The 40,391-nt window shown below is 71.4% G+C and carries 40 protein-coding genes; 19 read left to right on the plus strand and 21 right to left on the minus strand.

Translation table 11 applies throughout. The features are described from left to right. Window positions 1-223 (minus strand): alcohol dehydrogenase catalytic domain-containing protein (locus VGJ24_RS04785; RefSeq protein ID WP_331499357.1); only part of this gene is annotated, 223 nt, incomplete at its 3' end. A gap of 98 nt (window positions 224-321) precedes the next feature. Between VGJ24_RS04785 and aqpZ the strand changes: the two genes are divergently transcribed. Continuing rightward, window positions 322-1,047 carry an aquaporin Z gene (aqpZ, locus tag VGJ24_RS04790; RefSeq protein ID WP_331499358.1) on the plus strand — a complete coding sequence of 242 codons (726 nt, stop codon included), beginning with the start codon at window positions 322-324 and terminating at the stop codon, window positions 1,045-1,047. Between the two features lie 54 nt (window positions 1,048-1,101). Here aqpZ and VGJ24_RS04795 read toward each other — a convergent pair whose 3' ends face one another. Further along, entirely contained in the window at window positions 1,102-2,328 is a 1,227-nt protein-coding gene (locus VGJ24_RS04795; RefSeq protein ID WP_331499359.1) for a 2-oxo acid dehydrogenase subunit E2, read from the minus strand. A 232-nt stretch (window positions 2,329-2,560) separates the two neighbouring features. Between VGJ24_RS04795 and VGJ24_RS04800 the strand changes: the two genes are divergently transcribed. From VGJ24_RS04800 to VGJ24_RS04815, 4 genes are read left to right on the plus strand one after another with little or no spacing between them, the layout of a single operon-like run. Further along, window positions 2,561-3,013, plus strand: coding sequence for a hypothetical protein (locus VGJ24_RS04800; RefSeq protein WP_331499360.1), 453 nt, complete (start codon window positions 2,561-2,563; stop codon window positions 3,011-3,013). Continuing rightward, window positions 3,010-3,855 carry an aminoglycoside phosphotransferase family protein gene (locus VGJ24_RS04805; protein WP_331499361.1) on the plus strand — a complete coding sequence of 282 codons (846 nt, stop codon included), beginning with the start codon at window positions 3,010-3,012 and terminating at the stop codon, window positions 3,853-3,855. The genes VGJ24_RS04800 and VGJ24_RS04805 overlap by 4 nt, the downstream gene beginning before the upstream one ends. A 19-nt stretch (window positions 3,856-3,874) precedes the next feature. Beyond that, the gene (locus tag VGJ24_RS04810) at window positions 3,875-5,266 is read left to right on the plus strand and encodes an amidase family protein (RefSeq protein ID WP_331499362.1); all 1,392 of its coding nucleotides are present in this window, start codon (window positions 3,875-3,877) and stop codon (window positions 5,264-5,266) included. A 21-nt stretch (window positions 5,267-5,287) separates the two neighbouring features. After that, window positions 5,288-6,070: a maleylpyruvate isomerase family mycothiol-dependent enzyme gene (locus VGJ24_RS04815; protein WP_331499363.1), complete on the plus strand. Its 783-nt coding sequence runs from the start codon at window positions 5,288-5,290 to the stop codon at window positions 6,068-6,070. A 28-nt stretch (window positions 6,071-6,098) separates the two neighbouring features. Here VGJ24_RS04815 and VGJ24_RS04820 read toward each other — a convergent pair whose 3' ends face one another. The 3 genes from VGJ24_RS04820 to VGJ24_RS04830 all read right to left on the minus strand — a co-directional run bounded on the left by VGJ24_RS04820 (window position 6,099) and on the right by VGJ24_RS04830 (window position 9,092). After that, window positions 6,099-6,650 (minus strand): hypothetical protein, encoded by a 552-nt coding sequence (locus VGJ24_RS04820; RefSeq protein ID WP_331499364.1) that lies wholly within the window; start codon window positions 6,648-6,650, stop codon window positions 6,099-6,101. 66 nt (window positions 6,651-6,716) lie between these two features. Continuing rightward, the gene (locus VGJ24_RS04825) at window positions 6,717-7,961 is read right to left on the minus strand and encodes an acyl-CoA desaturase (RefSeq protein ID WP_331499365.1); all 1,245 of its coding nucleotides are present in this window, start codon (window positions 7,959-7,961) and stop codon (window positions 6,717-6,719) included. Between the two features lie 9 nt (window positions 7,962-7,970). Continuing rightward, entirely contained in the window at window positions 7,971-9,092 is a 1,122-nt protein-coding gene (locus tag VGJ24_RS04830; protein WP_331499366.1) for a ferredoxin reductase, read from the minus strand. Window positions 9,093-9,185: 93 nt separating this feature from the next. Here VGJ24_RS04830 and VGJ24_RS04835 point away from each other — a divergent pair, with 93 nt between their 5' ends. Beyond that, window positions 9,186-10,361, plus strand: coding sequence for a PucR family transcriptional regulator (locus VGJ24_RS04835; RefSeq protein ID WP_331499367.1), 1,176 nt, complete (start codon window positions 9,186-9,188; stop codon window positions 10,359-10,361). 1 nt (window position 10,362) lies between these two features. Here the strand turns inward: VGJ24_RS04835 and VGJ24_RS04840 are convergent, their stop codons facing one another. The 3 genes from VGJ24_RS04840 to paaN all read right to left on the minus strand — a co-directional run bounded on the left by VGJ24_RS04840 (window position 10,363) and on the right by paaN (window position 15,032). Next, window positions 10,363-11,838 (minus strand): amidohydrolase, encoded by a 1,476-nt coding sequence (locus tag VGJ24_RS04840; protein WP_331499368.1) that lies wholly within the window; start codon window positions 11,836-11,838, stop codon window positions 10,363-10,365. A gap of 49 nt (window positions 11,839-11,887) precedes the next feature. Beyond that, complete coding sequence (locus tag VGJ24_RS04845) at window positions 11,888-13,252, minus strand: FAD-binding oxidoreductase (RefSeq protein ID WP_331499369.1); 1,365 nt, start codon at window positions 13,250-13,252, stop codon at window positions 11,888-11,890. 118 nt (window positions 13,253-13,370) lie between these two features. Beyond that, complete coding sequence (paaN, locus tag VGJ24_RS04850; RefSeq protein ID WP_331499370.1) at window positions 13,371-15,032, minus strand: phenylacetic acid degradation protein PaaN; 1,662 nt, start codon at window positions 15,030-15,032, stop codon at window positions 13,371-13,373. Window positions 15,033-15,104: 72 nt separating this feature from the next. Between paaN and VGJ24_RS04855 the strand changes: the two genes are divergently transcribed. After that, on the plus strand, window positions 15,105-15,890 hold the full coding sequence (locus VGJ24_RS04855; protein ID WP_331499371.1) for a hypothetical protein: 786 nt from the start codon (window positions 15,105-15,107) through the stop codon (window positions 15,888-15,890). Here the strand turns inward: VGJ24_RS04855 and VGJ24_RS04860 are convergent. Next, window positions 15,887-17,350, minus strand: coding sequence for a serine/threonine-protein kinase (locus tag VGJ24_RS04860; protein WP_331499395.1), 1,464 nt, complete (start codon window positions 17,348-17,350; stop codon window positions 15,887-15,889). The genes VGJ24_RS04855 and VGJ24_RS04860 overlap by 4 nt on opposite strands. A 71-nt stretch (window positions 17,351-17,421) precedes the next feature. Here VGJ24_RS04860 and VGJ24_RS04865 point away from each other — a divergent pair, with 71 nt between their 5' ends. After that, a complete protein-coding gene (locus VGJ24_RS04865) occupies window positions 17,422-17,979 on the plus strand; it encodes an RNA polymerase sigma factor (RefSeq protein WP_331499372.1) in 558 nt (185 codons plus the stop codon). Beyond that, window positions 17,979-19,466 carry a M1 family metallopeptidase gene (locus tag VGJ24_RS04870; RefSeq protein ID WP_331499373.1) on the plus strand — a complete coding sequence of 496 codons (1,488 nt, stop codon included), beginning with the start codon at window positions 17,979-17,981 and terminating at the stop codon, window positions 19,464-19,466. The genes VGJ24_RS04865 and VGJ24_RS04870 overlap by 1 nt, the downstream gene beginning before the upstream one ends. A gap of 48 nt (window positions 19,467-19,514) precedes the next feature. On the opposite strand, the gene VGJ24_RS04875 is transcribed toward VGJ24_RS04870, so the two are convergent. The 4 genes from VGJ24_RS04875 to VGJ24_RS04890 form a co-directional block, all read right to left on the minus strand. Then, entirely contained in the window at window positions 19,515-21,002 is a 1,488-nt protein-coding gene (locus VGJ24_RS04875; RefSeq protein ID WP_331499374.1) for a dihydrolipoamide acetyltransferase family protein, read from the minus strand. A gap of 13 nt (window positions 21,003-21,015) precedes the next feature. Further along, on the minus strand, window positions 21,016-22,017 hold the full coding sequence (locus tag VGJ24_RS04880; protein WP_331499375.1) for an alpha-ketoacid dehydrogenase subunit beta: 1,002 nt from the start codon (window positions 22,015-22,017) through the stop codon (window positions 21,016-21,018). Then, window positions 22,017-23,186, minus strand: coding sequence for a pyruvate dehydrogenase (acetyl-transferring) E1 component subunit alpha (pdhA, locus tag VGJ24_RS04885; protein ID WP_331499376.1), 1,170 nt, complete (start codon window positions 23,184-23,186; stop codon window positions 22,017-22,019). Before pdhA ends, VGJ24_RS04880 begins: the two co-directional genes overlap by 1 nt. Window positions 23,187-23,369: 183 nt before the next feature. After that, the gene (locus VGJ24_RS04890) at window positions 23,370-24,263 is read right to left on the minus strand and encodes a MarR family winged helix-turn-helix transcriptional regulator (RefSeq protein ID WP_331499377.1); all 894 of its coding nucleotides are present in this window, start codon (window positions 24,261-24,263) and stop codon (window positions 23,370-23,372) included. A gap of 113 nt (window positions 24,264-24,376) precedes the next feature. On the opposite strand from VGJ24_RS04890, the gene VGJ24_RS04895 reads away from it, so the two are divergent. Next, window positions 24,377-26,014, plus strand: a complete 1,638-nt coding sequence (locus VGJ24_RS04895; protein WP_331499378.1) for an MFS transporter — start codon at window positions 24,377-24,379, stop codon at window positions 26,012-26,014. 10 nt (window positions 26,015-26,024) lie between these two features. On the opposite strand, the gene VGJ24_RS04900 is transcribed toward VGJ24_RS04895, so the two are convergent. Then, window positions 26,025-26,843: a DUF72 domain-containing protein gene (locus VGJ24_RS04900; protein ID WP_331499379.1), complete on the minus strand. Its 819-nt coding sequence runs from the start codon at window positions 26,841-26,843 to the stop codon at window positions 26,025-26,027. 92 nt (window positions 26,844-26,935) lie between these two features. On the opposite strand from VGJ24_RS04900, the gene VGJ24_RS04905 reads away from it, so the two are divergent. Together VGJ24_RS04905 and VGJ24_RS04910 are read left to right on the plus strand one after the other, a co-directional pair. After that, window positions 26,936-27,523 carry a helix-turn-helix domain-containing protein gene (locus tag VGJ24_RS04905; RefSeq protein ID WP_331499380.1) on the plus strand — a complete coding sequence of 196 codons (588 nt, stop codon included), beginning with the start codon at window positions 26,936-26,938 and terminating at the stop codon, window positions 27,521-27,523. Next, complete coding sequence (locus VGJ24_RS04910; RefSeq protein ID WP_331499381.1) at window positions 27,520-28,833, plus strand: MFS transporter; 1,314 nt, start codon at window positions 27,520-27,522, stop codon at window positions 28,831-28,833. Before VGJ24_RS04905 ends, VGJ24_RS04910 begins: the two co-directional genes overlap by 4 nt. On the opposite strand, the gene hisC is transcribed toward VGJ24_RS04910, so the two are convergent. The 3 genes from hisC to VGJ24_RS04925 are packed head-to-tail and all read right to left on the minus strand — an operon-like array spanning window position 28,818 to window position 31,430. Beyond that, entirely contained in the window at window positions 28,818-29,894 is a 1,077-nt protein-coding gene (hisC, locus tag VGJ24_RS04915; RefSeq protein WP_331499382.1) for a histidinol-phosphate transaminase, read from the minus strand. The two genes, VGJ24_RS04910 and hisC, sit on opposite strands and share 16 nt — an antisense overlap. Before the next feature lie 10 nt (window positions 29,895-29,904). After that, on the minus strand, window positions 29,905-30,471 hold the full coding sequence (locus VGJ24_RS04920; protein WP_331499383.1) for a VanZ family protein: 567 nt from the start codon (window positions 30,469-30,471) through the stop codon (window positions 29,905-29,907). A 47-nt stretch (window positions 30,472-30,518) separates the two neighbouring features. After that, a complete protein-coding gene (locus VGJ24_RS04925; protein ID WP_331499384.1) occupies window positions 30,519-31,430 on the minus strand; it encodes a dimethylarginine dimethylaminohydrolase family protein in 912 nt (303 codons plus the stop codon). Between the two features lie 129 nt (window positions 31,431-31,559). Between VGJ24_RS04925 and VGJ24_RS04930 the strand changes: the two genes are divergently transcribed. The 7 genes from VGJ24_RS04930 (at window position 31,560) to VGJ24_RS04960 (ending at window position 36,798) form a co-directional block, all read left to right on the plus strand. Then, complete coding sequence (locus tag VGJ24_RS04930) at window positions 31,560-32,249, plus strand: GntR family transcriptional regulator (RefSeq protein WP_331499385.1); 690 nt, start codon at window positions 31,560-31,562, stop codon at window positions 32,247-32,249. Window positions 32,250-32,289: 40 nt separating this feature from the next. Then, on the plus strand, window positions 32,290-32,679 hold the full coding sequence (locus VGJ24_RS04935) for a phage holin family protein (protein WP_331499386.1): 390 nt from the start codon (window positions 32,290-32,292) through the stop codon (window positions 32,677-32,679). 44 nt (window positions 32,680-32,723) lie between these two features. Then, window positions 32,724-33,170, plus strand: coding sequence for a low molecular weight protein-tyrosine-phosphatase (locus tag VGJ24_RS04940; RefSeq protein ID WP_331499396.1), 447 nt, complete (start codon window positions 32,724-32,726; stop codon window positions 33,168-33,170). Window positions 33,171-33,191: 21 nt separating this feature from the next. Next, window positions 33,192-33,599: a pyridoxamine 5'-phosphate oxidase family protein gene (locus tag VGJ24_RS04945; protein WP_331499387.1), complete on the plus strand. Its 408-nt coding sequence runs from the start codon at window positions 33,192-33,194 to the stop codon at window positions 33,597-33,599. A gap of 131 nt (window positions 33,600-33,730) precedes the next feature. Continuing rightward, the gene (locus VGJ24_RS04950; protein ID WP_331499388.1) at window positions 33,731-34,588 is read left to right on the plus strand and encodes a fructosamine kinase family protein; all 858 of its coding nucleotides are present in this window, start codon (window positions 33,731-33,733) and stop codon (window positions 34,586-34,588) included. A 63-nt stretch (window positions 34,589-34,651) separates the two neighbouring features. Then, on the plus strand, window positions 34,652-35,383 hold the full coding sequence (locus tag VGJ24_RS04955; RefSeq protein ID WP_331499389.1) for a response regulator transcription factor: 732 nt from the start codon (window positions 34,652-34,654) through the stop codon (window positions 35,381-35,383). After that, on the plus strand, window positions 35,383-36,798 hold the full coding sequence (locus tag VGJ24_RS04960) for a HAMP domain-containing sensor histidine kinase (protein ID WP_331499390.1): 1,416 nt from the start codon (window positions 35,383-35,385) through the stop codon (window positions 36,796-36,798). The genes VGJ24_RS04955 and VGJ24_RS04960 overlap by 1 nt, the downstream gene beginning before the upstream one ends. A gap of 15 nt (window positions 36,799-36,813) precedes the next feature. On the opposite strand, the gene VGJ24_RS04965 is transcribed toward VGJ24_RS04960, so the two are convergent. The 4 genes from VGJ24_RS04965 to VGJ24_RS04980 all read right to left on the minus strand — a co-directional run. After that, window positions 36,814-37,557 carry a hypothetical protein gene (locus VGJ24_RS04965; RefSeq protein ID WP_331499391.1) on the minus strand — a complete coding sequence of 248 codons (744 nt, stop codon included), beginning with the start codon at window positions 37,555-37,557 and terminating at the stop codon, window positions 36,814-36,816. Next, a complete protein-coding gene (locus tag VGJ24_RS04970) occupies window positions 37,550-38,302 on the minus strand; it encodes a class I SAM-dependent methyltransferase (protein ID WP_331499392.1) in 753 nt (250 codons plus the stop codon). Before VGJ24_RS04970 ends, VGJ24_RS04965 begins: the two co-directional genes overlap by 8 nt. Window positions 38,303-38,382: 80 nt before the next feature. Continuing rightward, the gene (locus VGJ24_RS04975; RefSeq protein ID WP_331499393.1) at window positions 38,383-39,048 is read right to left on the minus strand and encodes a response regulator transcription factor; all 666 of its coding nucleotides are present in this window, start codon (window positions 39,046-39,048) and stop codon (window positions 38,383-38,385) included. Further along, on the minus strand, window positions 39,045-40,391 hold a 1,347-nt coding region (locus VGJ24_RS04980), incomplete at its 5' end, for a sensor histidine kinase (protein WP_331499394.1). The genes VGJ24_RS04975 and VGJ24_RS04980, both read right to left, overlap by 4 nt.

The raw sequence follows: 40,391 nt of genomic DNA on the forward strand, positions 1-40,391 counted from the left end.
CGACGTTGGTGTCCGGTCCCGCCTCGGTGACGACCCCGGAAGCCTCGTGACCGAGCACCAGCGGGTACGACGGCCGCAGCGTGCCGTTGACCATGGACAGGTCGGAGTGGCAGACGCCGACCCCGGCGATGCGGACCCGGACGTCGTCGTTGCCGAGCGCGCGTAGCGAGACGTCCTGCACCTCGAGGTCGCCCGGTCCGGTCACCACGAGTGCCTGGGGCATGGCTCGACCCTAGATGAGTGGGCCCTCGCACCTCCCCATCCGATCGACGTTCTCTGCAACGATCACCTCAGGCAACAGCTGCGAGAAAGGTGAAACCCATGCACCCTCTCCCCCAACGTGTCGCGGCCGAGTTCTTCGGCACGTTCCTGCTCGTGTTCGGCGGCTGTGGCGCAGCCGTCTTCGCCGGCGTCCACATCGGCTTCTACGGCATCGCCCTCGCGTTCGGCCTCACCGTCCTCACCATGTCCTACGCCGTGGGTCACATCTCGGGCGGGCACTTCAACCCCGCGATCACCGTCGGACTCGCGATGGGCCGGCGCTTCGACTGGAGGGACGTGCCGACGTACGTCGTCACCCAGGTGGTCGCCGCCGTGGTCGCGGCGTTCAGCCTGTGGGTGATGGCGCACGGCAAGTCCGGCTTCGACTCCACGGCCAGTGGCTTTGCCACGAACGGGTACGGCGACCGGTCACCCGACGGCTACGCCTGGTGGTCGGTGCTGCTGGCCGAGGTCCTGCTGACCGCGTTCTTCGTCTACGTGATCCTCGGCGTCACCGACACCCGCGCCCCGAAGGGCTTCGCCCCGCTGGCGATCGGCCTGACGTTGACGCTGATCCACCTGATCATCATCCCGGTCGACAACACGTCGGTGAACCCGGCGCGCTCGATCGGGCCCGCCCTGTTCGCCGGCGGAGACGCCATCGTCCAGCTCTGGCTGTTCATCCTGGCTCCACTCGCCGGCGGCCTGATCGCCGGCGCCACGTATCTCACCCTGTTCGGAGGCGACGACGAGCCGGTCCCGCTGGAGGTCGCCGAGCAGGGGTGACGGGCAAGCGATCGTGCGGTGGACCCTCTCGGTCTCCGGGAGGGTCGACGGCCCTCAGGCGAGGAAGCGCAGCGGCTCCTCGAGCAGACCCGCCAGGTGGGCCAGCCACCGCGCCGCGGCGCCCGGATCGATGCGTTCGGTGTCGCAGGAGAACGAGATCGCCAGCACCCGGCCGGGGACCAGGACGCCGCCCTCGACCACCGGTTGCACACGCACCGCGCCGATCGTGAGCACGGCCGGGTGAGCAGCGGTCGCATCCACGGTGCCCTCGGCGATCCCCTCCGTGCCGAGGTCCACCACGGTCACAGAGGCCGGCTCGAGCTCGCCGGAAGCCAGCCGACCCTCGCGAGCACGCGTGTCGAGGTCGGCCAGGGTCGTCGTCAGCGAGCTCACCGTCATCAGGTTGGCCACGTGCACGACCGGCGCGACCGTGCCGGACGGCGTCCACCGCTGCACCGCCACGTCGGCGATCGCCGACGAGCCCGGGCGGAGCGGCATCTGACGGCCGGCCACGGCGACCGCCTTGACCACCAGCGCGATCAGGGAGACCGAGTCGACTCCCGAGACGATCGCCAGCAGGCCGTCGGCGCGTACGACGTCGCGCAGCTGCAGCTGGCTCGTGGCCGAGGTCGCCGCCTTCTCGGCCGCCCGCGGGTCGCCGACGAGCACCGTGTCCACGACCGCCTCCGCGACGGTGTCCGCCCAGCCGACCACCTTGCGTACGACGATCGGCTCGTCCAGGGCGTCCGCCGAGGCCGGTTCCACCAGGCTCATCACGAACTCGGGTTCCGACGGCTCGACCGGCTCGACCGGCTCGATCTGCTCGATCTGCTCGACCGGCTCGATCCGCTCGACCGGCTCGATCTGCTCGACGGACTCACGGGACTCGACCGGCTCACGTGACTCGGCCGGTTCCGGCGGCGGCCACGTGGTCGCCCGTAGCGGGTCGTCGGCGGGTACGGCGCGGAGGTGCGCGCCCGCGTCCTGCGCCTGCTGCGACTCCGGGGAGACGGCGATGCCCAGCTGGACGATCAGCTGCTCGACGTCCTCGATCACCTCGCCCGGAGCACCGAGCACGGCCAGCGGGGTGCCCGGCGCGACGTGCTGCCCGGGCTCGACCAGCGACCTGATCAGGAATCCCGGCTCCGCGACCTCGATGCTGAGCAGGCTCGTGTCGGTCTCGACGGTGGCGATGCTCTGCGCGCCGACGAAGTCCCCCGACTCGCCGACCAACCACGCCGTGAGCATGGCGGAGGCAGCGTCGTCCTCCACCTCAGGCATGCGCAACACCCGCGCCACGGCGTCCCCCCAAGGACTCTGTCGGGGCACCGGTCCGGGTGCCCCTCAACGAGGTCCCGGACCCTCGCCGACGAGGGAACCGTAACGCACCGGGGTACCCCTCACCAGGCACCAAACGGGCTAGAGGCATGACGTGTCGCGGCCAGGGAAAACCAGGGGGCGGCCCGGTCCCCGGCCGAGGCAGAATGCCGACTCACCATCCGAGGAGGGACCGATGGCCGAGAGCGCGGCCGCCCGCCAGGTCTGCGTACTCCTGCGGGAGGGGCAGGTGCTGACCGATGACACGCGCCGGCTGCCGTCCTACGAGGCGGAGGAGAGCTGGGACGACCTGCACCGTCGTAGTCGGGCGTGCGGCGACGAGAAGGCCGTGCTCGTGGCGCCACAGCTACGCGTGCGGGCGGATCCGACCGTGCTGCTCAGCGTCTTCGGCGCCCGGTCCTGGGCCCCGGTCGAGGGCACCTGGACGGCCATCGCCGAGGTGGCCGAGGACGACGACGCCGTCGTGGCCGCCCTGCTCGAGGTCGCGGCGGTCGTGGCCGGGCACGCCGAGGCCCCGCCAGGCGGCCCCGATGGTTCAGCGCGTCCTGGTACGACGAGGTCGACGCCTGGATCGACCAGCACCTGGCCGCCCGCGGCAGAGCCCGAACCGGTGACACGGTGCCGGTGAAGGTCTGGAGTCTCTCCGCCGTGCTCCAGGTCCCCTGCGCGCCGGCAGCGGTGTGGTTCAAGGCGTCCTGCCGCCACTTCCACGCCGAGCCGGCACTCACCCGCCTGGTCGTCGAGGTGCTGCCGGAACACGCGCCCCCCATCCTGGCCGCCGACGAGCAGCGGGCGTGGCTCCTGATGGACGAGATGCCGGGCGCGGACGAGGACCACGAGGACGCGCCACCCGCCGGCCTGGGACCTGCGGCTGCGCGGATCGCGGCCACCACCCAGCTCCGTTCCCTGGATCACCTCGAGGAGATCGAGAGGGCCGGCGTGCCCGAGCGCGGTCTCGCCCGGACGCTGCACGTCTTCGACGAGATCCTGGTCGGCAGCACGGAGCTCGACGAGCTCACCCCGGACGAGGTGGCCGCCGCGCGCGGCGTACGCGAGGCCGTGCATGCCGTCGTCGAGGAACTCGCCTCGCTCGGCCTTCCCGAGACGCTCGTCCACGGCGATCTCCACCCGGGCAACGTCGCTCACGACGGCGACACGGTCGCGCTCTACGACTGGAGCGATGCCGCGGTCTCGCACCCGTTCCTGGACATCGTGCTGCTCACGAAGCGACTGCCCGAGGACGAGGGGCGCGCGGCCCGGGCGGTCTACGCGGAGGCGTGGCGCGCGGCCTACCCGGACGTCGACGTGGACCGCGCCCTCGAGCTCGCCGTGGACGCGAACACGATCTACCAGATGGTGACCTTCGAGCAGATCTACCGCGCGCAGGAGGATGCGTCGTACTGGGAGATGCGCGGCGTCGTCGCCGGCATGCTGCGCAACCTCCCGCAACGCTTCCCCAGCCGGAGCTGACCCTGCCAGGATCGCGAGCGTGACGTCAGGACCCGCTCAGGACGAGGTACGACGACTGCTCGGGCTGATCGAGGAGCTCGACCCGAGGATCAACGCCGTCAACGCCGTCAACGCGCACGCGCTGGCCGAGGCGGAGACGCTCGACCGCGAGACCGCCGCAGGCCGCAGCCGCTCGGCGTTGCACGGCCGGGCGGTGCTGATCAAGGACAACGTCGACACCGCCGGTCTGGCCTCGACGGCGGGCTCCTTGGCGCTCGCCGACTCGCCGCCCGAGCAGGACGCACCACTGGTACGCCGGCTCCGTGACTCCGGTCTGGTCGTGCTCGGCAAGACCAACCTCAGCGAGTGGGCCAACATCCGCGACCACCACTCCACCTCCGGCTGGAGCGCGCACGGCGGGCTGACCCGCAACCCGTACGCCCTCAACCGCACGGCCTCCGGGTCGAGCTCCGGGAGCGGGGCCGCGGTCGCCGCCCGACTGGCCGCGCTCGCCGTCGGCACCGAGACCAACGGCTCGATCACGTCCCCGGCCGCCTGCTGCGGGGTCGTCGGGCTGAAGCCCACGGTCGGGCTGGTGCCGACGGAGGGGGTGGTGCCGATCTCGTGGAGCCAGGACGCACCCGGGCCGATGACGCTGACCGTCGCCGACGCCGCCGCGCTGCTCGACGCGATGGCCGGGACGAGTTACGCCGTCGATCTCGAGCGCGGGGTGCGCGGCCGCCGGATCGGCGTACCCCGTGACCTGTGGGGGTACAGCGAGGCCGCCGACGCCGCATCCGAACGTGCGCTGTCGCTGCTGTCGGGGGCCAGCGCGGTGATCGTCGACGACCTCGCGCTGCCGGCCCTGAAGGACCTCGACGACGAGGTCGGGCTCACCCTGATGCTGGTCGAGCTCAAGGTGGCCCTGGCCCGGTACCTCGCGACCCGCGACGTACCGGTGCGCACGCTGGCCGACGTCATCGCGTTCAACCAGGAGCATGCCGAGCAGGAGATGCCGTGGTTCGGGCAGAGCCTGTTCGAGAAGGCGGAGGAGACCGAGGGAGTCTCGTCCCCGGCCTACCTGGAGTCCCTCGACGCGTGTACCGCCGTGGGACTCGCCGAGCTCGACCGGACGCTCGGCGAGCACGACCTGGACGCCTTGGTCGCCCCGGCCACCGGACCCGCCACGCCGATCGACCTGGTCAACGGCGACCCCGGAGGGGGCGGTGGAGCCAGCGACTCCAGCGCGCTCGCCGGGTCGCCGATCCTGACCGTCCCGCTCGAGCTCACGCACGGCCTCCCGGTCGCGCTCTCCTTGTGGGGCGCCCGCGGCAATGAGACCCGGCTGCTCCAGCTCGGCCGCGCCCTGGAGGCCGGCCGCGATGCGCACACCGGGCCGCTGCCCGCGCCGACGTTCCCGGAATGGGTGTGACCCCGGGCGGGTTACGCCGGCATGGGTGAATCTTCAACCGACGATGTCCTCACGACCCTCCGAGCCACCTACCAGCGCCTCGCCGCGGCTTTCGACGAGCTCGGGGAGGCGCGCGCGACCCTGCAGTCGTACGACGACGACTGGTCGGTGGCGCAGGTGGCCTCGCACCTCGGGTCGGGCACCGAGATCTTCCACCACTACCTGGATGCGGGCACCAAGGGCGAGCCGGCGCCGGGAGGCGAGATCAACCCGCCCATCTGGGACGCCTGGAACGCGAAGTCGCCGACCACGCAGATCCAGGACGCGCTGGAGGTCACCGCGTCGTTCCTCGACGCGGTCGACGCCCTGAGCGACGAGGAGAGAGAGCGTTGGCGGCTGGAGCTGTTCGGGATGGACCAGGACCTCGCCACGTTCCTGCGGATGCGGCTCAGCGAGTACGCCCTCCACACCTGGGACGTGACCGTCGCTCTCGACCCGGCCTCGACGATCCCGGACGACGCGGTCGCCTGGGTCGCGGACGGCATCGGCATGGTTGTCGCCTGGGCCGGCAAGCCGTCGGAGAAGCAGGTGTCGGTGGAGGTTCGGACGACCTCCCCGGAGCGCGCCTACCACCTCGATCTCGGACCGTCCGGGGTTTCGCTGTCGCCGTCGCTCGACGACACCGACGCGGCCGAGCTCAGCCTGCCGACCGAGGCCTTCGTGCGTCTGGTCTACGGCCGGCTCGACCCCGACCACACGCCGGCCTCGGTGTCCGCCACGGGTGTGGACCTCGACCTGCTGCGGACGGTCTTCCCCGGCCTCTGACCGGTCCGGGTGGCGTCTCAGCCACACCTCAGGCGGACGACGGGGACAGTCGCTCGCGGAGTCCGGCCGCGAGGCCTGCGATGGTCGAGGCGTCGAAGAGCTCACCCACGCTTCCGGCCAGACGCTTCCGTTTCACCGGCGACAGCCGCAGTCGGAGGTGGACGTGGGTCGCCGAGGTCCCCGCGTCGTCGTACGGCGTGAGCACGATCGCCCAGGAGCCGAAGGTGCGACCGCGCTGGGTCGTGTGCACGAGCGCGTGGGGCGGCTCCAGGATCGCCACCTGGAAGGTCTCGTGCCTGCCCCCCCAGTCGGGGATCACCGACCCGACGCGCAGCACCTGTAGCGACGGGTCGATCGTCCGGAGGGCCCGCCGCGATCGCGGGACGAACCGCTCGACGGACGCGGGCAGGTACCACCCCGCGCGCTTCTTCCCGAGCTGGACGAACCACGGCCACACGACCTCCGGCGCGGCCGGGAGGTCGAAGGCGCGGTCCATGACCACGTCCGCGCGAGGGACGAGGTCGTCACCGGGGAGAGCCAGCGCGACGTCCTCGGGTGAGGGGTCGACCGACCCGAACATGCAGCCGCTCCTGTCTCCGAGACTCCGCCGACCCGACCTCCCCGGCCTTTCCTGATGCAAGCACCCTCACGCAGCAGGGGTGAGGGAGCGGCGCTGCTCCTGCGCCATCCGGGCCTGGAGGGCGCGGCGGACCTTCGGGCCGCCGGTCGACATCTGGTAGAGGCGCTTGAGCTGGCCCGGCAGGTTGCGTGCGTTGGTCTGGTCGAGCCACCCGTTGGGCAGGGACAGGCGGACCACCTTGTGCCACGCGGAGTAGACCTGCTGCGGGAACGGCCGGGCGCAGTAGTCGAGGCCGTAGCGGTCGAAGAGGTCCCGCACCTTCGGCGCGATCTCGCCGTACCGGTTGGACGGCAGGTCGGGGAACAGGTGGTGCTCGATCTGGTGCGACAGGTTGCCGGTCATGATGTGCATCAGCTTCGAGCCGGAGATGTTGGCCGAGCCGAGCATCTGGCGTACGTACCACTCGGGCTTGGTCTCGCCGTCGATCGAGCGCTTCTCGAAGGTCTGGACGCCCTCGGGGAAGTGGCCGCACATGATCACCGAGTGCGACCAGAGGTTGCGCACGGTGTTGGCGGTGAAGTTGGCCAGCATGGTCGGGATGAACGAGCCGGTCACCAGCGACAGGGTCGGGTGCACGACGTAGTCCTTGGTGACCTGACGCCGGATCTTGGCACGGACGGCCTTGAACTCCGCCTTGAACTTCGGGTCCTTGGTCTTGCCGCGCGCGACCGCGCCCCGGAACTCCAGGTCGTACGCCGCGATGCCGTACTCGAAGAAGAGCGCGTTGACGAAGTTCCACAGCGGCTGACCGAGATGCATGGGGTGCCAGGGCTGGTCCTCGTCCACGCGCATGATGCCGTAGCCGAGGTCGTTGTCCTTGCCGATCACGTTGGTGAAGTTGTGGTGCAGCTCGTTGTGGGCGTGCTTCCACTGGTCGGCCGGGGTCGCGGAGTCCCACTCCCAGGTGGTCGAGTGGATCTTCGGGTCGCGCATCCAGTCCCACTGGCCGTGCAGGATGTTGTGACCGATCTCCATGTTCTCGAGGATCTTCGAGGCCGAGAGGCCGGCGGTGCCGATCAGCCAGGCCGGCGGGAACAGCGACGCGAGGAGTACGACGCGGCTGCCGAGCTCGAGCGAGCGCTGGGTCTTGATCACCCGGCGGATGTAGCGCGCATCGCGCTCACCGCGGGTGTCGACCACCGACTGGCGGATGTCGTCGAGCTCCTTGGCCATCAGCTCGAGGTCCTCACCGGTGAGGTGAGCGATCGGGTTGACCTGGCCGATACGAGGCTTCTTCTGGATCGTGGTCATCTCGTCTCCTTAGTGGTCGAGGTGGCACGGCCCGGCGGCCGCGTTGATGCAGGTCTGGATTCGGATCCCACCGGAGCCGGTCTCGCCCGGGACGGCGGTGGTGAGCTCGCCCGTGCGCAGGTCGCGGACCACGCCCTCGCGCATCGGCAGCACGCACTGGTAGCAGATGCCCATCCGGCAGCCGCTCGGCATCAGGACCCCGGCCTCCTCGGCCTGCTCCAGGATCGGGCGGCCGCCGTCGCACTCGACGTCGACGCCGGCCCGGTCGAAGGTGACGGTGCCGCCCTCGCCGGCGACGAGGGTCGTCACGCGGAACTGCTCGGTGAACAGGGGCAGCCCGCGGTCCTCGTGATGGCCCGTGATCGCGTCGAGCAGCCCACCCGGGCCGCACGCGAACGTCGTGCGCTCGGCGAGGTCGGGCACGAGCGCGTCGATGTCGGCGAGGTCGAGGATGCCGTGCTGGTCGTCGTACCGCGCGACGAGGCGGATCGCACCAGCGGCCTCGAGCTTGCGCAGGTCGTCGAGGAAGATCGAGTCGGGCTCGCTCGGCGCGACGTGCACCACGACGACGTCGTACGGCGTGGAGCGGGCCAGGCGGAGCACGCCGCTGTCGGTCGAGGGGTACAGGTTGCGAAGCATCCCGATCACCGGGGTGATGCCGGAGCCGGCTGTGATGAACAGCAGCTTGCGCGGGCCCGAGACCGGGAGCACGAACTCGCCCGCCGCCTGCTCGAGGTGGAGCAGCGTGCCGGGTCGGGTGTGCCGCACGAGGTAGGGGCTGACGTGGCCGTCCGGCACGGCCTTGACCGTGATCGAGATCCGGCCGTCGGCGCGGGGGCCGTGGGTCAGCGAGTAGGCGCGCCAGCAGCGGACGCCGTCGACGTCGACACCGATCCGGACGTACTGGCCGGGCACGTGCCCGGACCAGTCGGCGCCGGGACGGATCACCAGGGTCGCGGCGTCGGCGGTCTCGGGGTGGACCGACTCCACCCGGCCACGCAGCTCGGCGCCGGTGCGGAGCGGGGCGAAGAGGTCGAGGAAGTCGGCAGGGACCAGCGGCGTCGTCGCCGCCTCCGCGATCTTCAGAGCACGGGTGCGCCATCGGTTGCTGGGCGCGAGAGTAGTGCTCATACATCCCAGCATGTCGTCATAAGGTGATGCGTTCCTGACCGCCACACGTGAATCCAGGGGCAACTTTTTGTTCATGTGGAACAATTCGTTGCCGTGAGCCTCCCGGAAGCCCGCACGACCCGCATCACGCTCGACCCGCGGCTGCTCGACCTGCTCCGCCGCCGCCTTCCCGACGTCGCCACGCACACCATCGCAGCGGTGACCGACGAGGTCCCGTCGTACGCCGGCGCGTTCGGCGGACCGATGGGCGACAACGTCGAGAACGCCGTTCAGATGGCCCTCGCGGGCTTCCTCCGGCTGGCCGCGCGGGGCCGGGTCGTCGACCAGGCTCAGCCGCTGTCGCCGGCCCTCGAGGGTGCCTACGCGCTCGGTCGCGGTGAGGCCCGCAGCGGCCGCAGCGCCGACGCGCTGCTCTCGGCGTACCGCGTGGGTGCCCGGGTCGCCTGGCGGGAGCTGGCCGAGACGGCGGTGACCGCCGGGGTCCCCGCCGACATGCTGGCCGACTTCGCCGAGCTGGTCTTCGCCTACATCGACGAGCTGTCGGCGGCCTCGGTCGCCGGCCATGCCGACGAGCTGGAGACCAGCGGGCGGGTGCGCCAGGGGTACCTGGATCGCCTCGCCTTCGGCATCCTGCGCGGCGACCCGGCCGACGCCCTCGTGGCCGCGGCCGAGCGTGCGGACTGGACGCCGCCGAAGACGCTGACGGCCGTGATCCTGTCGAGCGCCCAGCTGCGGCCGGTGCAGGGGCTCCTCGACCCGCGCACGCTGACGTCGGTGGGCGAGCCGGTCACCCTGCCCGACGGCCTCGGCGTGCTGCTGGTGCCCGACATCGGCGGCCGAGCGCGCACCCGCTTGATGCGGACCCTGACCGGGCGCGCGGCGGTCGCGGGGCCGCCGCGCCCCTGGCTGGTGGCCAGTACGTCGTACGCCCGGGCGCTCCGGGCACTCGACCTGCGGGACGAGGACGCGACCTACGACACCGAGGAGCACCTCGCCGAGCTCGTGCTCACCGCCGACCGCGAGGCCGTGGCCGACCTGCGCACCCGCGTGCTCGCGCCGCTGGCCGACCTGAGGCCGGCGACCCGGCAGAAGCTCGCCGAGACCCTGCGGGCCTGGCTGCTCCACCAAGGACGACGCGACGACGTCGCCGCCGCGTTGTTCGTCCACCCGCAGACCGTGCGCTACCGCATGGGTCAGCTGCGCGAGCTGTACGGCGACCGGCTCGACGACCCGGAGACGATCCGCGACCTCACGCTCGCGCTCTCGTGACTCACCAGGCGGAATGAGCGGTCTCCCCGCCGACCAGGGTGAGGGCGACCGGAATCGTCCGCAGCGCAACTCCGGCCGACGCCGTGTGGGGGTGCTCGGCCAACGGGTCGGCGTCGAGCAGCACCAGGTCGGCCGGCATCCCGGCGTGGACGCTGCCCCGGCCGTCCACGCTCGCGGCCAGCGCCTCGCGGGCGGTGAGTGCCTGCTCGGGGTGCCAGGGCGGCCGCTCGTCGGCGCTGCGGTGGACGGCGGCGGCGATCGCCAGCCACGGGTCGAGCGGGGAGACCGGCGCGTCGGAGCCGAACGCGACCTGCACGCCGTCGTCGAGCATCCACCGGAACGCGAAGCAGCGCTCCGCGCGGTCCGGCCAGATCAGCTCGGTCACGTCGCGGTCGTCCAGCAGGTGAGCCGGCTGCACGCTTGCGCGGAGCCCGAGCCGGGCCATCACGGACACGGACTCACGACTGACCAGCTGGGCGTGCTCGATCGACCCGAGCGCGCCGGTGACGTCGTACGCCGAGAGGGCCTCGTGCAGGGCGAGGTCACCGATCGCGTGGGTGGCCACCTCGAGCCCGCGACTGTGGGCCACATCGAGGAGACCGGCCAGCTCGGCGCTGGACTGGTTGGGCGCGCCGGCGCCGGACCCGTCGACGTACTCCTCGCAGCACCAGGCCGTGCGGGTGTTGAGCGAGCCGTCGCTGATGATCTTCAGCGGTCCCATGGTGATCAGCTCCGGGGACCCGGGGAGCGCGTCACCCGTGCGCAACCCCGCGGCGATGGTCGCATCGAGGCCGTCGGCGTACGTCGCGACGCGGACGCGGATCGGGGAGTCGCGCGGCTCCCAGTCCGCCGGGAGCTGACCGCGCTCCAGGTCGACGATGCCGGTGATGCCGAGGGCGGCCGCGCGGTCGAGCGTGCGCCGGTACGCCGCGGGCGAGACGTCGGGCTCGACCACGAGGTCGATGCGCGTGTAGGCGTCGTACCACTCGTTCTCGGTGACGACGCCCTCGCGCGGGGGGAGGCCGAGCCGCTCGAGCGCGCGGGAGTTGAGCCAGGCATGGTGGGCGTCACCGGCGATCAGCACGACCGGGACGTCCGGCGCGATCGTGTCGAGGGCGGCCACGGTGGGCTCGGTCTGCCACATGCCGAGCCGGTGGCCGTACCCGACCAACGGCCCGAGGTGCTGCGCCAGATGGTCGCGGACGCGCGCCAGGACGTGGTCGGGGGACTCCGAGCCGGCGAGGTCGAGCCGCTGGCCGCGCGCGGTCCACTGGGCGAGGTGGACGTGGTGGTCCCAGAGCCCGGGGATCAGCCAGCGGCCGTCCGCGTCGTACTCCTCGATCCCGAGCGGCCTGTCCAGCTCGTGCCCGATGTTCTGGACGACTCCCCGTTCCACGACCACGTCGACCGGCCCGGCCCACCCCGGCCCCCGACCCAACTCGACGATCCGGACGTTGCGGAGGACGAAGTCGGCCACGCGCACACCGTAGTGCCGGCCGCCGGGACAGTCCGTACCACCGGACCGCTCAGGCGGGGTCGAGGGCGGGAACGGCGTGGCCGAAACGGAGCAGGTTGGCCGGGTCGTACGACGCCTTCGCGCGTTGCAGGCGCTCGAACGTCGGGGCGGACCAGGCCCGGGCCCGGTCGGCGTCGTCACCGGGGACGCCGTGGAAGTTCACCATCGTGCCGCCGGTCGACCACGGAGCCATCGCCCCGACCACCGCACGGATGGCGCCCGGGACCGCCTCGGCGATCGGGGGCATCAGGGCGCCGACCGCGAACAGCGAGTACGGCGCGTCGCGGCCGCTGACCGCGTCGGTCCGGTCGCCGGCCAGGGCACCGCCGAGCAGTCGCACCTCCACCAGCAGCAGCGGGCACTGGGCGTCGGGTCCCGCCTGCTCGAGGATCGCCTCGATCGTGTCGGGGCCGAGCTCGCGCAACAGGGTCCCGCCCTCCTCGAACGGCACCGGGTGCTCGGGATCCATGTGGATCCGGTCGAGCTCGGCGTACGGCATCCGGCCCACCATGTCGATCATCGGCGGGGCGACCGCACGCATCGGCGCGAGCAGGCGCTCACCCTCGGCGTCGTCGCCGAGGTAGGCGATCCGCAGGTGCACCGTGAACTGCCCGCGCAGCGGCGCGGGTACCTCCGGGAGGGGCGGCAGCCGGAGCAGGCTGATCGACGCCGAGAACTCGTCGGGCAGGGTGTCGACCCACTCGGCGAACACGGTGAGCAGGGTCGGAGCCAGGGCGCCCGGCCAGAAGATCGCGCCGCCGTACAGGTCGGCGATCTCGAGCAGCTCGACCTCCATCGAGGTGACGATGCCGACGTTGCCCTTCCCGCCGCGCAGCGCCCAGTCGAGCTCCGTGCCGTCGCCGGCCTCGACGTGGTGCAGCTGCCCGTCACCGGTGACGACGTCGAAGCTGCGCACCCGGTCGGAGCTGAACCCGTACTTCCGCCCGAGCACCGGCAACCCGCCACCGAGGGTGTATCCGACGACCCCGACGTCGGACGTCGAGCCGCACAGGCCGGCCAGCCCGTGCTCCGCGGCCGCGTCGAGCACCCTGCGCCACTTCACGCCGGCGCCGACGCGCGCCGTACGACGCACCGGGTCGATGGTCACCTCGTCGAGCCCACGGGTGCTGACCAGCACGCCGTCGGTGATCGGCAGCACCGCCCCGTGGCCGGTGGCCTGGACGCCGACCGGGAGCGCGTGCTCACCCGCCCAGCGGACCGCCGCCGCGACATCGTCCGCGGACCGCGCCGCGACCACCACGTCGGGCGTGTGCTGCCGCGAGAGGTTGAACGCCGCGACCTCCTCGGCGTACCCCTCGTCGCCGGGTCGGTAGACCGGCCCGTTCACCGATTGCGCGAGCGCGCTGACGTCCATCGTGTCTCCCCCTGGGTCCTCGTCTGCTGGCCCGAGCACGGCCGACCACGGTCGGGTCGGTGCGAGGACGCTAACCGGTTCGAGGTCTTCGCGACAGTTCGATTTCTGACAGATCGGCTCAGATGTGGCGGCGGGACTGGACGATGCGGAAGCGGGAGGCGACGTACGCCCCGTCGGTGTACGACGCGGTCGCGGCGGGGTTGGCGCCGGTGCCGTGGAAGTCGGAGTACGCCGCGGACTGGTTCACGAACACGCCCCCGAGGAGGTTCTCGCTGAGGGCCACGCCCGCGTCCAGAGCGGCCTCGCGCATCTGCTCGACGACGTCGTTCCGCGTCGAGTACACCGATGCCGTCATCGCGCCGTGCGCCAGCACCGTCGAGCGGAAGAGCCGGATCGACTCGTCGGTGCCCGCCGTCGCGATCAGGTAGGCGACCGGCCCGAAGCACTCGGACTCGTAGACGTCGGAGTCCGCCGCGGTCAGCCCGATCAGGGTGGGCGTCCGCACCGTGGCGTCCGGGTACGAAGGGTGGGTCACGGTGCGCGAGGCGACGTACACCTCGCCCTGGGACGCGGCCGCCCCGAGCCTCGACAGCACGCCGTCGTTCACGACTCCGCCCAGCAGCTCCACGGCCCGGGCGTCGTCCCCGAGCAGCTTGTCGAAGGCCGCGCCGATCCCGGCCGCGACCTCGGCCGGCGTCTTCAGGCCCTCGTCGGTCTCGATGCCGGACGCCGGGAGATACACGTTCTGCGGGGCGGTGCACATCTGCCCGGTGTAGAGCGCGAACGAGAAGGCGAGGTTCGCACACATCGCACCGAAGGCGTCGGTCGAGTCGATCACGACGGTGTTCACGCCGGCCTTCTCGGTGAACACCACCGCCTGCGTCGCGTGCTGCTCGAGCCAGTCGCCGAAGGCGTTGCCGCCGGTGAAGTCGATCAGCTTCACCTCCGGCCGTACGGCGAGCGTCGAGGCGAGCTTGTCGGCCGGGTCCTCGGCGGCGAGCGTGACCAGGTTGCGGTCGAAGCCGGCCTCGGCGAGCACCTCCTGACAGACCTGCACAGTGATGGCCAAGGGCAGCACCGCCGACGGGTGCGGCTTGACGACAACCGCGTTCCCGGTCACCAGCGACGCGAACAGCCCGGGCCACGAGTTCCACGTCGGGAACGTGTTGCAGCCGACCACCAACGCGACGCCGCGGGGGACGACGGTGAACGTCTTCTCCATCGTCAGCGGCACCTTGCCCGGCTTCTCCCACACGGCCGTGCGCGGAGTCCGGGTCATCTCGACCCACGCGTAGGCGATCGCCTCGAGCGCGCGGTCGAGCGCGTGCGCTCCGCCGGCCTGGAAGGCCATCACGAACGCCTGCCCGCTGGTGTGCTGGACAGCATTGGCAAGCTCGAAGACCCGCTGGTGCAGCCGGTCGAGGATCTCGATGCCGACGCCGACGCGCGCCTCGGGCCCGGCGTCGCGCCAGGCCTTCATCCCCGTCTGTGCGACCGTCAGCAACGCGTCCACGTCGTGGGCGCGCGGATAGGTCACCCCGAGCTCGAACCCGAACGGCGAGCGCTCGGTCGAGACCGTCCCGTCACTGCCCGGGGTCTGGAGGGGGAAGGCCCGACCCTGCCAAGCCTCGAACGCCGCCTTGCCCTCGCCGGCCGCGGACTCGCCGTACACCCGCGGCGAGGGCGACTCGTCGTACGCCGAGTAGAACTCGCGCGAGGCGCTGGCGGCCACCGCAGCGTCGAGCTTGTCGCGGTGCTTGTCGAAGTACGGCGTCGTCATGACGCCAGCCTGTCGCGGCGCCGCACACCAGGCAAATGGGGCCGCTGGTGCTTGCTAGGTAGGTTGTGCCGCATGAGCATGCGGGGTCTCGTGGTCGCCCTGCTCTGCGGCCTGCTCGGGATCGGCCTCGGCGTGGTGGTGGCGTACGCCGCCCAGCCCAGCGTCTCGGACTCCGGCGCTCCTTACCCGATCTCGGCCGTGTCGCCCAGCGTGCCCGTCGACGAGCCGCCGTCGTCCAAACCGCCCGCCCCCGACATCACGTACCCGTCGCTGAGCCCCGACCTGAGCCTCCCGCTGCCGGACCACACCATCGGCAACGAGCTGGCGACGTGGACCTATCACCTCCCCGCGGGCTGGCAGCCGTACGCCGTGTGCACGTACGCCGGTGAGTGTCCGCCGCCGATGATCACCGACACCCCCCTGACGCCGGAGCAGGCGAAACGGCAGCCCGAGGTGCGGTTCCGTCCCCCCGACGAGCCGACGGTCGGCGGCTACAGCCTGCGGGTGAAGATCCTCGACAACACCCTCAACCTCAACCCGGGCCAGATGGTGAGCACCAAGATCCAGGGTTTCAAGCAGAGCTATCAGAAGTTCCAGAAGCTCAAACAGACGCCGTCGGCGGTCTACTTCACCTACCGCGACCTCAACAACCACCTGCGCTACAACTACTTCCAGTGGTTCGCGGCCACCGGATCCTCGACCGCGACGCTGGAGATGTCGGTGGCCGGACGCGAGCGCGACGTGCCGGGCCTCAAGGCCCTGTTCAACCGGTTCGCCGACAACGTCCTGGGGACGACCGAGCCGTACCACCCGGGCAAGGCGTCGCACCAGGGCGCCGGGTCAGCACCGACCGGTTAGCCCAGCGAGCCGAGTGTCCGCACGGTGTCGAGCACCTGCTCGGCGGTCTTCTCGTCGTCGCTTCGTACCTGTATCCAGAGCAACTTGGTGGGGCTCACCTGCTCGGCCTTCTCGATGATGATCCCGCCACCCGGGCAGCCGGTTGACGTCGCGCTCACCGACGGGTCCCCTGTGGTGCCGCGCTCCGTCTTGCCGGGCTTCGAGCACGCCGGATGCTGGGGGAGCGAGGTCGGGAGCTTCTTCTCGGGCATCAGACCCACGAACACGCCCTCGCCCGATGCCCGCCAGTCGGCCTTGTTGCCCACCGAGAGGGCCGACTGGCTGAACGGCGCGGCCGGCGGCATCCAGTTCGCGAGCGAGACGTCGCGGGCCCACGACGACGGCACCGTGACCCGCAGGGTGCGGTCCTCATCGGTGAACGTCCTGGTCTCGTGGGCGTGCTGCCACGCCGCGTACCCGCCCAGGCCACCCGCCACCATCAGCACCAGCGCGAGCACCGCCGCCGGCCACCAGGGGCGCCGCTTCGGCGGGACCGGTGCGGGCAGGTCGTCGTGGGAGGGCACCAGTGACGGCTTGTTGCCGGGCTGCGTGAGCTCGGGGTCGACCGGGAGCCAGCGCGCGGGGAGCGACCCCATCCCGGACTCCCCGAGAGCCTCCGCCAGCGCCGCGACGTAGGCCGGCATGTCGGGGTAGCGGTCGTTGCGGTCGGCCGCGAGCCCACGGCGTACGACGTCGTCGACCGCCTGGGGGAACGGTCGTTCCGTAGTCGACAGCGGCGGCGGTGGCGGCGGGGCGGCGGCCGCGGACAGCGAGCTGTGGGAGTACGGCGGACGACCACTCAGCATCAGGAACGTCAGCGCCGCCAGGGAGAACTGGTCCGCCCGCGCGTCGAGGTGCTCGCCCTGCGCCTGCTCGGGGGCCACGAATGACGGGGTCCCGGCGATCATCGTCAGCCGCGACGAGACGTCGAGCGCCTTACCCAGGCCCAGGTCGCCCACCATGGCCCGAACGACGGTGCCCTCGTGCTCGGGGTCGACGGTGCGGAACAGAACGTTGGCCGGCTTGATGTCGCGATGGAGCACGCCGCGCTGGTGGAGGGCGTGCAGCCCGGCCCCGATCTGCCGAACCACCTCGCAGGCCTGGGGCACGGTCAGCCCCTCGTCCTCGAGCCGGTCGGCCAGCGTGCCCTGGTCGGCGTACGACATCACCAGGTAGGGCCGGTCGTCCTCGAGCGACCCCGCGTCGTACACGGTCACGACGTGCGGGGACTCCACCTTGCGGAGGAAACGGCCCTCCTCGAGGAAGCGCTGGCGGACGTGGGAGTCCTCGGTCCAGTTCTCCGCGAGCACCTTGATCGCAACCGGGGAGTCGAGCTGCTCGTCATAAGCGAGCCAGACGGTCGCGAAGCCGCCGGAGCCGATGCGCCGACGTACGGCGTAGCGACCGAGGCGGGCAGGCATGGACACGCTCGGCATTATGGTGCAGTGACGATTCCGCCCCATCGGGCGGCACGGGGAGTCAGAGGACGCGCATGATCCGAGAGGAACTCACGCCGGACGACGTCGACGAGCTCGCACGTCGTGCGCAGGGCGATGACCGAGACGCGATGGAGCAGCTGCTCACGGCGGTCCGGCCACGGTGTCTCAACGTGTGCCGGCAGGTGCTGCCGTACACGCCGGACGCCGAGGACGCCTGCCAGGAGGCGTTGATCAACATCTCGAACAAGATCGGGTCCTGGGGTAGACAAGGGCGCTTCACCACCTGGATGCACGTCGTCGCGGTCAACAGTGCGCGCACGACGTACCGGCGGATGAAGAACCAGGCGATCTCCAGCGACGTGCTGCCCCTGGAGAAGCCCGACCCCCGCACGACCAGCGTCATCGCCGGCACCCGCCTCGACCTGCTCGAGGCGATGGAGACGATCGAACGCGACCACCCGCAGTTCGTCGAGCCGCTGATCCTGCGCGACGTCTACGGCATGTCGTACGACGACATCGCGCAGCAGATCGGCATCCCCCTCGGCACCGTCAAGGCGCAGATCCACCACGGCCGAAAGCTCGCGAGGCCGCTCCTCCGCGGACACGACTGATGCCCGGCGGCCAACGCAGGCTCGCCGTCGGCCTGGCGCTGCTCGGGATCATCGCCGTCGGCTGCGGGTCCGGGACCGCCGACCCGCCTGCCGCCCCTCGGCTCGCCGGCGACGCCGTCGACACCCACGGCACGGCGTACGACGCAGCGCTCAGCGACCCACGCGAGGACTCCCTGTACCCCGATGTCGGCGACCCCGGCGTCGACGCGCTGCACTACCAGCTCGACCTCAGTTGGGACCCGCGGGCCGCGCGCCTGACCGCCACCGAGACGTTGCTGCTCCGGTCCACCACGAGCTCGGACCACCTGCGGCTCGACCTGGCCCGGCAGATCGTGGTCGGCCACGTCTGGCTCGACGGGAAGGCGGTGTCGTTCCAGCACTCGGGCAAGGACCTCGAGGTCCGGGCGCCGGTCCGGGCCGACAGCCGGCACGTGCTCCAGCTCACCTACTCGGGAACCCCGGAGCCGGTCACCGCACCTACCGACCGGGCCGACTTCTCCACGACCGGCTGGACCATCGCGCCGGACGGCACCGTCTGGACGATGCAGGAGCCGTACGGCGCGTACAGCTGGTACGCCGTGAACGACCACCCCTCCGACAAGGCGTTCTACGACATCACCATCCACGCCCCGAAGGGCCAGGTCGGTGTCTCCAACGGCGAGCTCCGCTCGCGCACCACGACCGACGGTCGGACGGTCACCCGGTGGCACCTCCCCGAGCCGGCCGCGTCGTACTTGATCACGATCGCGATCGGGCGCCTCACCCAGACCAAGGACACCGGACCGCACGGCCTTCCGATCAGCTACTGGACCCCGACGGACCGGCCGGCGATCCTGCGCAAGGTCCGCTACGCACCGCAGGCCGTGGCCTACCTCGAGCGGCTGGTCGGTCGCTATCCGTTCCCCACCCTCGGCGTCCTCGTCGTCCCGTCGAACAGCGCGATGGAGACGCAGTCGATGGTCACCCTCGGCGACAACAAGTACACGTTGTCGCACGACGTCGTCGTCCACGAGATCGCGCACCAGTGGTACGGCGACACGGTCACCCCCGACGACTGGAGCGACCTCTGGATGAACGAGGGCATGGCGACGTACCTCGCCGAGGCCAACTGGACCGCCGACCACACCCCGGCCGACCTCGACGACATCCTCCACCGGTGGTCGAGGTTCGTCGGAGGCATGCGTAGCGAGTACGGCGCGCCGGCCGACTACCGGCCCGGTTCCTTCGGCGAGGGAAACGCCTATTACATCCCGGCACTGATGTGGGACACGATCCGGCAGCGGCTCGGCGACCGGCAGTTCTGGTCCCTGGCCACCCGATGGCTGCGCAGCCACCGCTTCACCAGCCAGGACCGCGACTCCCTGGCCGCCTGGTGGAGCAAGGAGTCGGGAGAGGACTTGACTCCCGTGTTCGACACCTGGCTGGAGGGGCCGACCGAGCCGACCTGGCAGGCGGGGTCGAACGAGGACGTGCCGAGCCGGCGGTAGCCGGGACGGCACGACCGCAGTGCGCGGCGAAGCGAGCTTGCTCGCGAGTCAGTACAGCAGCGCGGCGGCCGGGTCCTCGAGGATGCCGGCGACGTCGGCCAGGAACCGCGATCCCCGCTCACCGTCGATGTGCCGGTGGTCGAAGCTCAGGGCCAGGGTCGTGACCTGACGGACGACGACCTCGTCGTCGACCACCCACGGCTGCTTCCTGATCGCGCCGAACGCCAGGATGGCGGACTCTCCCGGGTTGATGATCGGAGTCCCGCTGTCGATGCCGAAGACACCGACATTGGTGATCGTGAAGGTGCCGCCGCTCATCTCGGCCGGCTGGGTCTTCCCCGATCGTGCGACCTCGACCAGCTCGTTCAGCGCGCCGGCGAGCTCGAGCAGGGACAGCTGCTCTGCGTCCTTGACGTTCGGGACGACCAGGCCGCGAGGAGTCGCCGCGGCGATGCCGAGGTTGACGTAGCTCTTGTAGAGGACCTCCTGGGCGGCGTCGTCCCACCACGAGTTGATCTCCGGCGTACGACGCATCGCCAGCATCACCGCCCGAGCCAGCACCAGCAGCGGTGAGACACGTACGTCGCGGAACTCGCGCCGGCCCTTGAGCCGCTCGACGAACTCCATCGTGCGCGTCGCGTCGATCGTCACCCACTCGGTCACGTGCGGTGCCGAGAACGCCGACTGGACCATGGCCTGGCCCATCATCTTGCGGACGCCCTTGATCGGCTCGCGCCACTCGCGTTCCCCGGCCGGGACGTCATACGAACTGGTCGTTCTAGCGACCGTTTCGTATGACGTTGCGCCACCACGCTGGGCGGCCTGCACGTCGTCCCGGGTCACCGCGCCGTTCGGACCGGTGCCGACCAGGGAGTTCAGGTCGACGCCGAGGTCCTTGGCCAGCTTGCGCACCGGGGGCTTGGCGAGCACGCGCACGTTGCCGGGCCCGACGGACGCCGCCGACGCCGCCGACGTCGCCGGGACGGCCGGCCCGCCGGACTCGTCCTGCTCGTCCAGCCCGATCGGCGCGGTGTCGCCCATCGGCTCGAACGCCGCCTGGGTCTGGACCGCGGCCGCCGACTTGCGCGCGCGGCGCGTCGCCCCACGATCGGCCTTCATCCGGCCGACCAACGACTCACCCTCGCCCGATCCGCTGGCCGCGGGGTTGGACAGATCGATGTCGGTGGCCAGGACCTCTCGCGCCTGCTCCTCGGCGCCGGCCTTCTCCGCCATCGCGAGGTACGGGTCGGACTCGGTCTGCTCCGTCGGACCCGCGGGCTCGTTCGGCACGGGGCCGTCGAGCGCGTCGCCGATCGTGATGATCGGCGTCCCGACCGGGATGGTCTCGCCCTCGGGGACCATCAGCCTCTGCACGACGCCGGCGTACGGCGACGGCAGCTCGACCAGCGACTTGGCGGTCTCGATCTCGACCAGGATCTGGTTGATGACGACGGTGTCGCCCTCCTTGACCTTCCAGGTCACGATCTCGGCCTCGGTGAGGCCCTCGCCCACGTCGGGCAGCTTGAACTCGGCCATGGGGTCGGTCCTCTCAGAAGGTGAGCGTGCGATCGACGGCGTCCAGCACCCGGTCGAGGTCGGGAAGGAAGTCCTCCTCGATCCGCGAAGGAGGGTACGGCGTGTCGAAGCCGCCGACGCGGAGCACCGGCGCCTCCAGAGAGTAGAAGCACTCCTCGGTGATGCGCGAGGCGAGCTCGGAGCCCATGCCGAGGTTGACGTGAGCCTCGTGGGTCACCACCGCACGACCCGTCTTGCGGACGGACTCGTAGACCTTGCCCATGTCGAGCGGCGAGAGCGTGCGCAGGTCGATGACCTCCAACGACGTGCCCTCGTTGCTCGCCGCCTCGGCGGCCTTGAGCGCGGTCTTCACGGTCGGGCCATAGGCCAGCACCGTGACGTCGCCACCTTGCCGGACCAGGCGCGAGCTGAACAGCGGGTCGGGCGTCGCGGTCTCGTCGAGCTCGGCCTTGTCGGCGTGGTACTGCCGCTTGGGCTCCAGGAAGATCACCGGGTCGGGGTGGGCGATCGCCTGCTGGATCATCCAGTAGCCGTCGACCGGGTTGGAGCAGGCCACGACCTTGAGCCCCGGCGTGTGCGCGAACTGCGCCTCGGGAGACTCGCTGTGGTGCTCGACCGCGCCGATACCGCCGCCGAACGGGATCCGGATCACCATCGGCAGCGGGGTCTTGCCCTGCGAGCGGAAGCACATCTTCGCGACCTGGCAGACGATCTGGTCGTACGCCGGGTAGACGAAGCCGTCGAACTGGATCTCCACGACGGGCCTGTAGCCGCGCAGCGCCATCCCGATCCCCGTACCGACGATGCCGGACTCGGCCAGCGGGCTGTCGATCACGCGGTCCTCGCCGAAGTCCTTCTGCAGGCCGTCGGTGATCCGGAAGACGCCGCCGAGCTTGCCGACGTCCTCACCCATCAGCAGGACCTTGGGGTCGTCCTCCATCGCCTGTCGCAGGCCCATGTTCAGGGCCTTGGCCAGGGTGACCTTCTGAGTCGCGTTCGCCTCTGGTGCGGCCATCAGTGAGCCCCCTCGAAGCTCTCGAGGTACGCCGCGAAGCCGTCGCGCTGGACCACCAGCTCGTCGGTCATCTCGGCGTACACGTGGTCGAACATGCTCAACGGCTGAGGATCCGGCAGGGCCTTGCACCCCTCGCGCAGCCGGTGGCCGAGCTCGTCGGCCTCGGCGGCGACTGCGTCGAAGAACTCCTGGTCGGCCATCGCGTTGCGCTTGAGGTAGACCTCGACCCGGGCGATCGGGTCCTTGAGCTTCCAGCGCTCGACGTCGTCGGAGAGCCGGTAGCGGGTCGGGTCGTCGGTCGTGGTGTGGGCCCCCATCCGGTAGGTGTACGCCTCGACGAAGGTCGGGCCCTGGCCCTCGCGCGCACGCTGCAGGGCGGCCTGGGTGACGGCGTACGACGCGAGCACGTCGTTGCCGTCGACGCGGATGCCGGGGAAACCGAAGCCCAGCGCGCGCTGGTAGAGCGGAATGCGGCTCTGGCGTTCGATCGGCTCGGAGATCGCCCACTGGTTGTTCTGGCAGAAGAACACGACCGGGGCGTTGTAGGAGGCGGCGAAGATGAAGGACTCGTTGACGTCGCCCTGGCTGGAGGCTCCGTCGCCGAAGTGCGCGATCACCGCGGCGTCGCGCTCGGGGTCGCCGGTGCCGACCACGCCGTCGCGCTGCATGCCCATCGCGTAGCCGGTGGCGTGCAGGGTCTGGGCGCCGATCACGATCGTGTAGAGCCCGAAGTTGTTCTCGCTGGGGTCCCAGCCGCCCTGGTCGACGCCCCGGAACAGGCCGAGCAGCTTCAGCGGGTCGACGCCCTTGCACCAGGCGACGCCGTGCTCGCGGTAGGTCGGGAACACGTAGTCCTGCGGCTTGAGCGCGCGGCCGGCACCGACCTGCGCGGCCTCCTGGCCGAGCAGCTGCGCCCAGATGCCCAGCTCGCCGTGGCGCTGGAGGGCGGTCGCCTCGACGTCGATGCGCCGGGTCAGGGTCATGTCGCGGAAGAAGCCGCGCACGGTCTCCGCCAGATCCGCGTCGGTCAGGCCGTCGCCGAAGGAGAAGTCGGGATGCTCGACGCGCTCACCCTCGGGGGTCAGCAGCTGGACGAGCTCAGGGCCGCCGTCCTGGTGGGCAGGTCCGAAGACCTCCGCGAGGTCGGGGCCGAAGCCGGACTGGGTCACGGTTGCTCCTTGTGCTCAGGGCTCGCGGGGTCTCCGCCTGCCTGCTGTCGGGGCGGCGTACGACGCGGGGATGGTGCGGCGTCCGCCGTGTGACTGGGACCACAATGATGCCTCCAACTTACCGGGAGGGGTGCGAGCCGGGCGAATCTGGCCGAGCCTCCCCGGCCGGCCGTCAACGGCCGGTCAGGGCGCGGTGACCAGTCGGCGGAGCAGGGTCAGGAGGCGCTCGGACTGGTTGGGCGTCAAGGCGCCGAGCCGCTCGGCGACGACCGCGTCGGCCAGGGGGAGCGCCTTCGCGAGCCGCTCCTCGGCGCCCGGCAGGAGGTGGAGCACCTGCGCGCGCCGGTCGGTCTCGAGGCGGCGGCGCTCGATCAGGCCGCGCTCTTCCAGCTCGTCCACGAGCTGGACCATGTGCGCGCCGCTGACGGCGAAGATGCGCGCCAGCTCCGACTGCGAGATCGGCCCGGTGGCCTCGAGCGCGGTCACGATGCCGACGTGCGGCGGCTCGATGCCGATCGGCTCCAGGGCCACGGTGAAGTCGATCCGCATCGAGTGGTGCAGCCGGGTGATCAGGAAGCCGATGCCGTTGCGCAGTGCCTCCGGGGTGTCCGGAGCGAGATCCGGTTCGACGACCTTCAGCAGCAGCTCGTGCAGATCGTCGCGCTGGCGCGGCGTCAGCCCGGCGATGATCGCGTCCTCGAGCTGGTCGACATGCCGGCGCCAGGTGCGGGCGGCGATCGCGCCCTCGGGCGTGCGGGTGAGCAGGTAGGACCGCCGGTCGTGGGGGTTGCGCACGCGCTCGACCAGGCCCTGGTCGGCCAGCTCGGCCGCGACCCGCATGACGGTCGTCCGGCTCACGCTGACCGTGTGGGCGAGGGCCTGCTGCGACCTGGGTACGCCGTCGCCGAGCGCCACCAACGCGGCGTACGCCTGGACGTCGACGTTGTCGGGCAGCACCGACTCGATCGCCGACGCGACGCGGGCGTGGGCACGCCAGACCACGTGGCCGGCGAGGCCGCCGAGCGCGGGCAGCAGCACCTGCTCGGCGCCTGGCAGCTGACGGCCCACGTTGCTCACCTTCCTGATCGTTAAGCCCTTGACGATCTCCTCGTCACGAGTATCGTACCCAGGGTAATCGTTAGGTGGATGATGATTAGTTCGCTGACGGATGACTCGGAGGAGATCCCCAGATGACCCAGCAGACCGGCGCAACCGTTGCCGCACCCGCGCGCGACCCGAAGTGGTGGACGCTGACGGCCGTCTGCCTCGGCGTGTTCATGCTGCTGCTCGACATCACGATCGTGAACGTCGCGCTGCCCGACATCCAGGGCCAGCTGAACGCGTCGCTGTCCGACCTGCAGTGGGTGATCGATGCCTACGCCCTCAGCCTGGCGGCGCTCCTGCTCACCTCCGGCTCCCTGGCCGACCTGTTCGGCCGGCGCCGGGTCTTCGTGATCGGCCTGGTGATCTTCACCGTCGGCTCGGTGGCCTGTGGTGCCGCCCAGGACATCCTGTTCCTGCAGATCTCGCGTGCCTTCCAGGGCATCGGGGGCGCGGCGATGTTCTCCACCGCGCTCGCCCTGCTGGCCGCGGCGTTCCACGGCAAGGACCGGGGTACGGCGTTCGGTGTCTTCGGCGCGACGACGGGGGTAGCCGTGGCGATCGGCCCGGTGCTCGGTGGCGCGCTGACCAGCGGGCTGTCGTGGCGGTGGATCTTCTTCGTGAACGTGCCCATCTGCCTGGTCGCCATGGCGGTCTCGCTGCGGAAGGTCGTCGAGTCGAAGGACCGGCATGCGGGCCGGCCCGACTGGATCGGCTTCGTCACCTTCTCGATCGCGCTCGGCGCCCTGGTCTACGGCCTGATCGAGGCCGGCAAGGACGGCTGGAGTGAGGGCCGGGTCGTGGCCTCGTTCGTGGCCTCCGCGGTCCTGCTCGTCGTCTTCGTGATCAGCCAGGTCCTCCAGCAGCACCCGATGTTCGACCTCGGCCTGCTGCGCAAGCCGACGTTCACCGGCGGCCTGATCGCGGCGTTCGGCGTCTCTGCCTCGATCTTCTCGCTGCTGACCTACCTGGTGATCTACGTCCAGAACGTGCTGGGCTACTCGGCCGTCGCGACCGGCGTACGGTTCCTGTTCCTGTCCGTGGCGTCCTTCTTCGCCGCCGCTCTGGCCGGCCGGCTCAGTGAGCGTGTGCCCGTGAAGTGGCTGATCGGGCCGGGCTTCATGGTCCTCGGTGTCGGCCTGCTCCTGCTGCTGGGCATCAAGGACGACTCGTCGTGGACCCACCTCATCCCCGGCATGGTGGTCTCCGGAGTCGGCATCGGGATGATCAACCCGCCCCTGGCGTCGACCGCGGTCGGCGTGGTGCCCGTCGCCCGGGCGGGCATGGCGAGCGGTGTGAACTCGACGTTCCGACAGGTCGGCATCGCCACCGGCATCGCGGCTCTGGGCTCGATCTTCAGCCAGCAGGTCGCAGACCAGGTCCGCCCCGATCTCGCGGCCCAGGTGCCTCCTCGTGCCCTGGACGGGCTCACCGCCGCCCTCTCCGGGGGCCAGGTCGAGCCGGCCGCACGGGCGGCCCAGCAGGCCGCGACGGCACAGGGCGGGCCGACGGCCGGCCAGCAGGCCTACGACCTCGTGCACCAGGTCGGTACGTCGGGCGTGGTGACCTCGCTGAACCACATCACCCTGATCTCCGCCGTCGTGGCCTTCGCCGCGGGCGTCCTGTCGCTGGTCCTGATCCGGCAGAAGGACTTCGTCGACCGGTCCGCCCAGGGTGAGGCGCAGGGACAGCCCGACTCGGACGCCGCCGCGGCCCCGCTGGGGTGACGCGGCCCCCTCAGAGCCGGGCGATCAGCCGCATCGCGTCGTGGGGGGCGTACCCCTTCATGTCGTTGTCGAAGTAGACGAGGACGTTCTTGCCCGAGGCTGCCCAGGCGCGGCACCGTGCGGCCCACTGGTCGAGGGCGCGGTCGGTATAGCCGCTGGCGTAGAGCTCCTTGTCGCCGTGCAGGCGGACGTATCGCAGGGGGCCGGTGTCCTCGTCGACCTTCGGCCAGCGGCCGGCGGTGTCGGCGAGCACGGTCGCGACGTCGTGCCGTCGGAGGACCGCTGTCGCCTCGGGGGTCGCGAACGTCGGACTCCGGAACTCGAGCGCGTGGTGGAGCGGGCGCTCCTCCTCGGCGGTGGTGAGCGCGCGGTCGTCCGGCACCTTGTCGTCGTGGCGGTTCGACAGCTCGGCGGCCGCGGTCGTCGTACGGGGCAGACCGGCCAGGAACGCGTCGAGGACGTCGGCGTCGAAGCGGAAGCTCTCCGGCAGCTGCCACAGGATCGGGCCGAGCGTGGGCCCCAAGGCGAGTAGTCCCGAAGCGAAGAAGTTCGCAAGCGGGACCTCTGCGTCCTTGAGACGCTTCAGATGGGTCACGTAGCGAGGGCCCTTGACCGAGAACACGAAGCCGTCCGGCACGGACGCCCGCCAGGCGGCGTACGACGTGGGGCGCTGCAGCGAGTAGAACGAGCCGTTAATCTCGATCGACGTCAGGTGCTCCGCGGCGTACCCGAGCTCGCGCCGCTGCGGGAGGCCGGCCGGGTAGAAGTCGCCACGCCACGCGGGGTAGCGCCAGCCCGAGATGCCGACCCGGACCTGCCCACCACCCACCGGGCGAAGGCTAGGGCACCGCGCTCGAACTCCGCGGCCGTGACTGCACACTCTTGTTTGCACAAGTACCTTTGCAAAGGTATGTTGCGGATATGGCTGCCTCCGAGATCACCCCGTCCGCCGCCGGGCTGCGCGCCCTGTCGCACCCGACCCGGCTCAAGATGCTGATGCTGCTCCGGCTCGAGGGCCCGGCGACGGCGACCCAGCTGGCGCAGCAGCTCAAGCTGAACACCGGCGCCACGTCGTACCACCTCCGCCAGCTGGCCGAGCACGGCTTCATCGAGGAGGACCACGAGCGAGGCAACGCCCGCGACCGGTGGTGGAAGGCGGCTCATGAGAGCACCCGGGCCAACCTCGACTCGCGCAAGGGAAGCGAGGAGGAGGCGGAGAGCACCGAGGCGTACCTGCACTCCGTCGCCCTCGCCTACACCGAGACCCTGATGCAGTTCGCGGGGGAGCACCGGTACCTCCCCGAGCCCTGGCAGAAGGCGTGCACCACCAGCGACTGGCACCTCCGGCTCACGGCGGAGGGTGCCGATCGCCTGGTGAACGCACTCGTCGACGTCATCGAGGAGTACGGCGAGGCCGCCGACGACGAGCCGGCCGCGGGAGTCTTCGTGGTCAACCTCAACGCGTTCCCCCGACCCGGCACCGTCGTCCTCGAGGGCGACGACCGATGAGCCTGCGTCTCACCCGGCCCAGGATGCAGCGGATCCCGCTCTACGGCTGGCTCACCGCCGAGGCGATCTCACTGCTCGGTACCCGGATCTCGATGATCGCGATCCCCTGGCTGGTGCTCACCACCACCGGCTCGCCGACGCAGACCGGTCTGGTGGCCTTCGCCGAGATCGCGCCGATGGTGCTGTTCAAGGCGTGCGGCGGCCCGCTCGTCGACCGGGTCGGCCCGCGCCGGATGGCGATCGGCGCCGACACTCTGTCCTTCCTCGTGGTCGGGCTGATCCCGGTGCTGCACCACGCCGGCGCCCTCGGCTTCCCACTCCTGCTCGGCCTGGTCGCCATCGCGGGTGCGCTCCGCGGACCCGGCGACGCGGCCACCGCGGCCTTGGTCCCCGCGCTCGTCGAGCGGGCCGCCGTGCCCTACGAGCGCGCCACCGGGCTGTCTTCGGCGATCGACCGCGGGGCCACGATGGTCGGAGCCGCCATCGCCGGCGGGCTGGTGGCGACCGTGGGCGCTGCCAACGCCGTGGCCATCGACGCCGTCTCGTTCGGGGTCTGCGCCCTGCTGCTCCTGGTCACGACCCGGAGCCTCGAACCGGCGCGGGTCGAGGCCACCTCGGAGCCGGACCGGCACGAGATGCCCACGTCGTACGCCGCAGAGCTGCGCGACGGCTGGAACGTCCTGCGCCGCGACTCGGTCCTGATGAGCCTGGCCGTGATGGTCGCGGTCACCAACCTGCTCGACCTGGCGTGGTCCGCAGTGCTGCTCCCGGTGTGGGCTCGCGACTCCGGCGCCGGGATCGGCGCGGTCGGCCTGGTGTTCTCGGTGTGGGGCGGTGCCTCGATGCTCGGAGCGCTGGTGGCCGCGGCGTACGGCACGCGGCTGCCGCGCTTCGCGACGTACCTCGTCGCCTACCTGATCACGGGGCTTCCGCGGTTCGTCCTGTTCGCGATCGGCGTTCCGCTGTGGGTGATCCTGGCGATGTGCGTCATCGGCGGAGCGTCGTCCGGCTTCTTGAACCCGGTGCTCGGAGCCGTGACGTTCGAGCGCATCCCGCGCGAGATGGTCGGCCGCGTCACCGCCCTGAACAGCGCCCTGTGCTGGTCGCTGATGCCGTTCGGCGGTGTCCTCGGCGGCCTGCTGATCAGCGGGATGGGTCTGTCTACCGCGATGCTGGTCGTCGGGTTCGCCTACTTCGCCACGACCATGGCACCCGCGCTGATCCCGAGCTTCCGAGGCATGAACCGCCAGTTGCCGGCCACCGTCGAACCGACCCCGTCCCCGCGTGACCCCCTTCAGCTGGTCAGCTGAAAGGTCCCGGCGAGCTCGATGATCCGGTCGTTGGCCTCGGTCTCGCCGATGGAGATCCGGGCACCGTCGCCGGCGAACGGACGCACCACGATCCCCAGCCCGTCGGCGGCCGCGGCGAGGTCGACCGTGCGGTCGCCGGCGGCGAACCAGACGAAGTTGCCCTGTGCGTCCGGAACGGTGAGCCCGACATCGGCCAGGCTCTTGACCACTCGCTCCCGCTCGGCCACGAGGCGCTCGACCCGCTCGAGCAGCTCCGGCTCGGCGCGCAGCGAGGCGATGGCGGCCGCCTGGGCGACGTTCGAGACCCCGAACGGCAGGCTGACCGCGCGCAACGCCGTGGCGATCGGCTGCGGGGCGACGGCGTACCCGACCCGGAACCCGGCCAGGCCGTAGGCCTTGGAGAAGGTCCGGGTGGAGACCACGTTGTCGTGGGCGCGCACCGTCGCGACGCCCTTCACGGGGTCGCTCATCCGCACGAACTCGACGTACGCCTCGTCGACCACGACCAGCACGTGCTCGGGTACGCGCGCGAGGAAGCCGTCGAGCTCGGTCTGCGTCACCGAGGGGCCGGTCGGGTTGTTGGGCGTGCACACCATGACCACCTTGGTGCGGTCCGTGATCGCCGCGGCCATCGCGTCGAGGTCGTGCCGGCCGTCGGGCAGGACCGGTACCTGGACGTTGCGGGCTCCGGCGGCGGTGACCGCGATCGGGTAGGCCTCGAAGCTCCGCCACGCGTAGACGACCTCGTCGCCCGGCTCGCAGAACGCCTGCACCAGCTGGTAGATCAGCGCGACGCTGCCGGTCGCCAGGGCGAGCTGGTCGGTGGCGACGCCGAACCGGTCCGCGAGCGTCTCGTAGAGCGCGGTGTTGCCCATGTCGGGGTAGCGGTTCATCTGCTCGGCCGCCCGGGTCGCGGCCTCGACGACGCCCGGCAGCGGCGGGTACGGGTTCTCGTTGCTGCTCAGCTTGTACGTCGTCAGCCCCTCGCGCGGGAGCGGCGGCTTGCCTGCGACGTACGCCGGGATCTGGGACACGCACGCGCGCGGCTGGGGTGACGTCATGGCGCCAAACCTATCTCCGGCTCGCGCCCCGTCGGGCCCGCCAGGGACGGGCCAGGGGCAGCAGCGCGAGACCGATCGCGACGCCGAGGGCGGCCCCCGAGACGTTGTCGATGATGTCGGTGACGTCGCACGCCCGGTCTATGCGGGCGACGTGCAGCTGGGTCTCCTCGATCCCGAGGGAGTACGCCGCCAGCGCGACCAGCCCGAGCGGCACCAGCAGCCAGCCGGATCGCCACCTGCCGAACGCGAGCACCAGGAAGAGCCCCGCCGGGACGAAGAGCAGGGTGTTCAGCAGCTGCTGGCCGCCGCCGAAGATCCAGAACCCGCCGGGTGCCGGGCCGCCGATGTCCCAGCTGCAGCTGGTCGCGTGCTCGCGGGCGGGGATGTAGCCCAGCCCGTTCTGCGCAGGGACCAGGGTCACGATCGCGATCACGGCGATGCTCCACAGCAGCCCGAACCATGCCACGCCCGCCACCACACCCATCCGGCGCCCGATCCCCAGCCCGATCACCAGGGCGAACAGTCCGGCCACGGCGGCGAACAGCAGCATCCAGCCCGTGCCGCCGATCGAGACCATGGCGACGAGGCTAGGCGGAGTCCGTGACCGACCGTGCGAGGGCGTGTTCAGACGAGCGGGGGCATCACCACCTGGCCGCCCGTCACCAGCGGCAGGTCGCGACCGAGGGTGATGTCGACCGGGTTGGTCAGGCAGCGGATCGAGCCACCGCCCTTGTGGAACTCCGAGACGTCGACCTCGGCGACCTCGAAGTCCCAGTCGGACAGCTGCGCCTTCACCCGCTCCGGCCCGCCGGCGGGCATCACGACCGTGCGGCCGATCACGATCGAGTTCGCGCAGAACGTGGTCAGCGCCTCGTCGTCGGTCAGCACGAGTGGCTCGGGCACCAGCTCGAGGAGGGCAGCCGCTGAGGCATCGTCGAACGCGCCGGGGGCGACCAGCGCCCGGCGCTCGTCGAGCGGGCAGAAGGCCAGGTCGAGGTGGTACATCGCGGGGTGGGTGATCCGCACGCCGCGCACCCGCACGCCGAGGTCGGTGGCCAGGTGCTTGAGCGCCAGCTCCTCGGTCCGCGGACCGAACCCCGCCACGAGCGCGTCGCCCCAGGCGAACACGTCGCCGGCCTCGAGGTGCGCGCCGACGCCCTCGCGCCCGACGTACGACGTGATGCGGCCGCTCCGCTCGAACCACGACTGGGCCGTCGGGGTCTCCATCCGTCGCTCGGTGTACCTCATGTGCGACAGCACGACGTGGCCTCGCAGATCGCCGGAGCCGTCGGGGCGGACGACCCCGAGGCCGAGGTTCATCGCGTAGACCATGTCGGGGGCGTCCGGCCGCTGCGGCACGACCTCGACGGTGGCGCAGAGCCGCTCGATGGTCGAGAGCAGGTCGACCCACTGGGCCCGTGCGCGCCGCGGGTCGGGCTGGTCGGCCGGGTCCATGTAGGGGTTGATCGCGTAGTCGATCCGGAAGTGGTCCGGGCGGACCATCACGTAGCGGCGGCCCCAGCTCAGCTCGGACACGGCGTACCCCTCCCAGGTGAACGACGACCACGGCGCGGGGCGTCTCGACGATGATTGTCAGACAATCTGACAACGAGAGGATAGGGTCAGGAGGAGACGCCGGGCAAGTCCTTGTCAGACAATGGCCGGATGGACCCGGCCGTGAGCTCGACCGACGCCTTCGGATCGCTCAGTCTCGAGCACTCCTCGACCGTCGACCGGGTCGCCGACGAGCTACGGCGTGCGGTGTTCGAGGGCGAGCTCGAGTCCGGGACGCCGCTGCGCGAGGTCGCGCTCGCCGAGTCGCTCGGGGTGTCGCGACCGACCCTGCGCGAGGCGTTGGCCCTGCTGGTGGCCGAGGGTCTGGCGACCCGCGAGCCCAACCGCGGCGTGAGCGTGGCGCGCCCCGACCCGGAGTCGGTGCGTGACGTGTCGACCGCGCGGACGGTGCTCGAGACCGCCGGCATGCGCAACTGGCCGCACGCCTCGGAGGGGGCGCGTGAGGCCGTACGTCGTGCCCTAGGCGACTACGAGCGCGCCGTCGCCCAGGGCGCGTCGTACCAGGAGCTCAACCAGCGACACCTCGTGATCCACCTCAGCCTGGTCGGGCTGACCGGATCGCCGCGGCTGGTCTCGATGGCCGAGTCGATCGTGGCCGAGCTCCGGCTCGCCCTCGCCCAGATCGACCGGGTACGCCGCAACGCTCGCGACCAGGCCGGCAGCCACCACCACCTGCTCGACCTGCTCGAGGCGGGCGACATCGACGCCGCCGTCGCCGAGCTCGGCGAGCATCTGCACGGTGCGGAGGACGCCATCATCGAGCGGCTGGACCTCGGCTGAGCGATCCGCGGGGTGCACACACCTCGCCTATGCTCGGCACGTGCGTTTCGTGACCTGGCTGCTCACCACCGCAGCGGCCGTCGCGGTCGCCACCTGGCTGATCGACGGCATCTACTTCACCGGCAACTGGTCCGGCCAGGAGGAGATCAAGCACAAGCTGCTGCCGCTGCTGCTGGTGTCCCTGATCCTCGGCTTCGTCAGCAACTTCGTGCGGCCGGTCGTCACGTTCTTCTCGATTCCGTTGGTCATCTTCACCCTCGGGCTCTTCCTGCTCGTGATCAACGCCCTGATGCTGATGCTGACCGCGTGGATCGCCGACGGCGTCGGCATCGGCTTCCACGTCGACGGCTTCTGGAACGCCCTGTGGGGCTCGGTCGTGATCACGCTGCTGAACTGGGGCACGGCGTCGCTGGTGAAGGACAAGGACTGAGCTCGCTCCCACGTCCTCGGCAGCCGGGGCGGTACGCCGTCGCGCTGGTCTGCCTCGGCAACATCTGCCGCTCCCCCATGGCGCACGTCGTACTCGAGGACCGGCTCGCCGAGGCGGGCCTGGATGACCGGGTGGTCGTGCACAGCTCGGGCACGGGCGACTGGCACGTCGGCCGGCCGATGGACCAGCGGGCTGCCGCCGTACTCACCGACGCCGGGTACGACGCCAGCCGCCACCGCGCACGGCAGTACGACGAGTCCTGGATGGACGCCCACGACCTCGTCCTGGCGATGGACCACGACAACCTCGCCGACCTCGGCGGCCGCTCGACCCGCGTCGCGCTCTTCCGCGACTTCGACCCCGAGGACGCCGGCGAGGACGTGCCCGACCCCTACTACGGGGGAAGCGATGGCTTCGCCTCGGTGTTGGCGATGGTGGAGCGGACCTCGGACGCCCTCGTCGCGGAGCTGTCCGACCTGCTCCGAGACTGATCCCCGACCCGAGGAGGTTCCGTGCCGAAGGCTCCGTTGCCCGCTGCCGCGCTCGCCCTGCTGCGCGAGCCGAACCCCGCCGTCATCTCGATGGTGATGCCGAGCGGGCATCCGATGTCGGTGGCGACCTGGTACCTCGTCGAGGACGACGGCACGGTGCTGGTGAACATGGACGCCGGCCGCGCCCGGCTGGGGTGGATCGAGCAGCACCCGCACGTCTCGCTCACGGCCCTCAAGGCAGACGAGTGGTACACCCACGTCAGTGTCCGCGGGCCGGTGGTGCGTTGGGAGCACGACGAGGCCGCGGCCCTGACCGACATCGACCGGCTCTCGCGCCACTACGGCGGCGAGGAGTTCCGCAACCGATCGGCGAAGCGGGTCAGCGCGTGGTTCGAGATCACGCACTGGCACGGCTGGGCCGTCGACTGACTCGCCGTACCGCCGGTGTCATCCGGTCGTCCGCCTGAGTGGCTCGTCTAGTGGCCGGCCAAGCGGACGACCCGGATGTGGAGACTGGAGCGGCGTACTACCGTGAGGCCAGCCCGATCGGAGGAGGTGCGATGACGCGTCAGCCGCACATCGCTCGCCGGGCCGAGGAGCTGCTTGGTTCCGCGGTCGCGGCCACGGCCCCCATCGCGGGTGGCGACATCGCCACCGCCACCAAGCTCCGGCTCAGCAGCGGACGCTCGGCGTTCATGAAGACGCTGACCAGCGCCCCGGAGGGCTTCTTCGAGGCCGAGTCGGCCGGGCTGCGATGGCTCGGTGAGGCCGGCGGCGTCCGGGTGCCCGAGGTGCTCGCGGTCGAGGCCGACTGCCTGATCCTGGAGTGGGTCGAGCCCGGGAAGCTCACCACGGAGGCGGCCAGCGACTTCGGCCGCGCGCTGGCGAGGACGCACGACGCGAAGGCGCCGACGTACGGAATGGATCGCGAGGGCTTCATCGGCCGGTTGCCCCTGCCCAACAAGAGCTCGCCGACGTGGGCGGAGTTCTACGCGACGAAGCGGGTCCTGCCCTACCTCAAGCTGGCTCGCGACCGCGGCGCCATCACCCCCGAGGGCGCCGAGGTGGTCGAGGGGATCGTCGGCCGCTTCCCCGCCCTGGTCCCCGAGGAGGGGCCTCGCCGGATCCACGGCGACCTCTGGAACGGCAACGTCATCTGGACCCACGACGCCGGCTGCTGCGTGATCGACCCGGCCGCGCACGGCGGGCATCGCGAGACCGACCTGGCGATGCTGACGCTCTTCGGGCTGCCGCACCTGCCTCGGGTCATCCAGGCCTACGAGGAGGTCTCACCGCTCGCCGACGACTGGACCGACCGCGTCGGCATCCACCAGCTCCACCCACTGCTCGTCCACGCCTGCCTGTTCGGCGGCGGGTACGGCGCGCGCGCCGCGGACGTGGCGGGTCGCTATGCGTGACCACGGCCCGACGACTGCCTCGCTTCTCAGGCGTGGCTCAGGACGACTTGGCACAGTGAGACCGTGACACCGCCAGCCGCGTCGACCCCTGCGAGCACCAAGCCGCACGTGCTCGTCGTCGACGACGACAAGGCCGTGCGCGAGTCGCTGCGCCGCAGCCTGGAGTTCAACGGGTACGCCGTGTCGCTCGCCGCCGACGGCGCCGAGGCGCTGGCCGGCATCGGCGGCCTGGCCCAGGGGCAGGGCCCCGACGTCGTCGTGATGGACGTGATGATGCCGCGGCTCGACGGCATCGAGACCACCAAGTCGCTGCGCAAGGCCGGCAACGACGTCCCGATCCTCGTGCTCACCGCTCGCGACGCGATCGGCGACCGGGTCGAGGGACTCGACGCCGGCGCCGACGACTACCTCACCAAGCCGTTCGCGCTCCAGGAGCTGCTCGCCCGACTGCGGGCCCTGCTGCGGCGCGTCGTACCCACCGACGGTGACGAGACCGAGGTGCTCACCTTCGCCGACCTGTCGATGGACCTCGCGACGCGCGACGTACGCCGTGCGGCTCGGGCCATGGAGCTGACGCGCACGGAGTTCACCCTGCTCGAGATGTTCCTGCGCCGGCCACGGCGCGTGCTCGAGCGGTCCTTCATCCTGGAGGAGGTCTGGGGCTATGACTTCCCCACGACCGCCAACTCGTTGGAGGTGTACGTCGGGTACCTCCGCCGCAAGACCGAGGCCGAGGGTGAGTCAAGGCTGATCCACACCGTCCGCGGCGTCGGCTACGTCTTGAAGGAGTCGTGATGGATCCGGCGACCCGGGTTCCGCCCGGCTCGTCGGTGCCCGACCAGCCGCGCTGGCACTACCGGCGGTCGCTGGCGAGCCGGGTGATCCTGATGACCACGCTGGCGGTCTGCTTCGCGGTCGCGCTGGTGTCCTTGGGCGCCTACGTCACCGTGAAGATGTCGTTGGAGAACTCCCTCGACGACTCCCTGCTCGACCGCGCCCACGAGACGGCTGCGAGTGCGCCCCTGGAGGCGGTGCAGAGCCAGCAGATCCCGACGTACGCCGCCGGCGTGGCCGACGTCCGGCTCTTCGTCCTGGCGGCGGACGGCCACGCCATCACGACCAGCAAGGACAACACCTCGGTCCCCCTCGGACAGCCGGAGATCGCCGTGGCGAACGGTGACAGTGCCAAGAGCGTGCGGACGGTCGCCGAGGACGGGCGCGACTACCGCGTGGTCGCGGTCCCCTTCCGGGAGCAGGGCTTCGCGGTCGTCCTCGTGCAGAACATGGCGACCCAGGAGCGGGTCCTGAAGCGGCTGGGCGCCGTCATGCTGCTGTTCGGCCTGGCCGGGGTGATCGGGGCCGCCGCCGCCGGCTGGGCGGTGGCGCGTAACGGTCTGCGTCCGGTACGCCGGCTCACCCGCAACGTCGAGCGCATCGCCCGCACCGAGGACCTGCAGCCGCTCCCGGTCGAGGGCGACGACGAGATCGCGCGTCTCGCGACGGCGTTCAACGACATGCTGGTCGCCCTCTCGGCGTCCCGAGCCCGACAGCGTCGGCTCGTCGCGGACGCGGGGCACGAGCTGCGGACGCCGTTGACCTCGCTCCGCACCAACCTCGACCTGCTCCTCCAGGCCGACGCAGACGGCGGGCTCGACGACTCCGCGCGTCGCGAGCTCCTCGACGACGTACGCGGCCAGATCGAGGAGATGTCCGCCCTGGTGGGCGACCTGGTCGAGCTGGCCCGAGACGAGCCGCTGCGGCCCGTGGTCGAGCAGGTCGACCTGGCCGAGGTCGTCGACCGGGCCGTGTCCCGGGCCCGTCGGCGGGGCACCAGCCTGAGCTTCGACGTGCACACCGAGCCCTGGTGGGTGACGGGCGAGTCGGCGTCGCTCGAACGCGCGGTGACCAACCTGCTCGACAACGCGGTGAAGTGGAGTCCGCCCGGCGGCACGGTGCGCATCCGGCTCAACCACGGGACCCTGACCGTCGACGACGAGGGGCCGGGCATCGACCCGGCCGACCGCGACCAGGTCTTCGATCGCTTCTACCGCTCCCAGGAGTCGCGCTCGATGCCGGGCTCCGGACTCGGCCTGTCGATCGTCCGTCAGGTCATCGAGCGCCACTCGGGAAACGTCCGCGTCGACGAGACCGACCAGGGCGGCACCCGGATGGTGCTGCAGGTCCCCGGCGCTCCGCTCCTCGTCTCCTGACCCTGAGAGATCGCGTCAGGCGTGGGTGAGCAGGACCGTGAGTGCCACGAGCGGGACGGCCCACGACAGCGACCGCAGCACACTCTCCAGGGGCGCGAGCAGCGCAGCGCGGTCCAGCGGCACGAGTACGCCGTCGGCCCGTTGCACGCTGCCCGCGACTGACGTCGTACGACGGCGAAGGTCACGGGCCGGGGTGCTCAACCGGCGTTGAGCATGGGTGAGGGCGATGGCGGCGCAGGTGGCCGCGGCCGCCGAGACTCCCCGGGGGCTGCCGGCCCCCGGGTCTTGGGCGAGGTACCCGACCACCACCGGGAACCCGCCCCACCCGAGCCCGAAGGTGAGGTCGTTGTGCAGCCGACCGCCGGCCAGCTCGAGGTTGTAGCCCACGACGAGCGCGACCCCGACCGGCATGGCCGCGGCCAGCAGCCAGTTGGTGTCGTGCCACCAGAACGCGCCGTAGACACCCAGCGCCACCGCGACCACCAGCGCCACCGTGGCGACGAGCACCAGAGAACGGTCGTCGAAGTCGGTCCCGAGCGGATGTCCCTTCCGCTCGTCCAGTGCATGGGCGGCGACGCCGACGGCGAGGAAGAACGCCAGGACCGTCAGCAGGAGCGCCGTCCACGAGAGACGGGGCGCGAGCGCCGCGCCCAGCACGGCGTAGCTGAGGTGCCAGAGCGTGTACGGCGGGTGGAGGAGGGTCCAGCAGTCGGCCAGCCGACCACCCCGGCGCGCGTAGTACGCCGGGGACTCAGCCACTCGTTCGCCGCCCACGCATGACGAGCCCTCCGCCCAGGCTCATCGTCCGCGTCCGCACGTCATCGAACCCCGCCTCGTGCCACATCGCGACGTGCCGCTCGACCGGGTACCGGCGGTAGTGGTCCTCGATCGAAGGCCCGAGGAACCGGCCGACGTGCGCCCACTCGCGACCGCCCGTCAGGTAGCCGGCGCCGGGCAGGACCACGCGGGTGTACAGCCTCCACGCCGGCAGCCACACCGGAGGCGGGGGTACGGCGAACTCCAGGCTCGCCACTGCCCCGCCGGGGCGCACCACCCGGGCGAGCTCGCGCAGGACGGCGGCCGGGTCGGCCACGTAGCGGAGGAGGTAGGTGAAGGTGAGGGCGTCGAAGGTCGCGTCGGGGAACGGCAGCTGCTCGGCCCGCGCCACGGCGAACCGCACCCGTCGTTCTCCGGCCGCGGCGACCCTGTCCTGCCCGCGGCGCACCATCTGCTCGGTGAGATCAACACCGGTGATGTCGGCGTCGGTGCTGCCCGCCAGCATCAGCGCCACCCCGGCGGTGCCGGTGGCGACGTCGAGCACGGTGCGTGGCCGCCCTTCGGCCACGGCGTCCACCATGGCCCGTCGCCAACGGCGGTTCTGCCCGAACGAGAGCAGCTCCTCGAGCGCGTCGTAGCGCGCCGGAAGCCCGTCGAAGAGGTCGCGGGCGAAGGCGTTGGGCTCCCGACGCGACCTGCGCACCTCCGCGTCCCACCGTCGTCCCATGGCACCTCCGCGCCCACCGTAACCGGCCGCCCTGACCGCGATCGCGCCAGGCCGGGCTAGGGCTCGGGCTAGGGCTAGGGCTAGGGCTCGAAGCGGTAGCCCATGCCGGGCTCGGTGATCAGGTGGCGGGGTCGGGAGGGGTCGTCCTCGAGCTTCTTGCGGAGCCCTCCGACGTACACCCGCAGGTAGTTGGTCTCGCGGTCGTACGTCGGGCCCCATACCTCGTGCAGGAGGTCCCGCTGGCTGACCAGCCGCCCGGGTGTCCGCACCAGCATCTCCAGCAGCCCCCACTCCGTCGGGGTCAGCCGGACCACCGAGCCGGACCTGGTGACTCGCCGCGCCGGCAGATCGATCACCAGGTCGCCTGCCTCGAGCACCGGGACGTCGGAGCCCGCACGTCGCGCCGAGGCCCGGACCCGTGCGAGCAGCTCCTCCATCCCGAACGGCTTGGTCACGTAGTCATCGGCACCGAGGTCGAGCGCCTGCACCTTCTCGGTCGACTCGGCCCGTGCCGACAGCACGACGACCGGGATCGTGCTCCAGGCCCGCAGCCGACGCAGCACCTCCACACCCGACAGGTCCGGCAGACCGAGGTCGAGCACCACGATGTCGGGCTTGTCCTCGCGCAGGGCCTGCAGAGCCGAGCGACCGTCGGCGGCGATCAGCACCTCGTGGCCCTCGGCTCGCAGCCCGATCCCCAGCGTCCTGCGCAGGGTCGCGTCGTCGTCGACCAGCAGGACCTTCATGAGGCCGAACCAGGGAGGTCGAGCACCATCGTGAGCCCGCCGCCGGGCGTGTCCGTCGCATCGAGGGTCCCGCCCAGTGCCTCGGTCAGGCCGCGTGCGACCGCCAGGCCGAGACCGACGCCGGTGCCGACGTCGCCCTGCCGCTGGAACGGCTCGAAGATCCGGCTACGCAGCGCCGGGTCGACGCCGGGGCCGTGGTCGACGACCCGCAGCCCGACCCGTCTCCCGCGGGTGTCGCCGAGGACCTCGACGACATCGCTGTAGCGCAGGGCGTTCGCAACCAGGTTGGCGACCACACGCTCGAGGAGCCCGGCGTCGACGTACGCCGAGGGGAGCTCGCGGACGTCCACGCGGTCCGCGCCCTCAAGACCGATCAGCGCGCGGCGTACGACCTCACCGAGGGGTACGTCGTCGGCGATCGGGCGTACGGCCCCCGTCTCGAGCCTGCTCATGTCGAGCAGGTCGCTGACCATCGTGCTGAGCCGCGCGATCGACGACTCCATGGCGTCGAGCAGCTCGCGGCGTTCGGCCTCGTCGAGCCGGTGGTCGTGGGTCTGCAGGGTCTCGGTCGCCGAGCGCAGTCCGGCCAGCGGCGTGCGCAGGTCGTGCGAGACGGCGGCGAGGAGCGCGGTCCGGGTCCGGTTGCCGGCCTCGAGCTGCTGGGCGGCCATGGACTGCCGCGCCAGCTCCTCGCGCTCGCGCAGCACCCCGACGTGCGTGGCGAACGCCGCGGCCACCGACCGTTCGCGCGGACCCAGCGAGGCACCCTCGAGGACCAGCCAGCCGCCTGCCCCGGCCGGGACGACCACGGAGGTTGCGACGCCGGTCGGTTCCTCGGTCACGAGCTGGGCGGCCCGCGCCCCGAACGTGTCACGCGCCAGGTCGAGCAGCCGCGGAACGTCGTACGCACCGCCGAGGACCTGGCGGTTGAGCATCGTCAGGGTCCCGGCCTCGCGCTCGGCCGCTCGCGCATCGGCACGACGGCGGGCCGCCGCGTCCACCACCGACGACACCGCCACCGCCGTGAGCGCGAAGACCAGCAGCGCGCACAGGTCGGACCCGGACTCGACGTCGAGGGTGTGCAGGGGCGGGATGAAGAAGTAGTTGAGCAGCAGCGCGCCGGCGACCGCGGCCACGACCGCGGGCCATCGCCCGCCGACGATCGCCACCAGCACCGCGAGGCTCAAGAACAGCATCGTGGCCAGCGAGATGCGCGACGACCCCGAGCCGACGTGGACCAGGACGACGGTGAGAACCGACAGCCCGGCCGCGGCCAGGCACCAGCCGAGAGCGGCGCGGCGGGGGCTGAGCCGGCCGGGGTCGGGGCTGTCCACGGGCCCAGT

The sequence above is a fragment of the Nocardioides sp. genome, assembly GCF_036493135.1.
Classification (GTDB): Bacteria; Actinomycetota; Actinomycetes; order Propionibacteriales; family Nocardioidaceae; genus Nocardioides.

Coding starts and splice junctions, on each gene's coding strand:
- aqpZ (WP_331499358.1), top strand. CDS start 322: ATGCACCCTCTCCCCCAACGTGTCGCGGCCGAGTTCTTCGGCACGTTC.
- VGJ24_RS04795 (WP_331499359.1), bottom strand. CDS start 2,328: ATGCCTGAGGTGGAGGACGACGCTGCCTCCGCCATGCTCACGGCGTGG.
- VGJ24_RS04800 (WP_331499360.1), top strand. CDS start 2,561: ATGGCCGAGAGCGCGGCCGCCCGCCAGGTCTGCGTACTCCTGCGGGAG.
- VGJ24_RS04815 (WP_331499363.1), top strand. CDS start 5,288: ATGGGTGAATCTTCAACCGACGATGTCCTCACGACCCTCCGAGCCACC.
- VGJ24_RS04820 (WP_331499364.1), bottom strand. CDS start 6,650: ATGTTCGGGTCGGTCGACCCCTCACCCGAGGACGTCGCGCTGGCTCTC.
- VGJ24_RS04825 (WP_331499365.1), bottom strand. CDS start 7,961: ATGACCACGATCCAGAAGAAGCCTCGTATCGGCCAGGTCAACCCGATC.
- VGJ24_RS04830 (WP_331499366.1), bottom strand. CDS start 9,092: ATGAGCACTACTCTCGCGCCCAGCAACCGATGGCGCACCCGTGCTCTG.
- VGJ24_RS04845 (WP_331499369.1), bottom strand. CDS start 13,252: ATGGACGTCAGCGCGCTCGCGCAATCGGTGAACGGGCCGGTCTACCGA.
- paaN (WP_331499370.1), bottom strand. CDS start 15,032: ATGACGACGCCGTACTTCGACAAGCACCGCGACAAGCTCGACGCTGCG.
- VGJ24_RS04855 (WP_331499371.1), top strand. CDS start 15,105: ATGAGCATGCGGGGTCTCGTGGTCGCCCTGCTCTGCGGCCTGCTCGGG.
- VGJ24_RS04860 (WP_331499395.1), bottom strand. CDS start 17,350: ATGCCTGCCCGCCTCGGTCGCTACGCCGTACGTCGGCGCATCGGCTCC.
- VGJ24_RS04865 (WP_331499372.1), top strand. CDS start 17,422: ATGATCCGAGAGGAACTCACGCCGGACGACGTCGACGAGCTCGCACGT.
- VGJ24_RS04870 (WP_331499373.1), top strand. CDS start 17,979: ATGCCCGGCGGCCAACGCAGGCTCGCCGTCGGCCTGGCGCTGCTCGGG.
- VGJ24_RS04875 (WP_331499374.1), bottom strand. CDS start 21,002: ATGGCCGAGTTCAAGCTGCCCGACGTGGGCGAGGGCCTCACCGAGGCC.
- VGJ24_RS04880 (WP_331499375.1), bottom strand. CDS start 22,017: ATGGCCGCACCAGAGGCGAACGCGACTCAGAAGGTCACCCTGGCCAAG.
- VGJ24_RS04895 (WP_331499378.1), top strand. CDS start 24,377: ATGACCCAGCAGACCGGCGCAACCGTTGCCGCACCCGCGCGCGACCCG.
- VGJ24_RS04905 (WP_331499380.1), top strand. CDS start 26,936: ATGGCTGCCTCCGAGATCACCCCGTCCGCCGCCGGGCTGCGCGCCCTG.
- VGJ24_RS04910 (WP_331499381.1), top strand. CDS start 27,520: ATGAGCCTGCGTCTCACCCGGCCCAGGATGCAGCGGATCCCGCTCTAC.
- hisC (WP_331499382.1), bottom strand. CDS start 29,894: ATGACGTCACCCCAGCCGCGCGCGTGCGTGTCCCAGATCCCGGCGTAC.
- VGJ24_RS04920 (WP_331499383.1), bottom strand. CDS start 30,471: ATGGTCTCGATCGGCGGCACGGGCTGGATGCTGCTGTTCGCCGCCGTG.
- VGJ24_RS04930 (WP_331499385.1), top strand. CDS start 31,560: ATGGACCCGGCCGTGAGCTCGACCGACGCCTTCGGATCGCTCAGTCTC.
- VGJ24_RS04950 (WP_331499388.1), top strand. CDS start 33,731: ATGACGCGTCAGCCGCACATCGCTCGCCGGGCCGAGGAGCTGCTTGGT.
- VGJ24_RS04960 (WP_331499390.1), top strand. CDS start 35,383: ATGGATCCGGCGACCCGGGTTCCGCCCGGCTCGTCGGTGCCCGACCAG.
- VGJ24_RS04970 (WP_331499392.1), bottom strand. CDS start 38,302: ATGGGACGACGGTGGGACGCGGAGGTGCGCAGGTCGCGTCGGGAGCCC.
- VGJ24_RS04975 (WP_331499393.1), bottom strand. CDS start 39,048: ATGAAGGTCCTGCTGGTCGACGACGACGCGACCCTGCGCAGGACGCTG.